Source organism: Pseudomonas sp. TTU2014-080ASC (assembly GCF_001446935.1).
In the GTDB taxonomy this organism is placed as follows: domain Bacteria; phylum Pseudomonadota; class Gammaproteobacteria; order Pseudomonadales; family Pseudomonadaceae; genus Aquipseudomonas.
Map to the genome: position 1 here is coordinate 1 of NZ_LKKK01000002.1, position 57,671 is coordinate 57,671.

Consider the following 57,671-nt stretch of genomic DNA (forward strand, 5'->3'; position numbering starts at 1 on the left):
AGGCTCCAGTGAGATCTCATCTTGAGGCAAGTTTCCCGCTTAGATGCTTTCAGCGGTTATCTCTTCCGAACATAGCTACCCGGCAATGCCACTGGCGTGACAACCGGAACACCAGAGGTTCGTCCACTCCGGTCCTCTCGTACTAGGAGCAGCCCCTCTCAAATCTCAAACGTCCACGGCAGATAGGGACCGAACTGTCTCACGACGTTCTAAACCCAGCTCGCGTACCACTTTAAATGGCGAACAGCCATACCCTTGGGACCGGCTTCAGCCCCAGGATGTGATGAGCCGACATCGAGGTGCCAAACACCGCCGTCGATATGAACTCTTGGGCGGTATCAGCCTGTTATCCCCGGAGTACCTTTTATCCGTTGAGCGATGGCCCTTCCATACAGAACCACCGGATCACTAAGACCTACTTTCGTACCTGCTCGACGTGTCTGTCTCGCAGTCAAGCGCGCTTTTGCCTTTATACTCTACGACCGATTTCCGACCGGTCTGAGCGCACCTTCGTACTCCTCCGTTACTCTTTGGGAGGAGACCGCCCCAGTCAAACTACCCACCATACACTGTCCTCGATCCGGATAACGGACCAGAGTTAGAACCTCAAGGTTACCAGGGTGGTATTTCAAGGATGGCTCCACGCGAACTGGCGTCCACGCTTCAAAGCCTCCCACCTATCCTACACAAGTAAACTCAAAGTCCAGTGCAAAGCTATAGTAAAGGTTCACGGGGTCTTTCCGTCTAGCCGCGGATACACTGCATCTTCACAGCGATTTCAATTTCACTGAGTCTCGGGTGGAGACAGCGCCGCCATCGTTACGCCATTCGTGCAGGTCGGAACTTACCCGACAAGGAATTTCGCTACCTTAGGACCGTTATAGTTACGGCCGCCGTTTACCGGGGCTTCGATCAAGAGCTTCGCTTGCGCTAACCCCATCAATTAACCTTCCGGCACCGGGCAGGCGTCACACCCTATACGTCCACTTTCGTGTTTGCAGAGTGCTGTGTTTTTAATAAACAGTCGCAGCGGCCTGGTATCTTCGACCGGCATGGGCTTACGAAGTAAATTCTTCACCCTCACCGGCGCACCTTCTCCCGAAGTTACGGTGCCATTTTGCCTAGTTCCTTCACCCGAGTTCTCTCAAGCGCCTTGGTATTCTCTACCTAACCACCTGTGTCGGTTTGGGGTACGGTTCCTAATTACCTGAAGCTTAGAAGCTTTTCCTGGAAGCATGGCATCAACCACTTCGTCATCTAAAAGATAACTCGTCATCAGTTCTCGGCCTTGAACGCCCGGATTTACCTAAGCATTCAGCCTACAACCTTAAACACGGACAACCAACGCCGTGCTGGCCTAGCCTTCTCCGTCCCTCCATCGCAGTAATTAGAAGTACGGGAATATTAACCCGTTTCCCATCGACTACGCATTTCTGCCTCGCCTTAGGGGCCGACTCACCCTGCGTCGATTAACGTTGCGCAGGAAACCTTGGTCTTTCGGCGTGCGAGTTTTTCACTCGCATTGTCGTTACTCATGTCAGCATTCGCACTTCTGATACCTCCAGCAAGCTTCTCAACTCACCTTCACAGGCTTACAGAACGCTCCTCTACCGCTCAACTTACGTTGAACCCGTAGCTTCGGTGTATGGTTTGAGCCCCGTTACATCTTCCGCGCAGGCCGACTCGACTAGTGAGCTATTACGCTTTCTTTAAAGGATGGCTGCTTCTAAGCCAACCTCCTAGCTGTCTAAGCCTTCCCACATCGTTTCCCACTTAACCATAACTTTGGGACCTTAGCTGACGGTCTGGGTTGTTTCCCTTTTCACGACGGACGTTAGCACCCGCCGTGTGTCTCCCGTGCTGACACTTGCTGGTATTCGGAGTTTGCATCGGTTTGGTAAGTCGGGATGACCCCCTAGCCGAAACAGTGCTCTACCCCCAGCAGTGATACACGAGGCGCTACCTAAATAGCTTTCGAGGAGAACCAGCTATCTCCGAGCTTGATTAGCCTTTCACTCCGATCCACAGGTCATCCGCTAACTTTTCAACGGTAGTCGGTTCGGTCCTCCAGTCAGTGTTACCTAACCTTCAACCTGCCCATGGATAGATCGCCCGGTTTCGGGTCTATACCCAGCGACTAAACGCCCTATTAAGACTCGCTTTCGCTACGCCTCCCCTATTCGGTTAAGCTTGCCACTGAATATAAGTCGCTGACCCATTATACAAAAGGTACGCAGTCACCTAACAAAGTAGGCTCCCACTGCTTGTACGCATACGGTTTCAGGTTCTATTTCACTCCCCTCTCCGGGGTTCTTTTCGCCTTTCCCTCACGGTACTGGTTCACTATCGGTCAGTCAGTAGTATTTAGCCTTGGAGGATGGTCCCCCCATATTCAGACAAAGTTTCTCGTGCTCCGTCCTACTCGATTTCATTGATAAGAGATTTTCGTATACGGGGCTATCACCCACTATGGCGGCACTTTCCAGAGCCTTCTACTAATCTCAAATCAACTTAAGGGCTAGTCCCCGTTCGCTCGCCACTACTAAGGGAATCTCGGTTGATTTCTTTTCCTCAGGGTACTTAGATGTTTCAGTTCCCCTGGTTCGCCTCTTACACCTATGTATTCAGTGCAAGATACCCAGCTTATGCTGGGTGGGTTCCCCCATTCAGAGATCTCCGGATCAAAGTCTGTTTGCCGACTCCCCGGAGCTTATCGCAGGCTACAACGTCTTTCATCGCCTCTGACTGCCAAGGCATCCACCGTATGCGCTTCTTCACTTGACCATATAACCCCAAGCAATCTGGTTACTGTCTCAAACGTGAAGACGACATTCGCCGAAAATTTGCAATTGAGAACTACAAATTTTACCTTGACCAGATTAATTACCAGTGAAAGTAATTAATCAGTCACTTCTATCACATACCCAAATTTTTAAAGAACGATTCTTCTAGTCAAAGACCAGAAATCAACATTTCATGCCAAGCATAAATGTTCATTTCTGAACTCTAGTAGAGAGTGGTGGAGCCAAGCGGGATCGAACCGCTGACCTCCTGCGTGCAAGGCAGGCGCTCTCCCAGCTGAGCTATGGCCCCAATGTCTTGAAGCCTGCGCCCCATGAACATTGGTGGGTCTGGGCAGATTCGAACTGCCGACCTCACCCTTATCAGGGGTGCGCTCTAACCAACTGAGCTACAGACCCAATCGTCTTCTGCAATGAATCAAGCAATTCGTGTGGGAGCTTATGAGAAAGCTGATGTCGTCGATTAAGGAGGTGATCCAGCCGCAGGTTCCCCTACGGCTACCTTGTTACGACTTCACCCCAGTCATGAATCACACCGTGGTAACCGTCCTCCCGAAGGTTAGACTAGCTACTTCTGGTGCAACCCACTCCCATGGTGTGACGGGCGGTGTGTACAAGGCCCGGGAACGTATTCACCGTGACATTCTGATTCACGATTACTAGCGATTCCGACTTCACGCAGTCGAGTTGCAGACTGCGATCCGGACTACGATCGGTTTTATGGGATTAGCTCCACCTCGCGGCTTGGCAACCCTTTGTACCGACCATTGTAGCACGTGTGTAGCCCTGGCCGTAAGGGCCATGATGACTTGACGTCATCCCCACCTTCCTCCGGTTTGTCACCGGCAGTCTCCTTAGAGTTCCCACCCGAGGTGCTGGTAACTAAGGACAAGGGTTGCGCTCGTTACGGGACTTAACCCAACATCTCACGACACGAGCTGACGACAGCCATGCAGCACCTGTGTCAGAGTTCCCGAAGGCACCAATCTATCTCTAGAAAGTTCTCTGCATGTCAAGGCCAGGTAAGGTTCTTCGCGTTGCTTCGAATTAAACCACATGCTCCACCGCTTGTGCGGGCCCCCGTCAATTCATTTGAGTTTTAACCTTGCGGCCGTACTCCCCAGGCGGTCAACTTAATGCGTTAGCTGCGCCACTAAAATCTCAAGGATTCCAACGGCTAGTTGACATCGTTTACGGCGTGGACTACCAGGGTATCTAATCCTGTTTGCTCCCCACGCTTTCGCACCTCAGTGTCAGTATCAGTCCAGGTAGTCGCCTTCGCCACTGGTGTTCCTTCCTATATCTACGCATTTCACCGCTACACAGGAAATTCCACTACCCTCTACCGTACTCTAGCTCGGCAGTTATGAAAGCAGTTCCCAGGTTGAGCCCGGGGCTTTCACTTCCATCTTACCGAACCACCTACGCGCGCTTTACGCCCAGTAATTCCGATTAACGCTTGCACCCTTCGTATTACCGCGGCTGCTGGCACGAAGTTAGCCGGTGCTTATTCTGTCGGTAACGTCAAAACAGCAAAGTATTAATTTACTGCCCTTCCTCCCAACTTAAAGTGCTTTACAATCCGAAGACCTTCTTCACACACGCGGCATGGCTGGATCAGGCTTTCGCCCATTGTCCAATATTCCCCACTGCTGCCTCCCGTAGGAGTCTGGACCGTGTCTCAGTTCCAGTGTGACTGATCATCCTCTCAGACCAGTTACGGATCGTAGCCTTGGTGAGCCATTACCTCACCAACTAGCTAATCCGACCTAGGCTCATCTAATGGCGCGAGGTCCGAAGATCCCCCGCTTTCTCCCGTAGGACGTATGCGGTATTAGCGCCCGTTTCCGAACGTTATCCCCCACCACTAGGCAGATTCCTAGGCATTACTCACCCGTCCGCCGCTAAATCCAGGAGCAAGCTCCCTTCATCCGCTCGACTTGCATGTGTTAGGCCTGCCGCCAGCGTTCAATCTGAGCCATGATCAAACTCTTCAGTTCAATACTGCTTGGGTTTTGAGAAAACCCTAAACTTGGCTCAGCAATCGCAAAAAACTCTCGAATTCACGAGTGTTACTTGTGATGCTGATAATCATTTGACTAACAGTCTTAACTCACAAGCACCCACACGAATTGCTTGATTCAGTTGTTAAAGAACGTTTGGTTAAGTCTTTCGTCTCAACCGAGGCGCGCATTCTACAGCAGCCTCTTTCTCTGTCAAGTGATTTGTGAAAATTTCTTTTCAACTTCAACCACTTGCGCTTCCGGTCGCTTTTCGGCATCTCGTCAGCGGGAGGCGAATAATACAGGGTTTAAATACCCAGTCAAGGGGCATTTGCACCATTTCGGTTCACATGAATAGATATTGCTGAACCAATGCTGTTTATGGAGGTGCAGCACTCAGTTATGGCTCAGCTTTGAGCAGCCCCGGCAGTTGTGCTGCAAGCTTTTCATTATTGATAGGGGCACGAATAAAGCCCCTCTGACGCCCGTCCGGCCCTACCAGTACCAAATTGCCACTGTGGTCGACGGTGTAGTTCTCCTTGCTGGTATCAGCAGGGATAAAGGGAATGCTCACGGCGTTGGCAAGTTTCTGGGTATCTTCAAGCGAGCCGGTAAGCCCGATAAAACCCGCATCAAAAAAGCCCAGGTACTTCTTAAGTTGCTCCGGATTGTCCCGAGCAGGGTCAACGGTGACCAGGATAGTTTGCAGCTGTGCCTGGGTTTCGGCAGGTAGCTGCCCATTCAGTTGGCGTACCTGAGCAAGCGTCGCCGGGCAAATATCCGGGCAGAAGGTATAGCCAAAGAACAACAGGCTCCATTTGCCCTTGAGCTGATCCAGCTGAACGGACTGGCCGTCCTGATTGGTCATTGAAAGCGCTGGCAAGGCGCGACTTTGTGGCAGCAGCACGATACCTGCATCCAGCAGCACGGTCGGGTCAGCCTGACCTTTGCTGTTCATTACCTTGTTTACAGTGAGGCCAAGCACCAGGGCGACAATGGCAATGAGGACAAAAACGGTGGTCTGGGTTCGGCTCATGGCACCAACATTATTGGGAGTTAAGTAAGGTCTGCTGCAAGTGACGCCTTAAAGAATCATGTAGTGATCAACCAGCAGCGCGATAAACAATAAAAAAAGATACCAGATGCTGTATTTAAAGGTCTTGATGGCGGCATGTGGTCTGCTGTCACGGTATAGCACCCAAGCCCAGTACAAAAAGCGTCCACCTAGCACCAGCGCGCACAGCAAGTACAACAGCCCGCTCATATGTATAGCGAAAGGGAGCAAGGTGACGGCGAACATGACTAATGTATATAGAAGGATATGCACCTTGGTGTAGTGCTCGCCGTGGGTCACTGGCAGCATTGGTATATCCGCTTTGGCGTACTCCTCCTTACGATGAATGGCGAGCGCCCAGAAGTGGGGGGGCGTCCAGGCGAATATGATCAGCACTAGCAATAAGGGTTCAGCACTGAGATGCCCTGTGACTGCAACCCAGCCCAACAACGGCGGCGCGGCTCCGGCCAAACCACCGATAACGATGTTCTGCGGCGTCGCCCGCTTGAGAAAGCCTGTATAGAGCACTGCATAACCGAGCAACGAGGCCAGCGTCAGCCAAGCTGCCAACTCATTGGTAAACACCAGCAATACCGACATACCAGCAACAGCCAGCAGCATGGCAAAGCCCAACGCCACACTGGGCGGGATGCGTCCTGCAGTAACGGGGCGTTTATGTGTCCGGGCCATGATCGAGTCAATGCGCCGGTCGACCACGTGATTAACTGCAGCCGCTGCGCCTGCACACAGACCGATGCCCAGATTGCCAAAGATCAGCACTTGCCAAGCCACACCGGCTCGGGTTGCGAGGAACATCCCGACCAATGAGGTGATAAGCATCAATACCACCACTCGCGGCTTGGTCAGCTCGAGATAATCGCGCCAGGTTGCCTGAGATTCTTGTTGTGCACGGGTTAGAGTGGCCATTCGGGTTTTCCTCTAAAGATGTGCTTATTTGCCGGCCAACAACACAGGGCCGGGAGCGCGTTCACGGGACAGAGCTGGAGCCGCAACGAGACGGCGCAAGCGAAAGTTGATGAGCACGAGTGTCAACATCAGCGCTGCCCCGCCAAGGTTATGGGCCACTGCCACCATCAGCGGCAGGTGCAGCAGGACGTTGCTGATGCCCAGTCCAACCTGAGTCAGCAATGCAACAAGCAGCAATGTGCTCAAACGCATCGCACCATTGCGACGCAACTGCCACGCCAGGATCAGCAGCACCAGTGTGACCAGCACCGCGCCCATGCGATGAGTCATATGAATGGCGGTACGGGCATCACTGTCTAACTGCCCGCCCAAGTAGTTGGGGCCGATATGCTGAGTCAGGTGAAAACCGTTAGCGAAGTCCATGTTCGGCCACCACTCGCCATGGCAATAAGGCAGATCCACGCATGCCACTGCCGCGTAGTTGGCGCTGACCCAACCACCTAATGCGATTTGCCCGATGACCAGTAGCAATCCAGCTGCCGCCAAAGCTCGCACCGAACCCGGTGCCTGTGAGTGCGGGGGAAGCCGTCCAGAAAGACGCAATGTCAGCAGAAACAACAACCCCAGCGTGGCGAAACCTCCGAGCAAGTGCGCAGTCACCACCTGCGGCCAGAGTTTGAGCGTAACCGTCCACATGCCGAAGGCGGCCTGCACAATTACCAGCCCAAGGATGAGCAGCGGCAACTTGAGGGGCTGAGCAGGGTGGTTTCGCTGACGCAGGGTTTGTACGGCCAACCCGAGAATCACCAAACCTAACGTCCCGGCAAAGTAACGGTGAATCATTTCGTACCAGCCCTTAGCGACCTCTACCGGCGCGTCAGGAAAGCGCGCCTCGGCCAGCGTCTGCTTATGCTCACTCATCGGCACACCAAGAAACCCATAGCACCCCGGCCAGTCAGGGCAACCCAGGCCGGCATGGGTCAAGCGCGTGTAAGCCCCCAGCATAACCACCACGACAGCCAGGATCGTGGCAAACAGCGCGAGGCGAAATCCGGGTTTGCTCATGCTCGCTCCTATGCTGATTTATCAGCACGAATCAACCGATCTGGGAGATTTTCAACAGATGGCGCAGGTCATCGAGAACGTCTTTACCCTTGCTTTGGCTGCCGTAACGCAGGACTAGATTTCCCATCGGGTCAACAATCCACAACTGCGGCTCGGTTACGTCCGGAGCTGTCGCCTGGTAATCATCAGAGTGCAGCGAGTACAGCCCCAGCTGCGGGTATTCGCGCTGCAGCTGCGCCTCATAATCTGCGGACAGGGCCTGTGACATAGCCAGCGCGTGGGTGGCCCGGGAGGCGTCACGGTTGAGGCCAATATTGATCTGACGCGCCAGATAGACCAGCTGCTTACATTCCTGCTCGCAAGCCCCAGGAGCGGTGACCAGCAGTTGCCAGCGGCCATTCTCAGCCGTCTCCGCCCCCAGATCGCTCAGTGTCTGGCCATTGCCGATCAGTACGCCGTGATAGTTCCGGGTCTCAGGAATCCAGAATCGGCCGTGGTACATGGCGCTGGCCACCAGCATCGGGGCGATGACAATAGCCAGAATCAACAACAATTGCAGACGACCGCGCCAACGCTGCGGCGGTGTCACTTCAGGCAGGGTGATGGCTGGATTCATGACGATGCTCCCGGGCATTGAACAGCCCCAAGTAGATGAACAAACCAATCAAGGCCACGGCCATAGCAAACCATTGCACGGCGTAACCGGTGTGTTTATCAGGACTCATGGCCACCACAGGCCAGTCCGCACGCAGGGAAACAGGCCCCGGCAGCACACGAATTTCGTGGGCATAGCCACCACGACCTAACTGTTGCCAGAGCTTTTGAGCGTTTACCGTGCTGATAAGGCGCGGCCAGCTCTGAGTAGATTCGTGATCCTCCAGCTGCAAACCGACACCCGGCGGCACATACACCCAGCCTTGCACCTGCAGGTAATCATCTGGGGTGACGAACGCCGGGCGAATGCGCCGATCTGGCCATGGCAGCCAACCACGATTGAGCAGAACCCATAACCCGCTGGGCTGATCGTAAAAAGGCTGTAGCACCTCAACTCCAGCCCGACCATCGCGGATACGGTTATCCAGAAACAGGCTGTGGTGGGTATCGAAATAACCTTGCAGGCGTACCTGGCGATACCCCGGATCAGACTCGCACTCCAACGCACTCAGGGTGATCGGCACTGCCTGCTGCCTAGCCTCATGAGTGGCCAGTAACTGGCGCTTCTCTTCAGCCCGTGACAGTTGCCAGAACCCAAGCGCCAGCAGGCAGGGCAACAGCACCACCAACATGACCGTCGGCAGCACACCTGGACGAAAGGTGCGCCAACGCTGGCTGTCTATACTGCTGGTTGTGTTCATCTCCCTTCCCCCGGAGTGCCCCATGCTCAAGGTCACTATCGTTCTGCTCCTGCTGGCCACCGTAATTAGTCTGTTCAGTGGTCTGGTTTTTCTGGTCAGGGATGAAGGCCGCAGCACGCGGCTGGTAAATGCCCTGACCGTACGTGTAAGCCTGACTGCAGTGACCGTGGCGCTGATCGCTTGGGGTTTCTTCAGCGGTCAGTTAGTCAGCCACGTCACCTGGTAATCAGCTCACAGCACGTAAACAAAGACGAACAGCGCGATCCACACCACATCCACAAAGTGCCAGTACCAAGCCGCGGCTTCGAAACCAAAGTGCTGCTCCGGAGTGAAATGCCCACGGATAATGCGGATCAGCATGACGGTCAAAATCAGCGCCCCCAACGTCACGTGCGCGCCATGGAAACCAGTGAGCATAAAGAAGGTGGCACCGTAGATCCCCGATCCCAGTGTCAGCCCCAACTCGTTATAGGCATGGATATATTCTTCGATCTGCAACACCAGAAACGCAGCGCCCAGCAGAACGGTTAACGCCAGCCAAATCGTCAGAGGCTTACGATGGCCTTTGCGCAGGGCATGGTGAGCAAAGGTCAGGGTGAAGCTGGAAGTGACCAGCAGAATGGTGTTGATCAAAGGCAAGCCCCAGGCACCAATCACACCTTCAGGCGCCGGGAAAAGCTTTGGATCCGGGGTATTGAGCAGCGGCCAGGTGTACTCGAAGCCCGGCCAGAGCATGTTGCTGACACCTTTGTCGCCCTCGCCACCCAGCCAGGGACCGGCAAAAGTACGTATATAAAAGAGGGCTCCGAAGAAAGCAGCGAAGAACATCACCTCGGAAAAGATGAACCAGCTCATACCCCAACGAAACGAGCGATCCATCTGCGGGCTGTAAAGCCCAGAACGGCTCTCTTTGATGACATTACCGAACCAGCCGAACAGCATATATGCAATGAACAGCGCCCCGACGAAGAACACCAGCGGCCCATTGGACTCCTCGCGCCCGGCGGTCATGTCGTTAAACCAGGTGGCGACGCCAAACACGGTGATTAACAGCCCCAGGCTGGCAATGATTGGCCACTTACTTTGGGCAGGAACGTAATAGTTTGCGTGGGTTTCAGGACTCGACATTGTTGTTCTCCTTATGGAGTCGCCCGGTTAAGGGTCGCTTGTGCCACCGGCGGTTTGCGCGCGGTGATATCGAACAAGGTGTATGCCAGCGTCAGGTGACGAACATCTCCCGGCAGGTCTTTATCGACGATGAAACGCACCGGCATTTCGATGCGCTCACCGGGTTGCAATACCTGCTGGGTAAAACAGAAGCACTCAGTCTTGTGGAAAAATGCCGCGGCCTTAGAAGGTGCCACGCTGGGAATGGCCTGGGCGGTCATCGGCTGATCACTTGGGTTGCGGGCGATAAAGACCATCTCCATGGTCTGCCCCGGATGCACAACCAACTCATCCGCGACAGGATGAAACTCCCAAACCATATCGGCCGAGTTGGTCGCCAAAAACTGCACGCGAACCTGCCGCGACTCATCCACAACCGACTGCGATGTCTGATACGCACCGGACGTTTTGCCATTGATCCCGAAGGCCTGACACATCACGTCGTAAATAGGTACCAGAGCAAAGCCGAAGCCGAACATGCCCAGCACCACCAACAACAGGCGGGTGACCAGACGACGGTTCGACATGGCTTCGCTCATGGCAACGCTCCCTTACTTCACTTCAGGTGGCGTGGAGAAGGTGTGATACGGAGCGGGGGAAGGCACTGTCCATTCCAAACCATCTGCGCCATCCCACGGCTTGGCCGGCGCCGGTTTGCCGCCACGGATGCACTTGATGACGATAAACAGGAACAACAGCTGCGTCGCCCCGAACATAAAGGCCCCGATAGAGGACACCATGTTGAAGTTGGCGAACATCAGGTTGTAATCAGGAATCCGCCGCGGCATGCCCGCCAGCCCGACAAAATGCATCGGGAAGAAGGCCAGGTTCATGCCGACAAAGCTCATCCAGAAATGTAGCTTGGCCAGGGTTTCGTCATACATATGCCCGGTCCACTTCGGCAGCCAGTAGTAGGCCGAAGCAAAGATGCCGAAGATCGCTCCCGGCACCAGCACATAGTGGAAGTGCGCGACCACAAAGTAGGTGTCGTGGTACTGGAAGTCCGCCGGAGCAATGGCCAACATCAGTCCGGAGAAACCACCGATGGTGAACAAAATGACGAAGGCCACCGAGAACAGCATCGGCGCTTCAAACGTCATCGAGCCGCGCCACATGGTGCTGGCCCAGTTAAACACCTTCACCCCTGTCGGCACGGCAATCATCATGGTGGCGTACATAAAGAACAGTTCGCCGGTCAGCGGAATACCCACGGTGAACATGTGGTGCGCCCAGACCACAAATGACAGAAAGGCAATCGCACCGGTGGCATAGACCATCGAGGTGTAGCCAAACAGCGGCTTACGTGAAAATGCCGGGATGATCGCACTGACCGCACCGAAAGCCGGCAGGATCATGATGTACACCTCAGGGTGCCCGAAGAACCAGAACACATGCTGGAACAACACCGGGTCACCACCACCGGCTGCACTGAAGAAGCTGGTGCCGAAGTGAATATCCATCAGCATCATGGTCACGCAACCAGCCAGCACCGGCATCACCGCAATCAGCAAGAACGCGGTGATCAGCCAGGTCCAGACAAACAGCGGCATCTTCATCAACGTCATGCCGGGGGCTCGCAGATTAAGAATGGTGGCAATGACGTTGATTGCCCCCATGATCGAGCTGATCCCCATCAAGTGAATCGCGAAGATAAAGAAGGTCACCGACTCCGGCGCGTAGGTTGTGGACAACGGCGCATAGAAGGTCCAGCCGAAGTTCGGCCCGCCGCCTTCCATAAACAGAGTACTGACCAGCATCCCGAACGCTGCAGGCAGCAGCCAGAAGCTGAAGTTATTCATGCGCGGCAGAGCCATGTCCGGCGCACCGATCATCAGCGGGATCATCCAGTTGGCCAGCCCGACAAACGCAGGCATCACCGCACCGAAGACCATGATCAGCCCGTGCATGGTGGTCATCTGGTTGAAGAACTCCGGCTGCACGATCTGCAAACCTGGCTGGAACAGCTCAGCCCGGATCACCATCGCCATGCTGCCGCCGAGCAGGAACATAGCGAAGCTGAACCACAGGTACATGGTGCCGATGTCTTTGTGGTTAGTGGTCAGTACCCAGCGCATCAAACCTTTGGCCGGGCCATGGTGGTGGTCATGCCCTGCATGACCATGCTCTTTATGAGAGTCGATCACTGCACTCATGTCCTTACTCCTGAGCCTGTTTGAACGCGAGGATTTCTTTCGGCGTGACCATGTCACCCACCGCATTGCCCCAGGCATTGCGCTCATAGGTAATGATCGCGGCCAAGTCCACTTCCGAGAGCTGCTTGCCAAACGCAGCCATCGCAGTGCCTTGCTTGCCGTTGAAGACGATTTCGATATGCCCAGCCGCTGGTCCTTTAGCAATTGCCGAACCTTTAAGCGCAGGGAACATGGGCGGTAGCCCCTCACCGTTAGCCTGGTGGCAGGAGGCACAGGCCGTGTTGTAGGCCTTCTCACCGCGCGCCATCAGCTCTTCCAGCGTCCACTCTTTGCTGGTCAGCTCTTTTTCTGCTGCGGCTTTTTCTTTGCGCTCGGCGAGCCAAGCGGCGTAGTCCTCTTTGGACTTCACCTCTACAACCACCGGCATAAAACCGTGATCCTTACCGCATAGCTCGGTGCACTGGCCGCGGTAGATACCGGGCTCTTCCACACGGGTCCAGGACTCATTAATGAACCCCGGAATAGCATCCTTCTTCACCGCCAACGCAGGCACCCACCAAGAGTGAATGACATCGGCAGCGGTGATCAGGAAACGCACCTTGGTGCCAGCCGGTACCACCAGCGGTTCGTCGACCTCCAACAGGTAATGCTCACCTTTGTCGGCCTTGTTATTGATTTGATCTTTGGGCGTGGTCAGGTTGCTGAAGAACTCAACATCCTCACCCAGATACTTGTAATGCCATTTCCACTGGTAGCCGGTGATCTGAATGTCCAAGTCAGACTCACTGGTGTCGTAGATGGCAATCAGTGTCTTGGTGGCGGGGATCGCCATCAACACCAAGATCAGCAGAGGAATAACGGTCCAGAGAATCTCGACCGTAGTGCTCTCGTGGAAGTGGGCCGGTTCCTGCCCCACAGAACGGCGATGGACCAACATCGACCAGAACATCGCACCGAACACGATGACGCCGATGACAACGCAGATCCAGAAGATGGTCATGTGCAGATCAAAGACGGAGCGGCTTACCTCAGTGGCACCTGGCGTCATATTCACGCCCCAGCCGGCGTGCGCCGGGCTGAATACCAATAACAACAGGAAGCCCATCCAAACACGTGGATGTCGCATCATTTGCGGGTTCCCCTACATTGTTCTTGTTATCCCGCGAGCCAGTCATTGGCCAGTTCATCGCCCCCGCACAGGCAACGTAATGTGCGATGAACACCAGCGCCAAGACTGATTCGGAGTATTCAGGTACTGCCTTTCGCTAAGGAGTATAGACAGGGACTTCCACCTCGCAATGTCAGGTGAAAATCTGTGACTCACGTTCAGCCATTGCCTCCAGTCCGCTAAAAATGCAGTCTGTAGAAACATTGACCTAACACCTTATGCACCCAGAGCATAAGTGTTAAAACCTTATATAAATCCATTCTTAGGCAAGAAGCTTCGCCAGCACGGCTGCAATCGCTCTTGTCAGGTGATGAGCTGTGAATATTGCTGCGCTACACAACCTGATCAGGGAGGCTCAGGAACATGAGGCCCGGACTGGACGACTGGCCCACTACATTCACGCCAACCTTGATCAGGTGCATCAGGCGATTGCACTTCCCGAGCAGAATCCGGACGAGGCCCTGCTGAACTTCATCAGCAACTACGTGAATCAGGTTCCTCACCTGCTGCAAGCGGCCCATGAGGTCGCTGAAGGCGCAGGTATCAGCCCCTGGATAAAGCCAGTTCTGAAAATTACTGAGCAATTCTTTTTGCAGCCGCCGAAACTGATCGATGGCCGTGAGGGGCTGGAGATGCTAGTCAGTGCAGCCTATCTGGCCCTGCGCATGGTGGAAGAGGTCAACGACCGCTATATCTTCCACCTGGGCAAGCCGCTAATCCCGCTGGATCTGACTGTGGCCAATCTGGTGGTGCACCACTTAATTGGCGAGCCGTTTTCCAATCAGCTGGACAGCGCTGTTGAACACGCAGTCAGCGCTTTACTACCGGAAAATACCTTCAACCAGGACTCGGTGCAGACCTACCGCCAGCATCTGCACGCGCCCAATGTACTCACCGCCTGGCTTAGCTGGCCATGCTTTTCCAGGCAATGGGGGATCGAATTAGCGCTGGCCGAAAACACCAGCGAGCCTCGCCCCCAGGCTGAGCCAATTAGCCCTGCTGATAACGCGCCCGAGGCGTCGCCATCGGTAACGGTCCATCCCCGATCTCGCGAAACTCGCCCTTCTCGGCGTCATAAGCCTTAATTGCACTGCTCTCAATGTCATACACCCAGCCGTGGATATACAGATCGCCACGGGCCAGACGTGAAGCCACGGAAGGGTGTGTACGCAGGTGATCCAGCTGCGCCACCACGTTCTCCTCCGTAAGAATGCCGAGCACTTCATGCTCACCACAACTGCAGTTATCCGCCACCACCGTTTTGGCCACTTCGGCATGACGCAGCCAGGCCTTGACCGTTGGCATGCGCTCCAGCTCGGCGGGTTTAAGCACGGCTTTCATCGCCCCACAATCTGAGTGGCCGCAAATGATGATGTGCTGCACGCCCAGCGCCATCACGGCGAACTCAATCGCAGTGGACACGCCGCCGTTCATCTGACCATACGGAGGCACCACGTTGCCGACGTTACGGGTGACAAACAGATCGCCCGGATTACTCTGAGTAATCAGCTCAGGAACAATGCGCGAATCCGCGCAAGTAATAAACATAGCCTTGGGCGACTGTTGATGTGCCAGCTTTTTAAACAGCTCTTCCTGCTGGGGAAAAACATCCTGGCGAAAGCGCTGAAAGCCCTCAACGATACGCTGCAATGATTCTTCCGCACTGGGAAGCGAATCACTTTGTGGCTGCTGTTGCTTATCCATTGATAACCTCGCACTGGTACTCGTTTGCGCAGATGAATCTGCGACCCCTAAAAGGACAGCGAAGTCTGAAGCCAAGTCACAGTTTAGAAGGCCGTCACACTAACTTTTCACAGCAGTGACAATTGACTGCCCGGCGGACAGAACTTCGAGCAGTCCAGATTAAAGGCTTCGCCGCGATGCAACCCAAGACGTTTGGCGGCAAGGGCAAAGCGCTTGGAAAGCAGTTCGGCAAAAGCGCCTTCCCCGGTAAAGCGTTTGCCAAAGCTGCTGTCGTAGAGTTCTCCAGCGCGGCTCTGCCGGATCAAGCTGAGCACATGCTCAGCGCGCTGTGGAAAGTGCGCCTGCAGCCATGCTTCAAATAGCGGCGCCACTTCTCTGGGTAAGCGCAACAAAATGTAGTGCGCACTTGCAGCACCTGCATCCTGCGCCGCCTCGAGCAGGTGCTCCAGCTCCCGGTCGTTAATCATTGGAATCATCGGCGCACACAGCACGCCAACCGGAACCCGGTGTTCATGCAATACCCGGATCGCCCGCAACCTAGCGGCTGGCGCTGCGGCCCTGGGCTCAAGAATGCGCTTGAGATCGTCATCCAGCGTGGTCAGGCTGATCATCACCGACACCAGATTCTGCTGCGCCAACTCACTCAGCAGGTCCAGATCGCGCAGAATCAGCGAGCCCTTAGTCACTATCGTCACAGGATGGCGATAGTCCAGCAGCACCTTGAGCACGTCCCGGGTCAACTCATACTGGCGCTCCACGGGCTGATAAGGGTCGGTATTGGCTCCCAGATTAATAGGCGCGCACACGTAGCCAGGGCGGGACAACTCCTTAGCCAGCAGCTCGGCAGAGTTGGTCTTAGCGATCAGGCGGGTCTCAAAGTCCAGCCCTGGCGACATATCCCAATAGGCATGACTGGGTCGGGCATAGCAATACACACAGCCGTGCTCACATCCACGATAAGGATTCAGCGAACGGTCAAATGGCAAATCCGGTGACTGGTTGCGGGTGATGATGCTTTTAGCCGTCTCGTTACGCACCTCAGTCACGCAACTGACGACAGGCAGCTCCTGAGCCCAGCCATCATCGACCACCACAACATGCTGTGCGGCAAAACGATTATGCGGATTACTGGCCGTACCGCGCCCTTTGAGTGGAGTGTGAAGTGACATAGATTAGCTCCGCCGAATGACTGTATATTTATACAGCTATTCAGCATTCTTACCAACCTCAACCGCTCAACCGTTAAGCAACCCCAGCAATAACGGCAAGCTCAGCGCCGCCAGCAAGGTCTGCAGCGTAATAATCCCGGCCATCAACTGACTGTCGCCGCCTAACTGGCGAGTCAGTACATAGGCCGTTGGCGCAGTGGGCAGGGCAAAGAACAGCACCAGCAAGATGCTTTCCATCGGCGGCAACTGCATTACATAGGCAACTGCCCAGGCCAACCCCGGCATCAACAATAAGCGCACGCAACTGTTGGCCCCCAACGCAGACACTTCACCACCCAGCTGCTCTGGCCTTAGCGCCGCGCCAACACAGAGCAGTCCCAGCGGCAAGCTGGCTGCAGCAAGCAACCCCAGCAACCGATCCGTCCCACCCGGCAGAGGCAAATCGCTGAGGTTATAAAGTGTGCCCAGAACGCAAGCGAGGATCAGTGGGTTCTTCAAAATCGGCAGAGCTAAGCTGCGCACACTCACACCCTGCTCAGCACTCAACGCCCAGACCGACAGTACATTCACCGCTGGCACCATCAGCGCCAGCATCAATGCCGCCACCGCCAGCCCTTGCTGACCGAACAGGCTGCCCACCGCGGCCAAACCAAGGTAAGTGTTGAAGCGCAAAATGCCTTGGGTGAATGCACCAAAACGTCCCGCGGGCCAACCCCGCAAACGACGCATAAGCAACAGCCCGCCCCAAGCCAGCCCCAGCCCCAGCAACACCGCCAAGGCAAGGCGCGGCAATGCCGGATTGTTCAGAGGTGCAGTCGCCAGGCTGTTAAACAGCAGGGCCGGGAACAACACGAAATAGTTAATGCGCTCGGCCCCAGGCCAGAACGCTTCACTGGGAAACTCAATACGACGCAGGCAATAGCCACCAACAATCAACGCGAATAGCGGCCACAACGCGGTTAAAAGCTCGAACACACATTTCTCCAGAGCAGTCGGCCCGTTATGGGGGTAACGTAATGAACAGCCACGTGATGTTTTCGATTAAGCAGATCACGACACCGGAGGGACAACGGAATGCCCAACACCTATGAAGGCGGATGCCAGTGTGAAGCCGTTCGCTATCAATTTACAGGTGTGCTGCGGGATATCGCACATTGTCACTGCGCCACCTGCCGCCGAACAACAGGTGGAATCGTCACAACCTGGCTGACGACACAGCGCGCAGACTTCAGATGGCTTAAAGGCAAGCCCAAGTTGTATGCCTCATCGGCTACCTGTTCCCGTTATTTCTGTGGTGACTGCGGCGCTCAGCTGGCCCTATTCACAACACTCAGCCCCGACAGTCTCGATATTACGGTCGCGACACTGGATCACCCGGAGCAGGCTACGGCTGACCGGCATATTTGGGTACAAAGCCGTTTGCCCTGGATTCACCTAGACCCGCATTTGCCAGAAGAGCAACAAGAGCGAATCGAATAAACAGCAACTACAAACCACAATTTAATCGAAACCCAGAGCAATAAATTCACCCACAAAATATCAATATATAAATATTAACCCGCACATTTTATTTTAATTAAAAACACTCAATACCCAAAGTTTGAGAATTACCTTAGACGCTTCAACACCCATCCATCGCTATAACCCCGGATCGGGCTAATGCAACCGCATTAGCCACTACCGGAGGCATACATTTGAAATACTCATCTCAATGGCTGGCCAGTCTATTGGCAGCCGGCGCGCAAACTGCTCTGGCCAATGGATTTATAGAAGACAGCAAAATCGATTTAAACCTGCGTAACTTTTATTTCAATAACGACAACCGGGAAAGTCAGGACCAGATCGGCAAAAAAGCATACTCAGGACAAAACGAGGAGTGGGGCCAGGCCTTTATTCTGACCGCAAAGTCCGGATTTACTCAGGGTACCGTCGGTGTTGGCGTGGATGCGCTCGGCACATTCGGCATGCGTCTGGACGGCGGCGGCCGGGTTGGCAAGTCCGACCTTGAGCGCACGCCCGGCCAGCTGTTTCCGCTGGACAGCGACGGCTCGGCAGTGCAGAACTTCAGCCGTCTGGGCCTGACGGTAAAAGCCAAGATCGCGCAGACGGAGATTCGTCACGGCACCCTACAACCACGCTTACCGATATTGGTCAGCAATGACGGCCGCCTGCTCCCGCAGACGTTTGAAGGCACCCAACTGACCTCGCAGGACTTCGATAATCTGACCCTGACCGGCGGACTGATTGAGCAAGCGACAGGCCGCAGCTCCTCAGATCGTACCGGCCTAGCCGTCAGCGGCGGCAGCCAGGCAAGTAACCACTTGTGGTTCGGTGGTGCCGACTGGCAGGTCAAACCCGGCCTACAAGCCCAGTACTATTACGCCAATCTGGAGGATTACTACCGCCAGCATTTCCTCGGTCTCACCCGGCAATTGCCGATTTCCGAGGGGCAAAGTCTGAAGCTGGACCTGCGCTACTTCCGCACCACCTCAGACGGGGCCAACGCCTCAGCCAGTGGACGGGCGCAAGGCTACTTGGTCAACGGCTACAGTGACGACGGCCAGGGCGAGATCGACAACCACACCTGGAGCGCGGCACTGACGCATAACTATGGCGCACATAGCGTGCTGATGGGCTATCAACAGGTCTCGGACAAGAGCAACTTTGTTCAGGCTAACCAAGGTTCACTGGATGGAGACAAAGGTGCGGGCGGCGTCAGCGTTTATCTGCTCACCGACAGGCAGTTGCACAACTTCACCCGGGCCGGCGAACGCACCCGTTTTGCCGAATACAGTTACGACTTTGCAGGTGCCGGCGTGCCTGGGCTGAAAGCCAGCGTGGCCTACCTGAAAGGTACCAACATTCAGACCAGCCAACAGGGTCAGCGAAAGGAATGGGAACGCGACTTCCGCCTGGATTACACCATTCAAAGCGGCCCGCTGCAGGGCGTTAACCTGTCTTGGCGCAATGCCTCGCTGCGCAGCGAAACGGTCGCAGATACGGACCAGAACCGGTTTATCACCAGCTACAGCCTGCCGTTTTTCTAAACCTTGCACTGCCACTGGAACAAATGAACATGTCTAAGTGGCAGTTCTTATTTATCTCATTACTTTATTTTTACGCGCCTATAGTCAAGCCATAACAGCCCATATACTTATAGTATGAATAGTCACCACTCATTCCATTATTTATTAGCAACTCACTCCCACATAAAACTTTCCCGTCCTACAGCTATCACCCCCCTCGCCACGCTATTGCGCCGAGGGATTTTTAGCTAATTGCCATCAATTGCTTGCACTTACGCTCTGGACTGAAGCTAAAGTTTCAATTTCCCTACACAAGGAATAACGATGCCGCAGCACTTAACTGTTTGAAGAATTCCAGTTGCTTACATCCATCTACATCAGGACTATTCGCATGAAAGGGAAAATCGTACTCGAAGAGCATCTCAGCACCGAACTGAACAACAACCTGTGGGACTCTTCCGATGAGGCAGCACGAAACGGCAAAGCCTAGATGGCAGATACCGAGCGCCGCCTGCTCGACACTGAGCAACGCATCACCGACTTGGCCGCAGCAATGCTGCGCGCCTATTCAAACTTTAGTCTGTAACGGCCGGACAGCCCTGGTGTCCGGCTCACACCGCAGTATCGCAGCCTCCTTCTCAGCGGCCTTTGAAGGCACGCCAATGTGCTGACTCGTGCCTTGAATTGATCATTCCCCGATCAGCGTAGTCAAAGCCTGCGGGCACGTTTTTGGGAACGCCAGTAAGCTGTTCAGTTGAAGTTTGACTCAATCTCCAGTGCGAGTCAGACACTCGACTACCCTTACTCCACAAAGGCATTCCCTAAATAACTTGCCTGTGTCACATTTTGTCGCTGTCATGGCAATAAGCCTTGATTCCAAAAGGCTTTTTTACCGCACTGACAACGCATAACAGTTTCGACATGATGGGCAGGCTCAATAACGCCATTGAGTAGATTGCACGTCTTAATGATGGTCTTGGCTAAGGATATCGACACATGCCAGGTGCATTGCTGCGCACAGGTAACCTTCAGGAATTCAAGGCGCTGGGCGTCGATGGCCAACCGGTATACAGCGCCGCGTTGCAATTGCGCGAAGCCATCCGCCTCAAGATGGGCCGTGAAGCCGCCAGTTGTCTGGCCATTCCCCAGCCTAACGAAACCGGCGACCGCATCGACTGGTACGCACCTGAAGAAGGCGACGTAGTGCCATGGTCGGCCGCCACTGAAGAAGAGCGCAGCGACGCCTATAAACAGCTGGAAGCCATGCACGCGCAGCTGGGCAATACCAGCGTTAGCATGAAAGGCGACACGCAGAACCGCGAGAAGCAGATTTTCGGCCGTCTGCTGGAAAAGACCGTTCACTTCCCAGACAGCGACCATGTGTATCTGGTCAACGGCAAGCCGGTCATTACCTTCTGGGGCTTTACCGACCAGCCCGGCACTTATGATCACGATCCGCTACTGTGCCTGCGCCCTGCCGCACCGGTTGCCAAACCGTTGGACTTCACCCTGCCGCCAGAAGCACCTGCGGTAGCCCCAGCCGCAGCGCCGGTTGTGGCGGCTAAACGCCCGTGGTGGCGCTGGCTGTTGTGGCTGCTGCCATTACTGTTGCTGCTCCTGCTGCTGTTATTCCTGCTGCGCGCCTGCGCACCGAACGTACCGCTGCCGCTGGGCCTGGATCAGATCGACCTGCCGGGCCTGCCCGTCACCCGTGATGTGAATGTGCATGACGTTAACGTTCACGGTGTCGACGGCACTGTGATTGGCAATGGCGGCATCAGCGGCCAGGCTGTTGACGGACAACTGCCAGATGGGCAACTCCCTGAAGGACAAGTGCCCGACGGCCAGCAGCCGCAAGATCAGGCTCCTGCAGATGATGCCGCACAGCCTGAAGCCCCGGCAGAAGAGCCGAAAACAGACGAAGCCGGCAAAGACGAACAAACACCGCCAGGCGAAGAGGGCGCAGAACCGCAGCCGCCGGTTGACCCGGAAATGGGCCAGCCGAATCCGCGTCAGCAGCCGCCGGGTAAAGACGTACCGCAAGACCTGAGCATTCCGCCGCAAGCGCTGCAAACCGGTTCCACTGACTTCCTTAACGGCAGCTGGAAAGCCGGGGCCGGGATTCAGGACGCCAAAACCGGTAAGCCGATGCAGCTGGAATATGACTTCAAGGATGGCAAAGGTGAGGTCAAGATGCGCCGTGGCGATGGCGTGGTCTGCTCTGGATCAGTCAATGCGGCGATGCAAGGCGGCAAACTGGCGATCAACAATCAAGGCCAGGCCACGTGCAATGACGGCAGCACCTACAAACTGCCGGAAGTCACCTGCAGCCCGGACAGCCGCAGCGCTGCCGACTGCTCGGGCAGCTACGAAAACCAGCAATTCCCAATGTCCATGCGACAGGGCGAAAAGCAGTAGCACGGCCACAGGGTTAAGCCGGAGCGGGCCAACAGCCTGCCAGGCATATAAAAGGACGTCCCGGCGGGTTGCCTGAAGCAGCCCGCCAGCCAACGAACAAGGGCGGAAGAACAGCACTATGTTTCCAGAGAAAACGGATTACGAAGAGAAGATCACGCTGATCATGGGCAGCGGCGTCCAGTTTATGGACTTTGCCGTGACCCTTGATCTGCGCCGTGAATTGCCTGGGGAGTTCGTCCGCCAGCGCCAGGATGGCCCGCTGGCACGCCTGATGTACGACGATCGCAGCGAGCAGTTCTATCATCCGGCCGCGCCCGGTCAGGCGGTGAGCCCGGCCTACAGCGTGGCGGTGGATCAGTCCGTACGCCTGCTCAAAGATTTGTGGTTGCCGCTGCCCTTCTTTCGTTTCAGCCCGCCGCGTCGTTTCGATGACGGCCCGTCCAACTGGGCGCGCGTGCGCGTGGTCGAACTGCAGCCGGGGCAAGACCCGGACGGCCACACCCACCGCGTAACGCTGGCCTTCGACACCAAAGTATTCCCCAGCCGCAGCGACACCGCTTATCTGGCCCCGACCAACGATGACGTGCGCGCCGGTGCTGCCTTCGCCCTGGCCCATCAGGCCAACGAAATGGGTTGGTTCCTTGACCTCAACTGGGTCAACGACTGGCTGCGCGAAGTGTTCACCGAGCAAGCGCAACTGCCGCCACTGCGTCTGCAATTGGATGACATTGAGAACGAGTGCCTTGAGCTGTATCACCAGGCTCACTACCTCAACCTGCTGCATGTGCTCGGCACCGCGCTGGAAGTGCCGGAAATCAAAGTCGTCTCCAACCGCGACAGCGACCTGCACAAAGCCATCCCGGTGGACATGGTGCTGGACGTGGGCAACTCGCGCACCTGCGGCATCCTGATCGAAGACCATCCGCAGGAAAACGACGGTCTGAGCAAACGCTACGAACTGGAACTGCGCGACCTGACCATGCCCGAGCATGTCTACCCGGAACCGTTCGAGAGCCGCATCGAATTCGCCCAAGCGGTGTTCGGTAAAGATCACTTCTCCGTGCAGAGCGGCCGTCGCGAAGCCTTCCAGTGGCCAACCATCGCCCGTGTCGGCCGCGAAGCCGGACGTCTGGCCAGCCGCCGCCGTGGCACCGAAGGCTCCACCGGCCTGTCCAGCCCGAAACGCTACCTGTGGGATGAAGACAACTACGAGCCGGGCTGGCGCTTCAACTGCGCGTACGTCAAAACCGATACCGAACCGCACGCCACCGCCGCACCGGTCGCCAGCCTGATCAACGAAAAAGGCCAGGCGCTGTACAGCCTGCCGTTCGACGAGCGCATGCCGGTGTTCCACCCGCACTATTCGCGCAGCTCGCTGATGACCTTCATGCTCTGCGAAGTGCTGGCCCAAGCGCTGATGCAAATCAACAGCCCGTCACAGCGCCTGCGCATGAGCCACTCACGGGTACCGCGCCACCTGCGCTCGATCATCCTCACCGTGCCACCATCCATGCCCAAGCCGGAGCGGGAAATTTTTGCCAAGTGCATGGAGCAAGCTATCGGCCTGGTGTGGAAAGGCCTCGGCTGGCACCCGGAAGACGATGCGATCAACATCAAAGACCCGAAAAGCCGCGAAACCGGCTGGCCGTACTTGCCGGAAGTGCACGTGCAGTGGGACGAAGCCACCTGCGGCCAGGTCGTGTATCTGTTCAACGAAACCCAAAACAACTTTGCCGGCCGCCCGGAAGAGTTCTTCGCCGCCATGGCGCGTCCGGATCAGCCGCATAAAGACCGCCTGACCATCGCCTCCATCGACATTGGCGGCGGCACCACCGATCTGGTGATTACCGAATACCGCCTCGACGATGGCGTCGGCAGTAACGTCTACATCACCCCGTCGCAGCGTTTCCGTGACGGCTTCAAAGTAGCCGGTGACGACATCCTGCTCGATGTGATTCGCCTGTTTGTCCTGCCTGCGCTGAATAACGCGCTGACGCAAGCGGGTGTGGATAACCCCGATGCGATGCTTTCCAAGCTGATCGGCAACGAACCGCTGACCGTGCAGGATGCCGTCCTGCGTCAGCAACTGACCCTGCAAGTGTTCAGCCCGATTGGCCTGCGCCTGCTCAAAGCCTACGAGCAGTACGACCCACTCGATGCCGGCACCCTGGTCAACGGCACGTTCGGCGAGCTGCTCGGCGATGAGCGCCCGACCGATGCCGTGCTGGAATACGTCGGCGGTGCCGTGCGCCGCCAGCTGGGCAACGGCAGCAAACCGTTCAACCTGCTGGATGTGGAGCTGAACGTGTACCTGCGCCGCATCCATGAGGCCTTTATCACCGAGCGGATGAACATCAGCAAGACCATCAAAGCCCTGTGCGAAGTGGTCTACAGCTACCCCTGCGACGTGCTCCTGCTGACCGGCCGCCCATCGCGCCTGCCAGGCGTGCAGGCGCTGTTCCGCAAGCTGCTGCCGCTACCACCGGCTCGTATCCTGCCGCTGAACCAGTACCGCACCGGCGGCTGGTACCCGTTCAACAAGCTCGACCGCATCGAAGACCCGAAAACCACCGCCGCGGTCGGTGCCATGCTTTGCCTGCTCAGCCGCAGCCTGCGCCTGCCTAACTTCTTCTTCCGTTCGGCAGCGTTCAAACCGTATTCGACGCTGAAGCATCTGGGCCTGCTGGACAACAACAACGTGATCAAGGACGGCAACGTCTACTTCCGCGACATCGATCTGGATGACCCGAACTACGAGCTGCCTGATCAGACCTTTGAAATGCGCGGCACCATGCGCCTGGGCTTCCGCCAGCTAAGCGACGAGCGCTGGTCGGCGGCGCCGCTGTACATCCTCAGCATCGAAAACCAGAAACTGCGCGAGCAAGTCGCCTCGCAAGGTCTGGTGCTGAAGGTACGCCTGGGCATCAAACCGTCGCGCAACCCGGCAGAAGGCAGCGAGAGCTTCGAGTTCCTCGGTGCCGAGTCGGACAACGGCTCCGTCAGCCGTTCGCACATTCGTCTTCGACTCAACACCCTGTCCGATGCAGGCTTGGGTGAGTCGCACTATTGGCTCGACAGCGGGAGCGTGTTTCGCAAATGAGTAACTCGCCTGAGCAACTGACCCAACACTGGTCTGCCATCCACAACGGTGCCGGCGATGCGATTCGCTGGATCAACGACGTGCGCCGCACTGCGCCGCGTCTGGATAACGAAGCAGACGACCTGATCCTCAGCCTGCGCCGGGTGCGCAACACCGCCAATCGCCTCGGCGGTGTGTCCAACCTGCCGATGACCGTGGGCTTTTTCGGCCTGTCACAGGCGGGCAAGTCCTACCTGATTTCGACATTGGCCGCAGGCACAAACGGCAAGCTGGAAACCGATTTTGCCGGGCAGCGTCTGGACTTCCTCACCCACGTCAACCCGCCGGGTGGCGGCAAGGAAGCGACCGGTCTGGTGACCCGCTTCAGCCGTACGGCCAAGGCCGGCCCGGCGGATTACCCGCTGGAGCTGAAGCTATTTGGCGAAGTGGAAGTGGCCAAGGTGCTGGCTAACTCCTTCTTCAACGACTTCAATACCGAGAAGGTGCTCTACCGCCTCGACGAAAATGCCATCCGCCAGCAGCTCAAAGAGCTGAGCAAACGCCGCCAGCACAACCCGGTACCGGGCGTGAGCGAAGATGACGTGGTGGCCCTGTGGGATTACCTGCAAGACAACTTCCCGGCCTCAATTTTCGGCCTCAGCGGCTACTACTGGCCGACGGCCGTAGAGCTGGCACCGTGGCTGAGCCTTGAAGACCGCACCACGCTGTTCTCGATCTTCTGGGGCGAGATTAAGGAACTCAGCGAGGCCTACCTGAGCTTCGCTAAAACCCTTAATAAGCTGGGCAACGCCGACCGCGTGTTCGCGCCGCTAGACGCTCTGGTGCGCCAGACCGATAAAGGTCTGTCGCAAGCCGACAGTATCATGAACGTGGATATGCTCGAGCGCTTGGGCCGCAGCAGTGACCTGCCGATCAGCGTACGTCCGTCGAAACAGGGCGAGTTGCAGGCCCCGGTGGAACTGACACTGGCGCAGCTGGCGGCACTGACGGCGGAAATGGTCTTCCCGCTGGTGGAACCCACCAGCGACCCGCTGTTTGAGCAAGTCGATCTGCTCGACTTCCCCGGCTATCGCGGTCGTCTGTCGGTGGAGTCGCTGGACGACGTGCGCCGTGCGGTCAAAAGCGACGAAGCCAGTCCAGTGGCGCAGCTGATTCTGCGCGGTAAGGTCGCCTATCTGTTCGAGCGCTACACCGACAGCCAGGAAATGAACGTGCTGATCGTCTGCACGCCGTCCAACAAACAATCGGACGTGACCGCGGTCGGTCCGGTGCTGACCCGCTGGATCGAGAAAACCCAAGGCACCAAACCGGAAGAACGCGCCCTACGCAAACCGGGCCTGCTGTGGGCCATCACCATGTTCGACATGCGTATCAGCAGCGATCTGGACAAAGGTGAAGACCTGCTGCGTCTAGGCTGGGGCAGCGGCGGCATGATGAAAATGACCATGCTTGAACGCTTCGGTCAGTACACCTGGATGCAGGAGTGGACCGCCGGGCAGCCGTTCAACAACACCTTCCTGGTGCGCAAACCGCGCATGAAGGTGACCTTCCTCGATGTACAGGATGGCAACGAGCTCAGCCTCAATGCGTCAGCGGCCAACTCACTGGCGCTGATGCGCAGCACCTTCAGCGAAGACGAAACCGTCCAGCGCCACATCCGCAATCCTGAGCAAGCCTGGGATGCCATGCTCGAGCTGAACGACGGCGGCATGAGCGCCATCAGCCAGTACCTGCGCGGGGTTGCCCTGCGCGAAGTGAAACTGGGACGGATCAAAGAGCAACTGGATGAAGTCCTCCATCTGCTCGATAGCCGCCTCGGTCACTGGTTCCAAGATGAAGGTTCGGGCGAACTGGAGAAGAAGCGCAAAATCGCCCAGCAAATCTTCGAAGCCATTTGGCCGCGCCGCGTCCTCCTGGGCGAGCTGCTGCAAAAAATGCAGGTGCCGGACGACCTCTTGCGCGGTCTTTACCTGAACGCCGGTGAAGATGAAACGCCACCGCTCAGCACCAGCACTGATACCTCCAGCTCAGACTTCGGCGGCGCGCTGAATCTGGGTGACGACTTCGCCAGCGACGACGGCTTCAGCCTGTTCGGCGATGCTCCGGCCAAACCGTCTGCCAACGCTACACGTACCACCGGCAGCGATGCGCGCTTCGCTCAGGCAGTGCTGCGCGAGTGGATCAGCCACCTGCGTCATCTGCCCGAAGACGTCCGCCTGCTGACCTTCCTCGGCTTCAGCAAGCCTGCGGTGGAAGCACTGGTGGACGAGCTGGTCACCGCTGCCGACCGTCTCAACCTGCAAGACCGACTGCTCAAAGCGATTGTCAGCACCGAACAGATCGGCACCAAACGCGAGCAGTTGGCAGGCCGTCAGGTACTCACCGCGAAAACCGTGCTGGGCGACTTTGTGGGCTGGCTGGGCTTTATCGAAATGCCGCTGGCACAGCGCCCTGACAGCCGCATCGAAGCGGGCAAGAAGCTGTTTGAGGCACCGCCTGCCATTGAGCACGGCAAGCTGCCGGTGCTGGCACCGCAACCGCTGGAGCACAGCCGCAACTATGTCGGTGACTGGCTGGTGGCCCTGAGCAAAGTGGCCGCAGACAACGCCGGCCACAGCGCTGGCCGCGAAATCACCCCGGAACAGAACGAAGCGCTGGGCAAGGTGCTCGACACCCTGCACGCGAAGTGAGTGGAATAACCCATGCTTAGAATTGAACTCAAGGCCGCCCAAAGCGGCCAACCCGGCTACGGCGAACTGACCCTGCACGGCTGGGCGCAAGAGGGCGAAGGACTGGAGCTGACCATTCAGCGCAACCAGGACGGCCACTATCTGGCCGCAGGCGGCAGTTGGGACAGCAACCCGGTGTGGCACGCACTGGACGGCATGAGCCTGAATGACGAGGTACTCAACGGCGAAGTCGGCCCATGGCTGATCGACCCGCTGATGGCCAACCCGCAAAACGCCTACATGCTGCAACTGCGCAACCCGGACGGCAGCGATAAAGGCGTGGTGCGCATTGTCGGCACCATTCTCTCCTCGCAAGCGGCGGGCAGCTCCCAAAGTGGCGAAAAGCGCGCCGAGCGCCCGGCACCAGCGGTTACACCACCGCCCCCGCCATCCGAGCCAGAGCCAGAGCCGACGCCACTGCCTGAACCAGAACCGGAGCCTGTGCTGACCCTTGATCCGGAACCGGAGCCAGAGCCAATCGCTGCCGAACCGCGCCCACAGCCGACGCCTGTGCCGGAGAAAAAAGGCAGCAAGCTGGGGCTGATCATTGCCATCCTGCTTGTGCTCGCCGCACTGGCTGCCGCTGCCTGGTGGTTCTTCCTGCGTACTCCGGGTACGACGGCTCCGGCCGCCACCAGCGAAGCCAGCACCAGCGCAGCCGACACTGCACCGTGCAGTGTTGGCGCTCTGGGGCAGGACAAAGACGATCTGGTGTTTATCCAGAGCTGCCTGAAGTCCAACCCGTCCAGCGAGCAGGTACTGGCCGCCATCAATGCCGCCAAAGAAGCCAAACGCTGTGGCGTGGTGCAGCGCATTTATGCGCACAAAGCCCAGGCCGGTGATGCCGCCGTGGCCTTTGCTTACGCTCGCGAATACGACCCGGAACACTTCAAGAGCGGTGGCTGTGTTGAAGCCGCTGATGCCGAGACAGCGGCCTACTGGTACGAGATCGCAGTGAACAACGATCCGTCCAACCAGGAAGCCAAACAACGTATGGAGGCGCTGAGCAAATGAGTGCACGTCCCTTCGCATTGACTGTAATGGCCAGCCTGCTGCTCGGCAGCCTGGCCGCCCCGGCACTGGCGGATGAAAAACCGCTGCTGCAGGAAGGCAAAAAGACCCTGTACCAGCGCGTGCTGACCACACCGACCTGCCAGCTGACTGACAGCGCAGGCGGCAGCGGCGGCAAGGCACAACCGGCCTTCACCCGTTTTTACGTGTACCAGCGGGAAACCGCCGGCAATGCCGAGTGGCTGAAAGTCGGCCCGGACAGCTACGGCAAGACCGTCGGCTGGATCAAGGGCGACTGCGCGGTGGACTGGAAGATGCAGATGACCCTGGCCCTGACCAACCCGGCAGGCCGTGAGCCGCTGCTGTTCTTCAAGGACAAGGCCAAGCTGGAAGAACTGTTCGGCAAGGAAGACCCGGCACCGCTGCTGGCACCGATCCAGAAAAACATGAAAGACAAAGGCCGCGACCCGGCTGTGGTTGCCCGCGAGCCGGATTACGCGGTGGACTTGTCGAAAAACTTCTATCTGCTGCCGGTGCTGGACGCCGAAGAAACCTTCACCGAGAAAGGCTTTCAGGTGCGCCTGCTGAACGTCGCCTCGGTCAGCGCCAAGTCCGACGACAAAGCTAAGACCGACAAAGCCGCAGAAGCCAACACCCTCAAGGGCTTCAGCGCCGCGGTGGTGTTTGTGATCGACTCGACCATCTCCATGGGCCCGTACATCGACCGCACCCGTGAAGCGGTGCAGCGCATCTACGCCCAGATCGAAAAAGAGAAGCTGCTCAATCAGGTCAAATTCGGCCTGGTAGCCTTCCGCTCCAACACCGAAGCCGTGCCGAAGCTGGAATACACCAGCAAGATGTTCGTTGACCCGAGCACGGTGAAAGACGGAAAGGACTTCCTCGCCAAAGTCTCCCAGCTCAAAGAAGCCACGGTTTCCAGCAGCAGCTTTGATGAAGACCCATACGCCGGGATCATGCAGGCGCTGGACGAGGTGAAGTGGAACGAATTTGGTGCCCGCTACATTGTGTTGGTCACCGACGCCGGTGCCATTGATGGCGACAACAAGCTCTCCAGCACCGGCCTGAATGCCGAGCAAGTGCGTCTGGAAGCCCAGTATCGCGGCGTGGCCATCTACAGCCTGCACCTGAAAACCCCGAGTGGGGCGAAGAACCACGCTTCGGCGGAAGCGCAGTACACCAACCTGTCCACCAACGCCTTCCTCAACAAGCCGCTGTATTACCCGGTGGATGCCGGTAACGTCGACAGCTTTGGCAAGATGGTCGACAGCCTCGGCGACGCCATCACCGCCCAGGTGAAGGCCGCTTACCGTGGCGACATGGCTGCTGGTAGTGCGCTGGGTGCAGACGCGGAATACGCGAAGAAAGGTGCCAGCGAATCCGACAAGGCCATTGCCGAAGACGCCGCCCTGCTGGGCCACGCCATGCGCTTGGCGTATCTGGGTGAAAAGACGGGAGCCAGCGCGCCGCCGGTGTTCAAGGCCTGGATCAGCGACCGTGACTTTGTGCAGCAGAACGTACCGACCACCGATGTGCGCGTGCTGATGACCAAGAGCCAGCTCAGCGACCTCAGTGATGTGGTTAAGCAGATTGCCGACGCTGCCAACGAAGGCCTGATCTCGCCGACCGATATGTTCGAGCGCCTGCGCTCGGTGGCTGCGACCATGGGTAAAGACCCGAACCAGCTCAAGGACAAGAACATCAAGGTCTCCGATATGGGCCTGATGGCCGAGTACCTCGACGGCCTGCCGTACCTCAGTGAAGTGCTGAGCCTGGATGAAGAAACCTGGAAAGGCATGGAAGGTCTGGAGCAGGAGAAATTCATCCGCCGCCTCAACACCAAGCTCAAGTACTACCAGCGCTACAACGCCGATGCTGACCGCTGGGTGTCTCTGGCACAGGGCAGCGACCCGCGTGACCACGTTTATCCGGTCCCGCTGGAGGCATTGCCGTAAGCCATGTTGCAGATCGAGAACATGGGCATCCGCCGCGGTGCCGACTACCGCATCAGCCTGCCGCGCCTCAATCTGGGGCGCGGCGAAGTGGCCGCCATCACCGGCGCCAGCGGTTGCGGTAAAAGCACCCTGCTGGAGATGATCGGCCTGATCCTGCGTCCGGAAGAGCTGGGCCGCTTCCAGCTCGGCGACAGCAACGCACTGGACGTCGCTGCATTGGTGCAGGCCGATGAACAGGCGCGGTTGGCTGACATCCGTGCTCAGCGCCTCGGCTTCGTGTTGCAGACCGGTGGTTTGCTGCCGTTTTTAAGCGTGCGGCAAAACATCGAACTGCCACGGCGCATGCTCGGCCTGCCGAACAAAAGCGAGCTGGTGGAAGAAGCCATTGGCCGCCTGCGCCTGCAAGCGCTGCTGGATAAGCGCCCGGCGCAACTGTCCATCGGTGAACGCCAGCGTGCTTCGTTCGTGCGCGCCATCGCCCATGAGCCGGATTTGCTGCTGGCCGATGAGCCAACGGCGGCGCTCGATCCGCATCAGGCGCGCAACCTGTTCGAGCTGATTATCGAGATCGTCCAACGCTTCCAGATTGCGGCGCTGCTAGTGACCCACGACTGGGATCTGGTCCACGACTGCGGCATCCGCAATATCGTCGGCACCCTGCAAAACGGCAAAGGCACGGTGTTCCATGACAAAGGCTGATAAACGTCCCGGCCTCGCCCTGCTGGTCGAACTAGCCGCCCGCGACCTGTGGCACGACCGCAAGGTCTCGCTGTGCATCGTAGCCTCATTGGTGGCGGTGATCGCGCCGCTGTTGCTGCTGTTCGGCCTCAAATACGGTGTGGTCTCACAACTGAATAACGAACTGCTCAGCGACCCGCGCAATCTGGAAGTGCGCATGCTGGGCAATTACAACCTCGACAATCAGTGGTTCGAGCAACTGCGCGCCCAGCCCGGCGTCGGTTTTGTCGTGCCGCTGACCCGCTCGCTGAACACCACCGCCGACCTGATGCGCGACAACCAACACTTTGTCGCCAACGCCGAGGTGATCCCCAGCGTCAGCGGTGATCCGCTGATTGGCGCGCTGCCTGCTCCGGCGGCGCAGGATCAAGTGCTGCTCAGCGCCAGCGCGGCGGACAAGCTCGGCGTCAAAGCAGGTGATCAGCTGCGCCTATTGGTTCTGCGCAAGCTGGACGGCAACAACGAGCGCGGCAGCTACAACGTAACGGTGGGCGGCGTGCTGGAACACAGCCTGTTCACCCGCCCGGCGGTGCTGGTTCATCTGGACTTGCTGGTAGCCATGGAAAACTTCCGCGACGGCTACGCCGAGCCGCAGTTCGGCTTCGACAGCGGCAAGCCTGCGCCGGTACGCGAGCGTTTCGCCCGTGCACGCATCTATGCACAAGAGCTGGACGCTGTAGCACCCATCGCCAAATGGCTGGATGGCGAGCGCATCGAAAGCAGCACCCGCGCCGCTGAAATCGAATCAGTCAAAGCCATCAGCCATGTGCTGGGCCTGATCTTCGCCGTCATCGCCTGGACCGCCGTGGTCGGCTGCGTGGCCTCACTGGTGGGCGCGTTTCTGGCCAATATCGACCGCAAGCGCAAAGACCTCGCCCTGCTGCGCCTGCTCGGCTTTCAGCGTTCCGCCGCCGGGCTGTACATCATGATTCAAGCCGCGCTGCTCACCTGCCTGGCATTCGCCCTGGGCTTTGGCGCCTACCTGATCGGCAGCAGCGTGTTTAACCACGCCCTGGGCAGCAACCTGGCGGGCGACGGTTTTGTCTGCAAACTGGAAACTATTCATATTCTGCTGGCCTTCGCCAGCGCATTGCTGCTCGCCATTGTGGTGGCAGCTGTAGGAGGCTTTCGTGCAATTCATATCCAACCGGCTGAAAGCCTGCGTGACCTCTGACGCAGGCACTAAAGTGCGCGCCTGCACCTTGCTGGGCGGCGCACTGCTGGCCCTAAGCAGCCTGAGCGCACAGGCGGCGTGGGACGAGAAGTATTACAACCCGAAACCGGCTGACGGCGACGTCATCCTGCCGATGCCCTGCGATGGCTTTATGACCCTGCGCAAAGTGCAGGTGCCGGTGGCCAAACCGCTGGACGACTATGGTGTGACCCTCGGTCAGGACAGCGACGAGTGGGGCTATATCGAACAAGCCCGGCCCAGCTATATCGCCGGTAGTTTCACCGTAAGCAAGCCCGAACCGGGGCGCTATTACCTGTTGGCCAAGTACGAGCTAAGCGAACTGCAGTATCAGGCCGTCATGAACGACAGCTGCCCAACGCCATCGGCCAAAATGCGCTTGCCGCAAGTGGGTATCAGCTGGTTCGATGCCACTGCATTTGCTGACAAATACAGCCTGTGGTTGCGCAAAAACGCCGCCGACAAGCTGCCGAAAGAAGACGGCGCGGCGGGCTTTCTGCGTCTGCCCACTGAGGCCGAGTGGGAGTTCGCGGCCCGTGGCGGCATGGCGGTTTCTCAGGCGGAATTCCGCGACATTCGCTTCCCCACACCAGACGGCGGGCTGGGCGCTTACGCCTGGTTTGCTGGCTCCCAGTCAGCTAACGGCAAGCTGCAACTGACCGGCCTGCTTAAGCCCAACCCGCTGGGGCTGTACGACATTCTCGGTAACGTCGACGAAATGCTCTTCGAGCCGTTCCGCCTGAACAAGCTGGACCGCCAGCACGGTCAGGCCGGTGGCTATATCGTCCGTGGCGGCAATTACCTGACCCCACAGGCTGAACTGCGTACCGCGCTGCGTCAGGAGCAACCGTATTACGCCAGCGCGGGCGAGCAGAACAAGCTGAAAACCACTGGCGTGCGTCTGGCCATGGTGGCTCCGGTGCTGACCTCCCGCGACCGCATCAAAGAAGTCGAACAGGACTGGAAGAAGCTCGGCACACCCGCCGCCAGCAAAGTCACCGATAGCAAACCCGGAAGCGCCGACCCGGTCGCCGAAATCAGCAGCATCGCCAGCGGCGTACAGGATGACGAGCTGAAGAAGCAGCTGGAAAAGCTGCGTAACGACCTGCGTGCTAATACTCAGGCCCGGGACGAGCAGCGCGATCAGGCCATTCGTTCCGAGCTGCAACTGGGTGCCTTCCTCTGCACTAAGCTGAAAGACGACGGCCTGTTCCTCGACACCCTCGAAGGCAACTTCGAACGCAGCTGCGGGGCCAACAGCGAAGAGCCAGCCGCCCGTTGTGAGGCACGCAAAGAACAACTGGAAGGCCACCGCAAGGTGCTGGACTTCATGCTCAACTACTACGCCGATACCGTGGTCAGTGCAGGCCTGAACTACACTGCCGCAACCATCGAACCGCAGGTAGACGTAGTCGCCCAGCAAATGGCGGCGCGCAGCAAAAGCAACCTGCGTGACTATCTGAACAACCACTGGAAGAATCTCTCTGCCTACATGAAAAACGGCAAAGTGACCCGTAGTCAGTGGCTGGACTCGTGCAAATCTCTCTGATTAAGGACTGTGCAATGAACGCTGTAACGTTGCTGAAATCATCCAAAAAGCTGGCCACACTCGGCCTGCTGCTGGCCTTGGCTGGCTGTCAGACCACCGGTAGCAGCACCTCTGCACCGGCCGATCCGCGTCTGGCCAACAGCAGCTCCGCGCAGTTCTTCAGCAAGTCAGGCTTTCAGGCCTGCGCCGGTGGAGCCTTAGTCGGCATTCTGGCGTGCCAGCTGGGCAACCCCAGCGACAGAAATGCCTGCATGCTTGCTGCCGGTCTGGCCGGTTGCGGCGTAGGTATGGGTGCCAACTACTACCTGGACAACCAGCGCAGCAAGTACGCCAACGCCGAAGACCGTCTGGATGCCACCATCGCTGACGTACGCAAGGACAACCAGGAGCTGCAAGCGCTGAGTGATACCGCTCGCAACGTAATCGCCGACGATAAACGCAAAATTGAGCAAATTAAGAAGGATATCGCCAGCAACAAGCTGCAACGTACTCAGGCGCAACAACAAATTGCTGACATTGATGCCAACACCAGCTACCTGAAAAGGACTCTGGCTGACGTGCGCTCCAAGCAGCAGGAGTGGATCAAGGTCGCTGAAGCCGAGCGCAACAGCGGTGCCCGCACCGATACGCTGGATGCTGAAATCAACAAGATGCAGCAGCAGGTTGCTCAGCTGGAGTCGGAAATCGACCAGCTCTATCAGCAACGCTCCTCCATCCAACTGGGCTAAGGAATACCTGTCATGCTGATTCGCTCCCTCGTTCTGCTTGGCGCAACCACCGCACTGACCGGTTGCGCCGTCACGGCTGAACAATGCGACCCGCGCAACGCTGATGCGGGTTTTGCCACCAAGTTCGGCTGCAACACGCAGGGCGTCTACGCCCAACGCGTCGACGACAAGGAAAAAATCCTTCTCGACGAGCAGAAGACCAACCAGCTGTTCCGTGAGGTATACGCCTCCATCGAGCAGGAAAAGACTGCAGTCAAAGGCGACCTGCAAAGCCAGCAGCAGCAATACGCAGCGCTGAACAAATCGCTCAATGCCCTGCTGGCCGAGTTGAAAAACAAGGCCAAAGGCAACCAACAGATCGAAAACGAGATCGCAGCCATTGAAAAAGACATGGCCAACATGAACCTGCAAGACAACCCGGCCATGCTGGAAAAACAGCACAAGCTGCAACAGCTGCGCAGCAAAGTGTCCAGCCTGGAAAGCGACCTCGGTCTGCGTTAAGCCTCACCCCGCCAGCATGAGCTGGCGGGTGCCCCATACCTGCTACGGATAAGCCCTACCATGCAACGCATCTCTCGCCTGTCCACCGAAACCCGCAGCGCTGAAGAGGCGCTGCATGGCCATAGCGAGCTGACGCAGATTCTGCGCCGCCACCTGCCGCCGAGCACAGCGGCGCTGTTCGCCAAACCCAAGCAGGCTGACGGCAATATCGTTGAGTGGTATTCCGATCTGGGCGGCCAGCCAGTGCCGTTCAATCAGTTGGGCGAAACGGAACAACAGCAAGTCCGCCACCTGCTCGACGAACGCCTGAACTCCATCGAAGCGCTGGCCAAACAACTGGACGCGCAGGGCGGCGACGGTGCCCGTCAGGCGGCATTACTGCGCCAGGCAGCCAGCTACCCGGACACCTCCACCGTTTACTCACTCAACGGCCAGCCTCTGGTGACCTTTTGGGGCGGCGGCCAGCCGCCAATCCCACCTGTGTCGGCAACTGCTGCAGCCGCTGCGGCGGCCGGTGCTGCGCCGCTGGTTGAAGCCGTCGAGCAACCGCCACGCAAACGCCGCTGGTGGCCGTGGCTGCTGTTGGCGTTACTGCTGCTGGCCTTGCTCGCGGCCCTGTTGTGGTGGCTGTTCTGCCGCGACAAGCCCGAGCCTGAAGTGCCGGCGGCACCGCCGGTTGTCGAAGAGCCGGTTAAACCGGAAGAACCTAAAGCCGAACCGGAACCTGAGCCCGAACCAGTGGTTGAAGAGCCGAAGGTGGAGGAGCCCGTTGTTGAACCTGAACCGGTCGTCGAGCCTGAGCCCAAACCTGAGCCGAAGCCCGAACCCAAGCCGGAACCGAAACCCGAACCCAAGCCAGACCCAGCGGAGGTTCTGAAAAAACGCATCGATGGCATGGCTAAAGACTGCAAGGGCCTACAAAACCTGCAAAAGAACGAGCCACTGCTTAAAAGCAACCCGGCGCTGCGCAAACAGGTTGAGGACAACCTGCTGAAGAACTGTAAAACGCAGATGATCGAGCAGGCCAAAAACCTTTGCCCGGACGAACGCCCGAAAGAGCTGGCACCGGAAATGGTCATTGTCTTTGATGCCTCCGGCTCCATGGACATCAGCATGCTCGCGACGCAGAAAGAGATTGAGCAAGCCGCCATGATGCAAGGCGTGGCCAATATCGCCACTCAGCTGTTGCTGGGGGCCAATGCGCCGAACACCATGCAACGCATCTTCCGTGAACCCAAACGCATCACTACTGCACGGGAAGCCACCACCGCGGTGGTGCAACGCCTGCCCAGTGATGTGAATGCTGGTTTGGTGTTGGTGGAGGACTGTCCAGGCGCCCGCAGCGCCGGTTTCTACAGCCCAAGCCAGCGTGGCAGCTTACTCTCACGCCTGAACAGCATCCGCCCGGTGCAGGGCACACCGCTGGCTGACGGCATCGCTAAAGCCGGACAGATGCTCGATGGTGTCAACCGTGAATCCGTCATGCTGGTGGTGTCAGACGGTGGCGAGAGCTGTCACCAAGACCCATGCGCGGTGGCGCAATCATTGGCGCGCAGCAAACCGCACCTGAAGATCAACGTGGTGGATATTCTCGGCACCGGCGCAGGTAACTGCCTGGCAGCCGCAACGGGCGGGCAGGTATTCACTGCCCGTAATGCCGCTGATCTGCAGATGATGACCACACAGGCGGCGAAAGACGTACTGCCGCCGGCACATTGCAAGCCTTGATGGGTAAGACCTAGAGCCTCCCTGTGAGGCTGTAGGTACTCGCTTACTCGGGTAGCTGTAATCCGCCAGCAGCCTTGTGCAGCTCACGCAGGTGATCGCCTAACTCTTTCAGATTAGCTTCCACTGCACTGATCTCATCCCGCTGCTGTGCTGCCAACAGACTGCGCACATCATGATCCAGCTCGTCACTCAGACGCCGCAGGCGCTGTTGCCGCTCGCTGCTTTGCTCCTGCAATCGCTGCCATTCGGAGGCTTGCGGCAAACCATAGCCTGACTCCAGCAACTCGGCAGGACGACTGAGAAAGCCGCTTTGATCAAGAATCTGCCGCAGCTTGTCATCGGCCAGCTCAAAGCCGCTGCCGCTACGCTCTCGGGCGTTCAGATAGCGTTGTTTGAGGTCTTCCTGCGCCAGCAACAACTGTCGGCGTAACGCTGCCTGCTCCAGCAGTAACAAGGCTGCACCGCTGCGCAGGTCGGCCTTGCCAAACCAACGCTGACGCTCTTTGGCAGGCAGGTTGAGCCAGTCCTCGACCTTTTCCTGAGGCACGGCCATGCGCTCACGCAGGATGCTGAACATGGCCTGGTAACGGTCGCGGAACGAGTCGAAGCGATAGCCCAGACGCAGCGCCTTACGCGGATCATCCAACACACTCATATCCGCTAGCCCGCGTCCGGTCAGAACCTCCAGCAGGCCGTTGGGCAGGATGCTGTCCAGCGTCTGCAATTCGGGGCGCTCGACACCACCGCGCAACAGTTTGAGGTTCTCCACTGCGCAATTGTTGGAGAGGAACCAGTAATCGCCGTCGTAACTCCAGTGCAGTTCCATGGCCCGCTCGACCATCTGTTCGGTTTCGCTGCGGGTCAGCTTCAGCGGAACCGACGCCAGACCACGCAGTTCAATCTTGGTGTACTCCTCAATCACCTGATCCAGCGGCAACACGAACAGGCGTGAAGGGTAGGCTCCAGTCAGGCCGTCCCAGCTGGACAGCTGCACATCACCGACAAACGCCCGGTAGGACAGCACCAGATGGTGTTCCAGATCCAGCCGACAATCCGGCCCGCGCGGCCGCCCCGGCGCACACACCACAAGACGCAGCATGCTATGACCCCAGCGGCTGGCCCACTGATCGTTGCCTTCGGCCAGCAGGTAATCAACCTCATACACCCGCTCTGGGTCGAGCTTACCCAGCGGCTCACGGGCAAAATCACGCCCGGCGTTCATATAAGGCAGTCCGTCCGCGCAAGCACTCTGTGCTGGCGGTGACCAGCCGAAGTGCTTGCTCAGGTAACGCTGCATGCTGGGCCTGCGACAAGCGTAAGAGGGGTCGAGGAGGAAGTACTCCATATTCACCGCAAGGTACTCGCGGGGATTCGTCAGCTCGTACAGGTCCGGACTGCGCGCATCCTGATCGTTGTTCTGCTCGCGCGCTCCGCGGCGGCCCACGTACTGCTGCCAGCCGGCGAGATCGAGAAAGCGCGGGGCATCGCTGAGGGTAAAACGTCGGGCATCCTGCCCGCGGCAATCATCCGCCAAGCCAACCGGGCCTGTTGTCGCCATCTGCCTCTTACAGCGCATCAACAGCCTGCGCTCCTGAGTTGGCCACAAGCGCGAGCGGTCGTAGAGGTGAGTCAGTTCGTGCAAAACAGTAGCCAGCACTTCCCGGCGCAACGTGCCATGGGTACGGCCGGTATCGGCATCCGCCTGCAGTGGATCAAGCAACTTGGGTAGCAGACGGGCATTGAGTAGCAACGAGTGCAGTGAGTTCAGGCGACCGTAGGAATCAGCCGGCAACTCATCTGACCAAATAATGCTGACCTTACGATCCAGCCGCTCAACAAAACTTGGGGGCAGGGTAAATTGCGCCTGCTCAAGCAGTTGCTGACTGTAATCGCGCTGTTCGGGGGTTAGGCCAGTCTCATCAAGACTTAGCTGAAGGCGGGCTTGGGCACCAGCGCTGGCCAGCAGGGCAATCAGCGCCAGCCAGCGAAAAGGCGAGGGAATCACAATGCAAGAATGGCCTCTGCCAATGCCTGATCGTTGGCATTACGGGCTTCCGGCACACGCTCACGCAGCGTAACCAGCGCGGCCTCCAACTGCGCCCCGCGAATCTCGCCGTCAGAGGCAACAAAGCTGGCGGCATCTTCACGGGCAGCACGGATCACCTTCATGTCGCGTACCGACGTAGTTGTGTCCGAGGTGAAGTCCAGGCTGCGATCAAGCGCACGGATGATGATGTTACTGGTGGCCACCAGTGTCTGCGCCTGCACAGTTGCAGCGCCCATACACAAGCTGGACAGGGCAAGAGCTGAAATCAAAAAGCTGCGCATAAGTACTCCGCGGCTAGTCGAGGGATTGGCTTTAAACAGGACAACGGCTGGACACGCCAGCCGTTACAGCGTCACGGTATCACCCGATGACCACCGCAGGATTTACAGGGTCAGGATGGCCTGTGCCAGCTGCGCGTCACTGGCCTGCAGCTGCGGAGCGACCTGACGGATGTGCTGCAGTGCCGCTTCCAGATGCGCCCCGCGCAGCTGACCTTCACTGGCAACAAAGCTCGCAGCATCATCACGGGCTGCCAGCACGACTTTGTCGTCACCCCAGGAGGAAGAAATATCGCTGGTGACATTACCCGTACCGACCAGTGCACGACCGATTGCGTCAGTAGTGGCAACAAGGCTGGTGGCGGAGGCTGAAGTGGCTGCAGCAACAAGGGCTGCAAAGGACATAATACGAAGGACTTGCATGGGATAGCTCCTACAACATCAGGCAGAAACGAGGGCAGGTCTACAAGATTTTAGCACTTGAGACCACAACTAGCTGAGGTTGAGACTTTCAAAGCAGGGCTTAGTTTCCCAGTCACCTTGGGCAAAGCGCGTACACGGTCGTTCTAGAGGTCTTTACACCATCAGCGGGATCTTAATTTTTTTGAGATATTGATTTAAGGCAGTTTTGCTGTTGGAGTGCACACCTGAGACTAGCTCGACCATCTGGAACAGGATCTTCCGGATGGGTAAAACGGATAAAAAATGATAATTCTCGTTAGCTCAAAAATTGATCAGGGGAGCATCCAGGCTTCCCTCGGAACCCCCGAATACAGCTACTTTTTTCTTCTCAAGGAGTTTCTTCCAGCGCTTGAGCGTCTCGGGACTGTCCGCCAGGTCCAAGGCCGTGAAGAAATCGAAGAACTGACAGTTCAATACCGTGCCAGTGGTGAGCACGTTATTCTCATGAGCTTCAGCCCTCCCCACCAGACACCTATTGGACTGCCGTGCCCGACAGTCACTGTTTTCGCTTGGGAGTTCGACTCCTTACCTGCCACCAGGCCTGAGTCTGGTGATGAACAGGCCGCTTACTGGTACGCGCAACCCGAAAACGATTGGCGGCAAGTGCTGACCCATATCAGCGGCACCATTACGACAAGCCGCGAGGCTGCCAGCCTGGTGGCGCAGATTAACTCCGATCCTGGAAAGGTCGCGGCAATTCCTGCGTCCGTGTGGGATCGGTATCAAGGCCTCTGCCCTGAACAGGGTTGGTCTATCGGCGAAAACAACAGGCAACTTGAGTTCACCGGCACATTACTTGATAGCCGCAAGCTGCGCCTCAACCCCGAAGACTGCATAGAAAAGCCGCTTACAGAGTATTCCCGGCTCAACCGGGCACTGCTACGGGGCTGGTGGCATGAGTTGCACTTGCCAAAACAGCCACACGCAGCTGCTGCCCCGCAGCCAGAGCCCCTTAAAAAGCGCCCTGAACGGCAAAGGCTGAAACTCAGCGGCGTCGTCTATACAAGCGTGTTCTGCCCCCGTGACGGGCGCAAGAACTGGGAGCATCTGCTCAAGACGTTTTGCTGGGCATTTCGTGACCGTAAGGATGCAACCCTGATCCTTAAAATGGTTCACCACGACATTGAACTGTATCGGACAAAACTCCTGACATTGCTGGCACGCCTATCGCCATTCAAGTGCCGAATAGTGGTCGTGCATGGCTATCTTGATGAGGCCGAATATCAGCAACTTATCCGCGTAACGGATTACTACGTTAATTGTTCGTCCGGTGAAGGGTTGTGTATTCCGTTAATGGAGTTTCTGAGCAGCGGAAAACCGGCTATCGCGCCCCTGCATACGGCCATGGCGGACTACCTGGACGAGGACTTTGCGTTCATCGTCGACAGTAGCAGGCAGCTGAGCGAATGGCCGCACGACCCTACAGGACTGCACCTGACGCACTCGCGACGAATCAATACCGACTCACTACGACACGCTTACTGCCAGAGTTATGACCTGAACAGAAACAAAGAGCGCTATAAGCAAATGTCACGCGCGGCCCATCAGAAAATGGAAAACTTCTGTTCAGTAGAAACAGTAAGCCAGCAGTTAATGCAATTTTTTCAACCTATCTTGCAAGGGGCAGATAATTCAGCTGTTCAGGAGAACCACGCATGATCCTGCTGGTTTACTCCGAGGTTAATGCCCAATCCATCGCAAGCAGCCTCGGCCAGGCTGAATACAGCTATTACTTTGTATTGAAGGCATTCCTACCCACTCTGCGCACTCTGGGCGACGTACAGATCATTACTGATCCCAAACGGGAAGTTGATCGTATCTATGCACAGGCTCAAGCGCGTGGCGAAAAGTGCATTTTTCTTTCCTTCACATCACCGCAGAAAACCCCTCTGGGTTTGCGCTGTCCCACTATTCCGGTGCTCGCCTGGGAGTTTGAAGACATTCCCAACGAGCACTGGCAAGGGCAACGCCACCAGAACTGGTGCCATGTGCTCAGACGCTGCGGCCAGGCGATCACTCATTCTGAGATGACCGTAGAAGCGATTCGCGCTCAGCTGGGTCAAGACTATCCGGTTGTATCCATACCAGCCCCAGTCTGGGACAAGTACCACAGCCTGCGCGAGCGTCTGCCTGAGCAGAACCGCGCCAAGATCACTCTGCACGTCGAAGGGCTGTTAATAGACAGCGAAAGCCCGCTGTTTTCTACAGTCCTGCCCGACCAGAACGCAGTCATTCGCAATGTAGCCCAGGCACGTAAAGACCCCGGCGAAAACAGCGACTCAGAAGACTTGCCGACCTGGTGCAGCGAATCATCTTTGCGCATTACTTATCGTTATGCGCGTGAGTGGTACCACTTGGTTGGACGCCCCTGGCTGGCCGATCTGGGCAAAGACTTACATCGCCGGCTTAAACGACAGCCTGCGGTGCCCCTAACCGCTCCAATACCAACACCACCAGCAGCATGGCCTATTGGCAGTCATACGCTGGAGTTGTCTGGCGTGGTGTTCACCTCGCTATTCAACCCATGCGACGGGCGCAAAAACTGGATTGATATGCTCACAGCCTTTTGCACCGCACTACGCGATGCCGAAGACGCTACGCTGCTGTTCAAACTGACTGCCAATGATTACGTTGAAGCAGTACAGAACATGCTGCTCTGCATGGCCCGCCTGCCGCGTTTTTCCTGCCGGGTAATCCTCCTGAACGGTTACCTGCAGGAACAGGATTTTGAGGCGATGATCGAAGCCTCTGATTTTGTCGTCAACGCTTCATATGGTGAGGGGCAGTGCTTACCGCTGATGGAGTTTCTCTCCTGTGGCGTACCTGCCATCGCCCCCCGCAACTCGGCGATGCGCGATTACATGGATAGTGAAGTGGGGTTCATTGTCGATGGCTGGCGCGAACCCTGGCACTGGCCTCAGGACCCAAGGCAGGCCTTGCGTACGTGCCAGGAGCAAACCGACTGGTCTTCCCTGGCTAAAGCCTATCGCGATGCCTATCACTGTGCGCGCGAAGAGCCTGACCGCTACGCCCAACTTTCCCGAAACGCCATCGAGCGCATGCGCGGTCACTGTTCCGAGGCAGTGGCCCGCCAACGCCTGATGGCGGCACTCAACATTAAGGATGAAATGTGATGCTTCTGAGCAGACTTAGAGCCTGGCTGCTGGCCCGCCTCCAGCCAGACGCTGTTCGTTCTGAGGCCAGTGCAAGCACATCGGCCTATATAGACTCCCGCGACTGTGGCTTGAAAGATGCCATGTTGAGCGGCTGGTACCGGGAAAACGGTGAGTTGTTCAAGGGTTTCCAAATCACTCAGGACGATGTGGTTCTGGACGTTGGCTGCGGCCCCGGCGGGGCAACCATGTTTGCCGCCAATATTGGTGCGCATGTGATTTTCAGCGATGTCTTGCCTGAGAAAATCGAGGCATTGCGAGCCCGCGTTGCCACAACCCCGGCTCGTCAGGCGCAGGGGCTGGTCTCGGACAGCAATCCGTTGCCTCTGGAGGATGGCATTGCCACTCGGGTGGTTGCCATGGAAGTACTCGAGCATGTGCAAGACCCTGCGCAAGTTCTCAATGAACTGGTTCGGGTGGGTAAGCCTGGCGCACTGTATCTGCTGGCAGTACCCGATGCCCGTGGCGAGCATATGCAGAAATGCATCGCCCCTGAATCCTATTTTGAAGCGCCTAACCACATTCGCATCATAGAGCGCGATGAATTTGCCGGGCTTGTTACCGGAGCAGGCCTGATCATCGAGCAACAAACAACTTATGGCTTCTTCTGGACTATGTGGATGTTGTTCCACTGGAGTTGGGCAAAATCCCCGGCAGGACTTGCCCAAGACCCAGACAAAGATCTTCTCCATCCTCCGTATCCCGCACTGCTCAATGACTGGGCGAGAGCATGGAACGGTCTGATCGACATGCCAGAATCAGCCCCAGTCAAAGCAGCACTGGATGACCTACTACCGAAGAGTCAGGTGATCGTGGCGCGCAAACCCTATTAAATTGAGATCCAAAATGCTTGATGGATGGGCCAAGGCGGGACTGTATTTCCACCCCGACTAAGCACAATCGGGCACTGAACAATCCTGGCAACCTAGCGCTGCCGAAAACCTGAATCTGCACCGAGTTATGCCTAGAGATAAGTCGGCAGTCCGTTACCCGGGGGACACATGATAAAAAGAATTATTAGACGGCTTCTCGGCCGCAATACAGCGCCTGCGGAGCTACCCGTTCAACAGGAACAGTTGCAGGAATGCGATACCCATCTCAGCGGCTGGTTTCGCGAAGAAACGGGCGAGCTGTTTGAGGGTTTCCCTATCTGCGCCGAGGACTCAATCCTTGATATAGGCTGCGGCGGCGGTGGGTACGCCCACTTCTGTGGTAGCCGGGGCGCGGAGGTCATTGTCGCCGACATTGATGCAGACAAAGTTGCCGCTGCCGAAAGCCTGCTGAAAAGCACAGCCGCACGTTCAGTCATTCCGCTCGTCACCGATGCCAATCCAATTCCGCTTGAAGATGGCCGGGTCAACAGAGTTGTGGCAATGGAAGTGCTGGAGCACGTTGCTGACCCCGCCCAGTTCATGTCCGAATTAGTCCGTGTAGCCAAACCCGGCAGCCTGTTCCTGATTACAGTACCGGACACCGTAGGTGAAAACGTACAAAAGAAAATCGCTCCGCCGGTGTATTTCGAACACCCCAATCACATCCGCATTTTCGAACGCGATGAATTCGATCAGTTGATTCGCGATGCCGGCCTGATTATCGAACGCCGTACCGAATACGGCTTTTACTGGTCCGTGTGGTGGTTCTTCTTCTGGGCATGCAAACAAGACTTGAGCCCGCCATGGCACCCGCTGCTCAACAGCTGGACACATACGTGGAATACCCTGCTGAGCCTGCCTGACGGTGCACGCATTAAAAAAGCATTGGATGAAACAATGCCCAAAAGCCAGGTAATCGTGGCGCGTAAACCCTGACGGAGCACGTAATGAAAGGCCGAATCGGGGATATCGAGATCCTGCGCGGAATCGCTGTGCTCATGGTGGTCGTCCATCATGCGCACGGCAATCTGATCACGTGGAGTACGCCTGCGCTGGAGCGTTTCTACAGCTTTTTTGCCGGCTGGTCTGGTGTTGACTTGTTCTTTGCCATTTCCGGTTTTGTCATTGCCCGGGACTTAGTGCCTCGCCTTCAAAACGCACACAGCAAGACCAGCATCAAATCCGTAGTCTTCTCATTCTGGATGCGTCGTGCCTGGAGGCTGTTACCGTCAGCTTGGCTGTGGTTGTTGATAATTTTGCTGGCGGCTGCCGTGTTTAACGAAAGCGGCGTCTTCGGAAGTATTCGAACCAACCTGGAAGCAACAGTTGCGGGGGTTCTCCAGTTTGCCAACGTACGCTTCGCCCAGTCGTTCATGAACTGGCCGTATGGGGCAAGCTTTGTTTACTGGAGCTTGTCACTTGAAGAGCAGTTTTACCTGCTGCTTCCGCTATTAATCCTGCTTAGTCGACGTTACTTGGTTTATGTGCTGATCGCACTGGTACTGGCCCAGTTCTTCCTGGTGCGCACACCCATGCTCATGGTCTTCCGTACAGATGCGATTGCACTTGGCGTATTGATCGCACTGTGGAGCCGTCACCCGTCATTCCAGCGCTTACGCCCCACCTTCATGAGCAGTCGTCTGGCAGGGCTCATAATACTGGGTGCGACCCTGACAGCTATGTCTCTTCTGGGCTCCAGTCTGTTTCAGGATCTCAGTATCAAGGTTGGCCTGATTGCCCTGGGAGCGGCTTTGTTGGTTTGGATAGCTGCTCATGATCAGGGGTATCTGGGCGTAACCGGAGCTCTACGGACACTGCTTATCTGGGTAGGTGCACGCTCTTATGGCATCTATCTGATCCATATTCCCGTCTATTTCGTCATCCGCGAAACCTGGTATCGACTGATGGGAACGACAGAGCCCAGCCCCGACAACTTCTGGGTATTTGTAATCAGTGCTGCCGTGTTAATGATTGGCCTTTGCGAAATAAATTACCGCTTTGTTGAGACGCCCCTCAGGTTACGAGGGAAAGCCATAGCCGAGCGCATACAGAATAATTAAATGTAAAACCCTCGTTTACTGATTGGGTTCTTACACGAAAGAGATAGTCAGCATGAAAAACCAAAGTCCGTCAGCAGTATCGGCTCTATACAAGCATTCACCGCTGATAATTCTCTTTGCGCTGGTTACCTTTTTCTGGTGGCCGGCACTTGGGCACGAGCAGGTAATCCTGCACCAAGATGCGGGGCACTTCAGCCAGTCATTGCTCATATGGCACCATCAATCGCTCTTTAGTGGGCGAGAGCTGCTATGGGACAGCGGGATATATGGCGGACACCCGCTATTTGCAGAAAGCCAGGGTGGCTTTGCCAATCCACTGAATATTCTTTGTGCATTTTTATTTGATCCCTTATATGGGATGGGGGTGCTGCACTGGCTGAGTATGTTACTCAGTGGCCTCGGCGCATATTGTCTGGCTCAGTGCCTGGGTATTCGGGTATGGCCCGCCTTATTCGCAAGTCTGGCAGTAGTATTTTCAGGAAGCTGGATTGAGTTTCAGTACAACGCCACCGTTACAGGAGCACTAACCTGGCTACCGTGGTTTCTGGCGAGTGTTGAATATTGGCTGCAGAAACCAACGCTGAGACGCTCTGTCTTGATGGCCATAGCGGCCGCGCTAATGATTTTTGCCGGGTATCCACATATCGCCTACGGTGCGGCTATATATGTAGTCGTGCAACTAATCGCACTGGTCGCGCAGAGCAGTACCCGAAGAGAACTTTGGGCTGTGCGCCGGGACTTTATCCGCTTCGGTAGCGTAGCGGTTGTGTTGGCAATAGGCCTCGCTGCCGTTCAGCTCCTCCCGTTACTTGAGCTGATTAGTCAGTCGCACCGTAAAGATGGCGTCACATTGCCGTTTGCCGGCCTTATCCCCCTGAGCAGTTACTTTAAAAGTTTACTTATCTTTAATACTGACCCCAAAAATTCAACAATGGTCATTGGCAATCTCGGCTCAGGCCTGACTGCCATGCTTGCTGTAGCTATTATTTTTGCGAAAGTTAACCCACGGGTGTTCGCACATGTTTTAGCCGCTATTGCACTATTCAACCTCGGGATAGAATACCAGTCGCCTTTATTCAAGCTGGTCTATGAGTTAAAGCTTATACCGGGCCTGAATAGTTTCAGAATCATGCACCCGTTCTTCCCGCTGGCTATCATCGGGCTCGCCATTGCTGCAGCTTATGTACTGGATAACTTTGCAGCGATAACGCAACGAATCGCTCAAAGTAAAACACTACGCTTATGCGTTGGTGCTTACATGCTGCTGTGCATTGCACTGGTCATTTATTATTACGACCCAATTCTGTCCGTATTCAACCAGGTTGAAGCACTTATTTTCATGGCTCTGGCAGGCGCTCTGATCCTGTGCCGGAAAAATCGTCTGATCCCTGTGCTGGCTGTCGTCTTGTATGCAGCAGGCGTTCTGCTCTACCGAACAGCAATGTTCGACTTCTACGATCGCTCAGCCCTGACGCCACCGTCGACAATTGGAAGCGTGCACCAAGACCCTGACTACAAAGACTTCAAATCGACTGTTGTGCTTGATGCCGGTGTCTTTGCCATCATGCCTCCAAACGAGCCAAAGCTAGAAAAGCACTACCAGCGCTTCCTGAGTAGCCTTGCCCCATTTCCGACAATCACATTGGGCATAGCCTCGATTGATGGAACCCTGGGGTTACCATTGGCGCGCAGAATGCTCTCGCAAAAATACATTGAAGCGGAGATAACCGGGGGCTCATCGTCTGAGGCGGGGAGCCGTCTGATCGATGTACTAGGTGTCAAATACATACCGCTAAATACGCCGTCCACAACGCCCGGCCTGGAACTTCGTCACCATGACGAAAGCAATGGCATCTACCTCTATTACAACACCTATGCAAAACCTCGCCTGCAGCTTTATCCACAGGCAACATTTGTCGACTCAACCGAAACGGCCTTAGCCGAACTGACCCAGAGCAAACCAGGTACTTTGATCCTTGAGTCGAAAACCGCTGTGGATAACACCTCGGCGCAGCCTTGCCTCAAAGATGCTGCGACTGCAGAGTTTGAATTACTCAAGGCAACATCCATGCATTATCAGGTGCGCGTATCTTCAGAATGCCCGGTTTGGCTGTTCCTGGCTGACGCCAACTTTCCGGGCTGGCAAGCCTCTGTCGACGATAACCCCGCCGAGCTCTACAGCGCTCAGGTTCTGGGTAAAGCCGTGCATGTGCCCGCCGGAGAACACACAATCAAGATTGACTATGTGCCGAAGAGTTTTTACATCGGCCTGCTGGCTACTGTGCTCAGCCTCCTTATTGCCGGGCTTGCCTGGCTGCTTGCCAAACGTCGGAGTACTCAGGCATGAATCACGCACTTATCCTAGCTGCACTCACAGCAGTATCCATGGCATCCGGCCAGCTGTTGTTCAAGCTGGGAGCCCAGCGCTTGCAGGGAGAGAATCTGGGCCAACTGATCGGGTCGTTTCTATTCAACCCCTATTTGATGGGTGCCATTTTTTTATATGCCACAACCGTTCTGGTCTGGATCTATGTATTGAGAGTGTTACCGCTCTCAATCGCTTATCCATTGACGGCATTGTCTTACATCATCGTACCCATACTGTCCCTTTTCATATTGGGTGAGAAAGTCAGTACCAACACAATCATTGGTAGCACACTGATCATCGCCGGGGTGATGATCACCCATATGCAGAAGGCGTAGTAATGACGCCCCCGTAAGCAGCTCTTTCACTAATCCTGGCAAGCAGATTGGGTCATCCGCTCGAACTTTCACAATGCCAGGGTTGGCTTGCAGCGGGATTGATACACCGGGCCGCAAACCTTAGTAATAAAAGCCTGAATAAAAACTACAACAACCTGTATGGATCAAATATGACGCTCAAAGTGGCAGTAGTCCTCCCCTGCTTCAACGTCAGGTCACACATTCTGGGGGTAATTGAGAAAATTGGCCCTGAGGTTTCCAGCATCTATGTTGTGGATGACCAATGCCCGGAATCAACGGGGAGTTTTGTTGCTGAGCAGAACAAAGACACTCGGGTCAAGGTTATTAAAAACCCCAAGAACTTGGGTGTAGGTGGTGCGGTTATGGCCGGCTACCAGGCAGCAATCGCTGATGATGCGGACATCATTGTCAAGATTGACGGTGACGGCCAGATGGACCCGGCACTCCTGCCACAACTCATTGCACCAATCGTTGAGGGTAGGGCGGATTACTGTAAAGGCAATCGCTTCTATGATCTGGAGCATGTCAGGCAAATGCCCAAAGTACGTTTGTTTGGCAATGCCGCACTGTCGCTTATGTCAAAACTATCCACAGGCTACTGGGGACTATTTGACCCCACCAATGGCTACACCGCCATTCACGCCCGTGTCGCAGCTCATCTACCGCTACAGCGTATTAGTCAGCGCTATTTCTTTGAGACAGATATCCTTTTCCGCCTGAATACTTTGCGTGCAGTCGTCTGCGACGTGCCTATGCATGCCTGTTACGGCGACGAAGTCAGTGGGCTGAAAATCAGCAAAATCCTGCCGGAGTTTCTTCTCAAGCATACCCGCAACTTCATCAAGCGCTTCTTTTACAACTACATCCTGAGAGACATGTCCCTGGCCTCTCTTGAGCTCGTAGTAGGCTTAACGATGCTGCTATTCGGCACGATCTATGGCGGCATTCACTGGTATGAATCGTCGACCACGGGCACCCTGGCAAGCCCCGGAACTATCATGATTGCAAGCCTTCCAATTATTTCCGGCGTGCAGTTCATTCTGGCGTTTTTTGCCTACGATATTGCCCGCGAGCCCACAAACCCTATAGCCGGGCTGCTTTTTGATACCCGGAAAAAGCGGGCCATTTCACCGTGAAAAAACTCCTAGTTACAGGACAAAGCGGTTTCGTCGGCAGTCACTTGGTGCAGTACCTTGCTGATAGCAGCGTATGGCACGTTCTGCCGACACCGCCCTTCGATCTCTGCGATCCAGCCTCACTGGAGCATATGCTGGCGCACGACTGCCCCGACGCAGTTATCCACCTCGCCGGACAGACATTTGTGCCCGAGGCCTTTCGCGACCCGGCCAAGACCATACAAATCAACCTGCTCGGTACCCTGAACTTATTGCAGGCACTCAAGGCGCGCGGCTTCAACGGCACCTTCTTGTATGTCAGCTCGGGAGACGTTTACGGCCAAGTAGACGAAGCGCAGTTGCCCATCCGCGAATCCCTGCCGCCCGACCCACGCAATCCCTACGCGGTAAGCAAACTCTCGGCAGAATTGTTATGCAGGCAGTGGGGCCATAGTGAAGGCTGGAGAATGCTCATTGCGCGGCCTTTCAACCATGTCGGCAGCGGCCAGAACGAATCGTTTGTGCTGTCCAGTGTGGCGCGTCAATTGACCCGGGTGAAATTAGGCTTACAAGCCCCACAACTGCTCATCGGAGATATTGATGTAACACGCGACTTTCTTGATGTGCGCGATGTTATAGCCGCCTACATTTTGCTACTCGAAAGTGGCTGTAAAGGCGATATTTACAACGTATGCTCAGGCAAAGAGCGCTTACTTCGTGACTTGATTGTTGAAATGAGTCAGCTCGCCGGTGTTCAGGTCGAACTGGTACAAGACCCGGCGCGAATGCGTCGAGCTGAACAACGCCGAGTAATGGGCAACGCTGAGAAATTACAAGAAATGACCGGATGGAGAGCCGGTATTACTATTACGGAGACCCTTCAGAGCATGCTCTCTGACTGGGCCACGAGAGAACTAGAACAATGATGAAGAACGCTCTAATCACCGGAATTACAGGGCAAGACGGTGCCTATCTTGCCAAGCTGCTGTTGGAAAAGGGATATGAAGTTTACGGATTGGTGGCGCGCCGCAGCAGTGACACCCGCTGGCGCTTGCGCGAACTCAATATCGAATCCGATATCCAGTATCTAGATGGTGATTTGGCAGATGCCTGTTCGCTCCAACGTGCTCTACTTAAGTCACGCCCTGAAGAGATCTATAACCTGGGCGCACAAAGCTTTGTTGGCAGTTCCTGGGACCAACCGGTAACGACCGGCATCGTTGATGGCTTAGGCGTCACCCATCTGCTCGAGGCGATCCGCCAGCTTTCCCCCGAGACCCGTTTCTACCAAGCCTCCACCAGCGAGATGTTTGGTCTGATCCAGGCTGAGCGCCAGGATGAAAACACCCCGTTCTATCCACGCAGCCCTTATGGCGTAGCCAAAGTGTATGGCCACTGGATTACGGTCAACTACCGGGAAAGCTTTAACCTCCATGCCTCCAGCGGCATCCTGTTCAACCATGAGTCGCCCCTGCGCGGTATCGAATTCGTTACCCGCAAGGTCACGGATGCAGTCGCCCGAATCAAACTCGGCAAACAGAAAGAACTGCGCCTGGGCAATATTGACGCCAAGCGCGACTGGGGCTTTGCCGGCGACTACGTAGAAGCAATGTGGCTGATGCTGCAACAGGACAAGGCCGACGACTACGTAGTCGCCACGGGTGTCACCACCACCGTGCGCGATATGTGCCAACTGGCCTTTGAGCATGTAGGCCTGAACTACCTCGATCATGTGGTGATTGACCCTAAATTCTTCCGCCCTGCTGAAGTTGAGGTGCTTTTGGGCAACCCAGCCAAGGCACAGGCGAAACTGAACTGGCAGGCCAAAACCAGCCTTCGCCAACTGATTGAGATGATGGTCGAAGCCGACCTGCGCCGCGTCGGCAAGGAGTAAGCCGTGCACATCATTCCTGTGATTCTGTCCGGTGGCGCAGGGACCCGGCTGTGGCCAGTCTCCCGCGAAGGGCACCCCAAGCCATTCATGCGCATGCCGGATGGCGAGTCGTTACTGACCAAAACCTATCGCCGCGCTGGGGCTGTCGCATCCGAGCAGAGCGAAGTCATTACGGTGACCAACCGTGAGCATTACTTCGCCAGCCGCGACCACTACAAGGCGACCGGCCTTGGCAAGCAGCCTGCACGCTATATTCTCGAACCTGAGGGTCGCAATACGGCTCCGGCAATTGCCATTGCGGCCTTAAGCGTTGCTCAGCGTTACGGTGACGATGCCTTGCTGGTCGTAATGGCGGCCGATCACCTGATTAACGATATCGATGCTTTCAGGCACTCCACCCAGCAGGCTGCAGAGCTTGCTAAGGCAGGGTACCTAGTCACCTTCGGCATTCCACCCAGCGCCCCGGAAACGGGCTTTGGCTACATCGAGTCAGGCGAGCCGCTTGACCAGGCGGGCGCACGCCGTGTCTCACAGTTTGTTGAAAAACCAAACCTGGAAACAGCTCAGGAATATTTGCGCAGCGGCCGCTATTTGTGGAATTCCGGCATGTTCTGCTTTTCCGCCGGAACCCTTCTGCGCGAACTGAAACAGCATGCTCCCGATATTTTCGAACTTGCCCAGCAATGCCTTGAACAAAGTCCTGAACAGGACAGCAACGGCTTTATCGTTCAGGAACTGAACGCCGACAGCTTTGGCGCTCTGCCGGATATCTCTATCGACTATGCCTTGATGGAACGCTCCACACAGGTAGCCGTTGTGCCAGCCCAGTTTGACTGGAGTGATATTGGTTCCTGGGGAGCATTCTCGGAGCTGATTCCAGCCGACTCCAACAATAACCGGGTGAGCGGCGAAGCCGTTCTGCTGGATACACGCAATACACTTGTCTATGGCGAGGATCGGCTGGTTGCGACGGTAGGGTTGGATAACCTGATTATTGTAGATACCAGCGATGCCGTCCTGATCGCCCATGCGGATCGCGCGCAGGATGTCGGCAAAGTAGCCAAGCAACTGAAGCTGAATAAGCATGATGCCTATCGCCTGCACCGTACAGTCAACCGTCCCTGGGGCACCTACACCGTTCTTGAAGAAGGCCCACGCTTCAAGATCAAGCGGATTGTAGTGAAGCCTGGGGCGACCTTGTCGCTGCAAATGCACCATCACCGCAGCGAACACTGGATCGTCGTGCAGGGTATGGCCAAGGTCACCAACGGCGGGCCCGAGCCACAGCTGGTCAACACAAATGAATCCACCTATATCCCGGCAGGACACAAACACCGGCTGGAAAACCCAGGCGTTCTGGATCTGGTAATGATCGAAGTACAAAGCGGCGAGTATCTCGGTGAAGACGACATCGTACGTTTTGAGGATCAGTACGGCAGGATTTCCTGATGGGTAAGTGGTGGTTATACCGGGGCTTTGTTCTTAGCAGTGTCAAACGGGACTTTCAGGCCCGATACCGCAACTCTCTTCTGGGCCCCGTTTGGCCTCTGCTGCAGCCCCTTGCGATGATCGTCATATACACCCTGGTGTTCTCACAAGTCATGCAGGCCCGCCTACCGGGGCTGCATGATGGGCTGGCATATGGCATCTACATCTGCTGCGGGATTCTGACCTGGGGGCTTTTTGCCGAGGTCACGAACCGCTGCCTGAGCATGTTTCTCGATAATGCCAATTTGCTGAAGAAACTCAGTTTTCCCCGGTTATGCCTGCCGTTGATTGTGTTGCTAGGGGCGCTGCTCAACTTCGCAATTACCCTGGGGATATTTCTGCTGGTACTGGTCATCATCGGCCGTTTCCCTGGTGAGTCCGTCTTGGCATTGCCTCTGCTGATAGGCCTGCAACTGATCTTTGCTCTTGGGATAGGCATGACGCTGGGCGTGCTGAACGTATTCTTTCGCGATATCGGACAGCTCTTTGCCATAGCCTTGCAACTCTGGTTCTGGCTGACACCCATCGTCTATCCGGCAAACATCCTGCCTGCAAGTCTGCAACCTTGGCTGGCCCTCAACCCCATGACAGGGTTGATGCAGTCATATCAGGGAATCTTCCTGCACAACGCCTGGCCCGACTGGCAGGCATTGCTACCTATCGTCGTTACTGGCTTGCTCAGCTGTGCAGTTGCAGCCTGTATTTTCCGGTCTAAAGAGGCCGATATGCTGGATGAAATCTGATGGGCCGGGTACGCGTCGTAAACTTGGGCAAAGCCTACAAACAGTACACCTCCCGCTGGAGCCGCCTGCGAGAATGGCTGCTGCCGTTTGGTAAATCCCGACACCAGCAACATTGGGCATTGCGCAATATCAGCTTTGAGGTCCGACCTGGCGAAGCAATCGGTCTGATTGGTTCAAACGGTGCAGGTAAAAGCACTTTGCTCAAACTCATCACCGGTACCAGCCAGCCCACAGAAGGTTCAATCGAGTTCGAAGGCCGGGTCGCTGCTCTGCTCGAGCTAGGTATGGGCTTCCACCCGGATTTCACAGGCCGCCAGAACGCAATCATGGCGGGACAGTTGCAGGGCCTTGAACTGTCTGAAATACAGAGCCTGCTGCCGCAGATCGAGCAGTTCGCGGAAATTGGCCAGGCCATCGACCAACCTGTGCGCACTTACTCTAGCGGTATGCAGATGCGCCTTGCGTTCAGTGTTGCGACCGCCAAACGCCCGGATATTCTGATCATCGATGAAGCGCTCTCGGTCGGCGACGCTTACTTCCAGCACAAGAGTTTTGAACGTATCCGCCAGTTCCGCCGGGACGGCACCACGCTGTTGATCGTGTCTCATGACCGCTACGCCATTCAGTCGATCTGCGATCGGGCGATACTGCTGAATAATGGCTGCCTGGCGAAGGAGGGCAGCCCTCAGGTTGTTCTGGATTATTACAACGCGCTGATGGCAGACAGTGAAGGCGAGTCTATTCGCCAGGAACAGCTGGAATCAGGTTATGTACAAACCATCTCCGGCACGGCCGAGGCAGTGATCGAACACGTCGAGCTGCTTGATGAAAACGGTACGCCCATTCTCGACGCGGGCGTCGAACAGCCCGTCAGGTTAGCGATCGACGTAAGGGTCCAAGCGCCACTAAGTCGTCTTGGCGTAGGCATCCTGATCAAGGACCGCTTTGGTCAGGCCATGTACGGGATCAACACTCACCGTCTGAATCAAAGCCGAACCGACTTGAAGCCAGGGGAACGCCTGCGCTTTATTTTTGACTTCAACATGCGCCTGGGTCCGGGTCATTACTCAGTGTCGCTGTGCCTTTCTCAGGAAGACTCACACCTTTCAGGCAATTACGAATGGCGCGACTACGGCTTGGTCTTTCAGGTGATCAACCGCGATAAAGAGAACTTCGTAGGATGTGCCTGGCTGGACGCCAAAGTCAGTCAACAGCCTCTTGAGCCAGCTACCACAAGTGGAGACTGCACTTGAGCCGTCTTTTATTCGAATGCTCAAACGTTTTCCGATCCCCTGGAGTCAACTCAGGCATTCAGCGGGTCGTGCGCAACATCATCCGTAATCTGCCGTCTCAGTCAGACGCTGAATGTGTGCCGGTGATTTTCGCCAATAACCGTCTTTATCGGGTCAGACAGCTCCTCCCTGGCCCAGAGCAAAAGAAACTGCCAGCACGGGTGTATCGGTGGCTTGACCGGGCCAATCATGCATTCTGGGCGCTGCACAGCCGCTACGAGTCCCGCCTGAGCATCTGCCGCCGACACAATGGGCGGCGTTTCTTCTTCATCATCTGGCGCTTGCTCGGATTACCGCTGAGCATCTCGATGCGCCTGCTTTCGTTACTCGGATACAACGACCTGCGTCAGCGCGCTGAGCCGTTCGACTGCATTCCCGGGGATCAATTAATCCTGCTTGACTCCTCATGGCAGGAACAACATTTCGTCACCGTCGAACGCCTCAAACAGCAGGGCGTGGGCATCATTGCCGTGCTCTATGACCTCATACCCGTGACGCGCCCGGAATTCTTTGATCAGCGACTGCATGCCATTTACAACACTTGGTTCGACTGGGTCATTCACCAAGCTGACGGCTTTATGTCGATATCCCGCAGCGTGCGGGATGAACTGAAGGCTGTGCTGCAGGCACGCCTAGGTAAGGCCGATGCGGAGCGGCGCTGGCATGGTTATTTCCATTTGGGCTCAGAGCTGGATCTGCGCACAGAAGAGAGCACTCCAAACCCTGACCTGGTAGATGTTTTCAACAAACCCACGCAGGTTTATCTGGCCGTCAGCACCATTGAACCCCGCAAAAACCATGCGTACCTGATTGATGCGTTTGAACATGCCTGGGCAGCCGGAAGCCAGGCCAGCCTCTGCATCATCGGCCGCATCGGCTGGAAATGCGCAGAGCTGGTTGCCCGCATTCGTAACCATCCCGAGTACGGGCAGCGCCTGTTTATGTTCAACGAGGCAGACGACAATGACCTCGAATACGCCTATGCACATGCAGACAGCCTGGTTTTCTCCTCGCACGCCGAAGGTTTTGGCCTACCACTGGTAGAAGCCATGCAACGCGGGCTGCCAGCTATGGGCAGTGACCTGCCGGTCTTTCACGAAATAGGCGGCGATTGCATGGCCTATTTTGATCTGCGCAACCCCCAGAGCCTGGCTCAACTCGTGCAACGCTTTGAGGCCGAAGGTCGCTTCCCGGCTGCGATATCTCTGGATGAATGGCAGTGGATAAACTGGCAGGCCAGTACAGGACAGTTGGTCAATGGCGTACTTGCCGCTGCCAGCTGTTCAGCGGGGGAGCCTCGGCGTGCACATAGCACTTAACACCAGCATCCTTCGTGCACCACGTACTGGCATCGGCCAGTACATCGCCGGCTTGAGTGCAGAGCTTGCCAAACTGAGCGGCACTCAACTGAGTTTCTTTACCGGCATGCGCTGGGCATCACAGCTGCCGGCCAATGCACAGCCTGGCTATTCACGTCTGAGCGCACTGGCGAAATGTCTGCCAAACGCCTATGAATTGCGGCGCTGCCTGCAACAAGGTGCATTCAATCGGGGTGTCAAAAACTTACGACCGGCGCTCTATCACGAGCCCAGCCTGTGGCCCTTTGAGTTTGACGGGCCGATGATCATGACCCTCCACGACCTGACCCATGTGCATTACCCGCACACTCAGCCGGCGGATCGCCTGGCCGAAATTGAACGGCGTGTAGGCCCCGCACTGGAGCGGGCACAACTGATCATGACGGACTCGCAGTTTGTCGCCGATGAGCTCAGTGCACATTACTCAGTTGCCCCTGAGCGCATACGCGTTGCCCATCTGGGTTATGCACAACGCTTCCGCCCCAGAGCAACCGAACAGCTGCAGAACGTGGCATCCCGCTTCAGCCTCACGCCAAACCAGTACCTGATGTGCGTGGGCACACTGGAGCCACGCAAGAACCTGCCCTTGGCCCTTGAGGCTTATAACCTGCTTCCTGAGCCGATTCGGCAACGCTTTCCGCTGTTGATTGCCGGCATGGCAGGCTGGCAACAGGATTCACTCAGCAAGCCGCTGCAAGCAGCACTTAAAAGTGGGCAGGTACGCCTTCTGGGTTACCTGGAAGACGAGGAACTGGCCGAACTGCTGGCCGGCGCGCGCACGCTACTGTTCCCATCACTATATGAAGGCTTTGGCCTGCCCGTGCTGGAGGCGATGGCCAGCGGCGTACCTGTGATCCTGTCACCTCGCGCCTCCTTGCCCGAAGTCGCCGGTAACGCAGGAACCTA

General features: G+C 56.7%; 44 protein-coding genes, 2 tRNA genes, 2 rRNA genes and 1 pseudogene (1 of these 49 running past the window's edge). 30 read left to right on the top strand and 19 right to left on the bottom strand.

Features of this window, described 5'->3' with window-relative positions; genetic code table 11:
• The 9 genes from AO726_RS05605 to AO726_RS05645 all read right to left on the bottom strand — a co-directional run.
• Nucleotides 1–2,784, bottom strand: a 23S ribosomal RNA gene (locus AO726_RS05605); the annotation flags it as partial.
• Between the two features lie 233 nt (nucleotides 2,785–3,017).
• Nucleotides 3,018–3,093: transfer RNA gene (locus tag AO726_RS05610), tRNA-Ala, on the bottom strand.
• A 30-nt stretch (nucleotides 3,094–3,123) separates the two neighbouring features.
• Nucleotides 3,124–3,200, bottom strand: a tRNA-Ile gene (locus AO726_RS05615).
• Nucleotides 3,201–3,265: 65 nt separating this feature from the next.
• A 16S ribosomal RNA gene (locus tag AO726_RS05620) occupies nucleotides 3,266–4,801 on the bottom strand.
• Nucleotides 4,802–5,204: 403 nt separating this feature from the next.
• A complete protein-coding gene (locus tag AO726_RS05625; protein WP_058067106.1) occupies nucleotides 5,205–5,840 on the bottom strand; it encodes an SCO family protein in 636 nt (211 codons plus the stop codon).
• A 48-nt stretch (nucleotides 5,841–5,888) separates the two neighbouring features.
• A complete protein-coding gene (gene cyoE / locus AO726_RS05630; RefSeq protein WP_058067107.1) occupies nucleotides 5,889–6,785 on the bottom strand; it encodes a heme o synthase in 897 nt (298 codons plus the stop codon).
• Nucleotides 6,786–6,809: 24 nt separating this feature from the next.
• Nucleotides 6,810–7,850, bottom strand: coding sequence for a COX15/CtaA family protein (locus AO726_RS05635; RefSeq protein ID WP_058067108.1), 1,041 nt, complete (start codon nucleotides 7,848–7,850; stop codon nucleotides 6,810–6,812).
• 31 nt (nucleotides 7,851–7,881) lie between these two features.
• Entirely contained in the window at nucleotides 7,882–8,466 is a 585-nt protein-coding gene (locus tag AO726_RS05640; protein WP_058067109.1) for a hypothetical protein, read from the bottom strand.
• Nucleotides 8,441–9,205: an SURF1 family protein gene (locus AO726_RS05645; RefSeq protein WP_058067110.1), complete on the bottom strand. Its 765-nt coding sequence runs from the start codon at nucleotides 9,203–9,205 to the stop codon at nucleotides 8,441–8,443. Before AO726_RS05645 ends, AO726_RS05640 begins: the two co-directional genes overlap by 26 nt.
• Nucleotides 9,206–9,227: 22 nt before the next feature.
• On the opposite strand from AO726_RS05645, the gene AO726_RS05650 reads away from it, so the two are divergent.
• Nucleotides 9,228–9,431, top strand: coding sequence for a twin transmembrane helix small protein (locus AO726_RS05650; RefSeq protein ID WP_058067111.1), 204 nt, complete (start codon nucleotides 9,228–9,230; stop codon nucleotides 9,429–9,431).
• Between the two features lie 5 nt (nucleotides 9,432–9,436).
• Here the strand turns inward: AO726_RS05650 and AO726_RS05655 are convergent, their stop codons facing one another.
• From AO726_RS05655 to coxB, 4 genes are read right to left on the bottom strand one after another with little or no spacing between them, the layout of a single operon-like run.
• The gene (locus AO726_RS05655; protein ID WP_058067112.1) at nucleotides 9,437–10,333 is read right to left on the bottom strand and encodes a cytochrome c oxidase subunit 3; all 897 of its coding nucleotides are present in this window, start codon (nucleotides 10,331–10,333) and stop codon (nucleotides 9,437–9,439) included.
• Between the two features lie 11 nt (nucleotides 10,334–10,344).
• Nucleotides 10,345–10,911 (bottom strand): cytochrome c oxidase assembly protein, encoded by a 567-nt coding sequence (locus AO726_RS05660; RefSeq protein ID WP_058067113.1) that lies wholly within the window; start codon nucleotides 10,909–10,911, stop codon nucleotides 10,345–10,347.
• Between the two features lie 12 nt (nucleotides 10,912–10,923).
• Nucleotides 10,924–12,525, bottom strand: coding sequence for a cytochrome c oxidase subunit I (gene ctaD / locus AO726_RS05665; protein ID WP_058067114.1), 1,602 nt, complete (start codon nucleotides 12,523–12,525; stop codon nucleotides 10,924–10,926).
• A 4-nt stretch (nucleotides 12,526–12,529) separates the two neighbouring features.
• Nucleotides 12,530–13,654 (bottom strand): cytochrome c oxidase subunit II, encoded by a 1,125-nt coding sequence (gene coxB / locus AO726_RS05670; RefSeq protein ID WP_152987246.1) that lies wholly within the window; start codon nucleotides 13,652–13,654, stop codon nucleotides 12,530–12,532.
• A gap of 356 nt (nucleotides 13,655–14,010) precedes the next feature.
• Between coxB and AO726_RS05675 the strand changes: the two are divergent.
• Nucleotides 14,011–14,643: pseudogene (locus tag AO726_RS05675) on the top strand (hypothetical protein); the annotation flags it as partial.
• 40 nt (nucleotides 14,644–14,683) lie between these two features.
• Here AO726_RS05675 and AO726_RS05680 read toward each other — a convergent pair.
• The 3 genes from AO726_RS05680 to AO726_RS05690 all read right to left on the bottom strand — a co-directional run bounded on the left by AO726_RS05680 (nucleotide 14,684) and on the right by AO726_RS05690 (nucleotide 17,541).
• A complete protein-coding gene (locus tag AO726_RS05680; protein ID WP_058067117.1) occupies nucleotides 14,684–15,397 on the bottom strand; it encodes a carbonic anhydrase in 714 nt (237 codons plus the stop codon).
• Nucleotides 15,398–15,504: 107 nt separating this feature from the next.
• Nucleotides 15,505–16,566 (bottom strand): PA0069 family radical SAM protein, encoded by a 1,062-nt coding sequence (locus AO726_RS05685; protein WP_058067118.1) that lies wholly within the window; start codon nucleotides 16,564–16,566, stop codon nucleotides 15,505–15,507.
• 66 nt (nucleotides 16,567–16,632) lie between these two features.
• Entirely contained in the window at nucleotides 16,633–17,541 is a 909-nt protein-coding gene (locus AO726_RS05690; protein WP_058067119.1) for an AEC family transporter, read from the bottom strand.
• A gap of 99 nt (nucleotides 17,542–17,640) precedes the next feature.
• On the opposite strand from AO726_RS05690, the gene AO726_RS20890 reads away from it, so the two are divergent.
• The 13 genes from AO726_RS20890 (at nucleotide 17,641) to AO726_RS05750 (ending at nucleotide 37,259) form a co-directional block, all read left to right on the top strand.
• Nucleotides 17,641–18,045 (top strand): GFA family protein, encoded by a 405-nt coding sequence (locus tag AO726_RS20890; protein WP_082629064.1) that lies wholly within the window; start codon nucleotides 17,641–17,643, stop codon nucleotides 18,043–18,045.
• A 215-nt stretch (nucleotides 18,046–18,260) separates the two neighbouring features.
• A complete protein-coding gene (locus AO726_RS05695; protein ID WP_058067120.1) occupies nucleotides 18,261–19,613 on the top strand; it encodes an OprD family porin in 1,353 nt (450 codons plus the stop codon).
• Nucleotides 19,614–20,588: 975 nt separating this feature from the next.
• Complete coding sequence (locus AO726_RS05700; RefSeq protein WP_058067121.1) at nucleotides 20,589–22,010, top strand: SrfA family protein; 1,422 nt, start codon at nucleotides 20,589–20,591, stop codon at nucleotides 22,008–22,010.
• A 118-nt stretch (nucleotides 22,011–22,128) separates the two neighbouring features.
• Nucleotides 22,129–25,110, top strand: coding sequence for a virulence factor SrfB (locus AO726_RS05705; RefSeq protein ID WP_058067122.1), 2,982 nt, complete (start codon nucleotides 22,129–22,131; stop codon nucleotides 25,108–25,110).
• Nucleotides 25,107–27,800: a putative virulence factor gene (locus tag AO726_RS05710; protein WP_058067123.1), complete on the top strand. Its 2,694-nt coding sequence runs from the start codon at nucleotides 25,107–25,109 to the stop codon at nucleotides 27,798–27,800. The genes AO726_RS05705 and AO726_RS05710 overlap by 4 nt, the downstream gene beginning before the upstream one ends.
• Nucleotides 27,801–27,812: 12 nt before the next feature.
• Nucleotides 27,813–28,853: a hypothetical protein gene (locus tag AO726_RS21210; RefSeq protein WP_058067124.1), complete on the top strand. Its 1,041-nt coding sequence runs from the start codon at nucleotides 27,813–27,815 to the stop codon at nucleotides 28,851–28,853.
• Nucleotides 28,850–30,823: a vWA domain-containing protein gene (locus AO726_RS05720; RefSeq protein ID WP_058067125.1), complete on the top strand. Its 1,974-nt coding sequence runs from the start codon at nucleotides 28,850–28,852 to the stop codon at nucleotides 30,821–30,823. Before AO726_RS21210 ends, AO726_RS05720 begins: the two co-directional genes overlap by 4 nt.
• Before the next feature lie 3 nt (nucleotides 30,824–30,826).
• Complete coding sequence (locus tag AO726_RS05725) at nucleotides 30,827–31,522, top strand: ABC transporter ATP-binding protein (RefSeq protein ID WP_058067126.1); 696 nt, start codon at nucleotides 30,827–30,829, stop codon at nucleotides 31,520–31,522.
• Nucleotides 31,509–32,735: an ABC transporter permease gene (locus tag AO726_RS05730; protein WP_058067127.1), complete on the top strand. Its 1,227-nt coding sequence runs from the start codon at nucleotides 31,509–31,511 to the stop codon at nucleotides 32,733–32,735. Before AO726_RS05725 ends, AO726_RS05730 begins: the two co-directional genes overlap by 14 nt.
• Nucleotides 32,736–32,781: 46 nt before the next feature.
• Nucleotides 32,782–34,302 carry a formylglycine-generating enzyme family protein gene (locus AO726_RS05735; protein ID WP_058067951.1) on the top strand — a complete coding sequence of 507 codons (1,521 nt, stop codon included), beginning with the start codon at nucleotides 32,782–32,784 and terminating at the stop codon, nucleotides 34,300–34,302.
• Between the two features lie 14 nt (nucleotides 34,303–34,316).
• The gene (locus AO726_RS05740) at nucleotides 34,317–35,030 is read left to right on the top strand and encodes a hypothetical protein (RefSeq protein ID WP_058067128.1); all 714 of its coding nucleotides are present in this window, start codon (nucleotides 34,317–34,319) and stop codon (nucleotides 35,028–35,030) included.
• Between the two features lie 12 nt (nucleotides 35,031–35,042).
• On the top strand, nucleotides 35,043–35,531 hold the full coding sequence (locus AO726_RS05745) for a hypothetical protein (protein WP_058067129.1): 489 nt from the start codon (nucleotides 35,043–35,045) through the stop codon (nucleotides 35,529–35,531).
• A gap of 60 nt (nucleotides 35,532–35,591) precedes the next feature.
• A complete protein-coding gene (locus AO726_RS05750) occupies nucleotides 35,592–37,259 on the top strand; it encodes a VWA domain-containing protein (protein WP_058067130.1) in 1,668 nt (555 codons plus the stop codon).
• Between the two features lie 43 nt (nucleotides 37,260–37,302).
• Here the strand turns inward: AO726_RS05750 and AO726_RS05755 are convergent, their stop codons facing one another.
• The 3 genes from AO726_RS05755 to AO726_RS05765 all read right to left on the bottom strand — a co-directional run bounded on the left by AO726_RS05755 (nucleotide 37,303) and on the right by AO726_RS05765 (nucleotide 40,007).
• Nucleotides 37,303–39,264 (bottom strand): DUF7844 domain-containing protein, encoded by a 1,962-nt coding sequence (locus AO726_RS05755; RefSeq protein WP_241492075.1) that lies wholly within the window; start codon nucleotides 39,262–39,264, stop codon nucleotides 37,303–37,305.
• Complete coding sequence (locus AO726_RS05760; protein ID WP_058067131.1) at nucleotides 39,261–39,587, bottom strand: DUF2388 domain-containing protein; 327 nt, start codon at nucleotides 39,585–39,587, stop codon at nucleotides 39,261–39,263. The genes AO726_RS05755 and AO726_RS05760 overlap by 4 nt, the downstream gene beginning before the upstream one ends.
• Before the next feature lie 102 nt (nucleotides 39,588–39,689).
• On the bottom strand, nucleotides 39,690–40,007 hold the full coding sequence (locus tag AO726_RS05765; protein ID WP_058067132.1) for a DUF2388 domain-containing protein: 318 nt from the start codon (nucleotides 40,005–40,007) through the stop codon (nucleotides 39,690–39,692).
• Nucleotides 40,008–40,289: 282 nt separating this feature from the next.
• Between AO726_RS05765 and AO726_RS05770 the strand changes: the two genes are divergently transcribed.
• The 15 genes from AO726_RS05770 to AO726_RS05840 form a co-directional block, all read left to right on the top strand.
• Entirely contained in the window at nucleotides 40,290–41,705 is a 1,416-nt protein-coding gene (locus AO726_RS05770; RefSeq protein WP_058067133.1) for a glycosyltransferase, read from the top strand.
• A complete protein-coding gene (locus tag AO726_RS05775; RefSeq protein ID WP_058067134.1) occupies nucleotides 41,702–43,180 on the top strand; it encodes a glycosyltransferase in 1,479 nt (492 codons plus the stop codon). The genes AO726_RS05770 and AO726_RS05775 overlap by 4 nt, the downstream gene beginning before the upstream one ends.
• The gene (locus tag AO726_RS05780) at nucleotides 43,180–44,052 is read left to right on the top strand and encodes a class I SAM-dependent methyltransferase (protein WP_082629065.1); all 873 of its coding nucleotides are present in this window, start codon (nucleotides 43,180–43,182) and stop codon (nucleotides 44,050–44,052) included. Before AO726_RS05775 ends, AO726_RS05780 begins: the two co-directional genes overlap by 1 nt.
• 168 nt (nucleotides 44,053–44,220) lie before the next feature.
• Nucleotides 44,221–45,027, top strand: coding sequence for a class I SAM-dependent methyltransferase (locus AO726_RS05785; protein ID WP_058067135.1), 807 nt, complete (start codon nucleotides 44,221–44,223; stop codon nucleotides 45,025–45,027).
• 11 nt (nucleotides 45,028–45,038) lie between these two features.
• On the top strand, nucleotides 45,039–46,151 hold the full coding sequence (locus AO726_RS05790) for an acyltransferase family protein (RefSeq protein ID WP_058067136.1): 1,113 nt from the start codon (nucleotides 45,039–45,041) through the stop codon (nucleotides 46,149–46,151).
• A gap of 52 nt (nucleotides 46,152–46,203) precedes the next feature.
• Nucleotides 46,204–48,498 (top strand): YfhO family protein, encoded by a 2,295-nt coding sequence (locus AO726_RS05795; RefSeq protein WP_058067137.1) that lies wholly within the window; start codon nucleotides 46,204–46,206, stop codon nucleotides 48,496–48,498.
• Nucleotides 48,495–48,854: an EamA family transporter gene (locus AO726_RS05800; RefSeq protein WP_058067138.1), complete on the top strand. Its 360-nt coding sequence runs from the start codon at nucleotides 48,495–48,497 to the stop codon at nucleotides 48,852–48,854. Before AO726_RS05795 ends, AO726_RS05800 begins: the two co-directional genes overlap by 4 nt.
• A gap of 170 nt (nucleotides 48,855–49,024) precedes the next feature.
• Nucleotides 49,025–50,011, top strand: a complete 987-nt coding sequence (locus AO726_RS05805) for a glycosyltransferase family 2 protein (RefSeq protein ID WP_058067139.1) — start codon at nucleotides 49,025–49,027, stop codon at nucleotides 50,009–50,011.
• The gene (locus tag AO726_RS05810) at nucleotides 50,008–50,916 is read left to right on the top strand and encodes a GDP-mannose 4,6-dehydratase (RefSeq protein ID WP_058067140.1); all 909 of its coding nucleotides are present in this window, start codon (nucleotides 50,008–50,010) and stop codon (nucleotides 50,914–50,916) included. Before AO726_RS05805 ends, AO726_RS05810 begins: the two co-directional genes overlap by 4 nt.
• Nucleotides 50,913–51,884, top strand: coding sequence for a GDP-mannose 4,6-dehydratase (gmd, locus tag AO726_RS05815; protein ID WP_058067141.1), 972 nt, complete (start codon nucleotides 50,913–50,915; stop codon nucleotides 51,882–51,884). Before AO726_RS05810 ends, gmd begins: the two co-directional genes overlap by 4 nt.
• Before the next feature lie 3 nt (nucleotides 51,885–51,887).
• On the top strand, nucleotides 51,888–53,333 hold the full coding sequence (locus tag AO726_RS05820) for a mannose-1-phosphate guanylyltransferase/mannose-6-phosphate isomerase (protein ID WP_241492076.1): 1,446 nt from the start codon (nucleotides 51,888–51,890) through the stop codon (nucleotides 53,331–53,333).
• A complete protein-coding gene (locus AO726_RS05825; protein ID WP_058067142.1) occupies nucleotides 53,333–54,115 on the top strand; it encodes an ABC transporter permease in 783 nt (260 codons plus the stop codon). The genes AO726_RS05820 and AO726_RS05825 overlap by 1 nt, the downstream gene beginning before the upstream one ends.
• The gene (locus AO726_RS05830; RefSeq protein WP_058067143.1) at nucleotides 54,115–55,368 is read left to right on the top strand and encodes an ABC transporter ATP-binding protein; all 1,254 of its coding nucleotides are present in this window, start codon (nucleotides 54,115–54,117) and stop codon (nucleotides 55,366–55,368) included. The genes AO726_RS05825 and AO726_RS05830 overlap by 1 nt, the downstream gene beginning before the upstream one ends.
• Complete coding sequence (locus tag AO726_RS05835) at nucleotides 55,365–56,726, top strand: glycosyltransferase family 4 protein (protein ID WP_058067955.1); 1,362 nt, start codon at nucleotides 55,365–55,367, stop codon at nucleotides 56,724–56,726. Before AO726_RS05830 ends, AO726_RS05835 begins: the two co-directional genes overlap by 4 nt.
• Nucleotides 56,710–57,671 carry the 5' portion of a glycosyltransferase family 4 protein gene (locus AO726_RS05840; protein WP_058067956.1) on the top strand. Its footprint extends 166 nt past the window's final position, so the window shows 962 of its 1,128 coding nt (coding positions 1–962); the start codon lies at nucleotides 56,710–56,712; its stop codon lies off the right edge, out of view. The genes AO726_RS05835 and AO726_RS05840 overlap by 17 nt, the downstream gene beginning before the upstream one ends.

Excerpts from the sequence above, each read along its gene's own strand:
- AO726_RS05655 (WP_058067112.1), bottom strand. The coding sequence starts at position 10,333 with ATGTCGAGTCCTGAAACCCACGCAAACTATTACGTTCCTGCCCAAAGT.
- AO726_RS21210 (WP_058067124.1), top strand. The coding sequence starts at position 27,813 with ATGCTTAGAATTGAACTCAAGGCCGCCCAAAGCGGCCAACCCGGCTAC.
- AO726_RS05645 (WP_058067110.1), bottom strand. The coding sequence starts at position 9,205 with ATGAACACAACCAGCAGTATAGACAGCCAGCGTTGGCGCACCTTTCGT.
- AO726_RS05720 (WP_058067125.1), top strand. The coding sequence starts at position 28,850 with ATGAGTGCACGTCCCTTCGCATTGACTGTAATGGCCAGCCTGCTGCTC.
- AO726_RS05725 (WP_058067126.1), top strand. The coding sequence starts at position 30,827 with ATGTTGCAGATCGAGAACATGGGCATCCGCCGCGGTGCCGACTACCGC.
- AO726_RS20890 (WP_082629064.1), top strand. The coding sequence starts at position 17,641 with ATGCCCAACACCTATGAAGGCGGATGCCAGTGTGAAGCCGTTCGCTAT.
- AO726_RS05805 (WP_058067139.1), top strand. The coding sequence starts at position 49,025 with ATGACGCTCAAAGTGGCAGTAGTCCTCCCCTGCTTCAACGTCAGGTCA.
- AO726_RS05775 (WP_058067134.1), top strand. The coding sequence starts at position 41,702 with ATGATCCTGCTGGTTTACTCCGAGGTTAATGCCCAATCCATCGCAAGC.
- AO726_RS05770 (WP_058067133.1), top strand. The coding sequence starts at position 40,290 with ATGATAATTCTCGTTAGCTCAAAAATTGATCAGGGGAGCATCCAGGCT.
- AO726_RS05760 (WP_058067131.1), bottom strand. The coding sequence starts at position 39,587 with ATGCGCAGCTTTTTGATTTCAGCTCTTGCCCTGTCCAGCTTGTGTATG.
- AO726_RS05660 (WP_058067113.1), bottom strand. The coding sequence starts at position 10,911 with ATGAGCGAAGCCATGTCGAACCGTCGTCTGGTCACCCGCCTGTTGTTG.
- AO726_RS05795 (WP_058067137.1), top strand. The coding sequence starts at position 46,204 with ATGAAAAACCAAAGTCCGTCAGCAGTATCGGCTCTATACAAGCATTCA.
- cyoE (WP_058067107.1), bottom strand. The coding sequence starts at position 6,785 with ATGGCCACTCTAACCCGTGCACAACAAGAATCTCAGGCAACCTGGCGC.
- AO726_RS05780 (WP_082629065.1), top strand. The coding sequence starts at position 43,180 with ATGCTTCTGAGCAGACTTAGAGCCTGGCTGCTGGCCCGCCTCCAGCCA.
- coxB (WP_152987246.1), bottom strand. The coding sequence starts at position 13,654 with ATGATGCGACATCCACGTGTTTGGATGGGCTTCCTGTTGTTATTGGTA.
- AO726_RS05825 (WP_058067142.1), top strand. The coding sequence starts at position 53,333 with ATGGGTAAGTGGTGGTTATACCGGGGCTTTGTTCTTAGCAGTGTCAAA.
- AO726_RS05750 (WP_058067130.1), top strand. The coding sequence starts at position 35,592 with ATGCAACGCATCTCTCGCCTGTCCACCGAAACCCGCAGCGCTGAAGAG.
- AO726_RS05790 (WP_058067136.1), top strand. The coding sequence starts at position 45,039 with ATGAAAGGCCGAATCGGGGATATCGAGATCCTGCGCGGAATCGCTGTG.
- AO726_RS05745 (WP_058067129.1), top strand. The coding sequence starts at position 35,043 with ATGCTGATTCGCTCCCTCGTTCTGCTTGGCGCAACCACCGCACTGACC.
- AO726_RS05640 (WP_058067109.1), bottom strand. The coding sequence starts at position 8,466 with ATGAATCCAGCCATCACCCTGCCTGAAGTGACACCGCCGCAGCGTTGG.
- AO726_RS05785 (WP_058067135.1), top strand. The coding sequence starts at position 44,221 with ATGATAAAAAGAATTATTAGACGGCTTCTCGGCCGCAATACAGCGCCT.
- gmd (WP_058067141.1), top strand. The coding sequence starts at position 50,913 with ATGATGAAGAACGCTCTAATCACCGGAATTACAGGGCAAGACGGTGCC.
- AO726_RS05710 (WP_058067123.1), top strand. The coding sequence starts at position 25,107 with ATGAGTAACTCGCCTGAGCAACTGACCCAACACTGGTCTGCCATCCAC.
- AO726_RS05625 (WP_058067106.1), bottom strand. The coding sequence starts at position 5,840 with ATGAGCCGAACCCAGACCACCGTTTTTGTCCTCATTGCCATTGTCGCC.
- ctaD (WP_058067114.1), bottom strand. The coding sequence starts at position 12,525 with ATGAGTGCAGTGATCGACTCTCATAAAGAGCATGGTCATGCAGGGCAT.
- AO726_RS05700 (WP_058067121.1), top strand. The coding sequence starts at position 20,589 with ATGCCAGGTGCATTGCTGCGCACAGGTAACCTTCAGGAATTCAAGGCG.
- AO726_RS05740 (WP_058067128.1), top strand. The coding sequence starts at position 34,317 with ATGAACGCTGTAACGTTGCTGAAATCATCCAAAAAGCTGGCCACACTC.
- AO726_RS05650 (WP_058067111.1), top strand. The coding sequence starts at position 9,228 with ATGCTCAAGGTCACTATCGTTCTGCTCCTGCTGGCCACCGTAATTAGT.
- AO726_RS05830 (WP_058067143.1), top strand. The coding sequence starts at position 54,115 with ATGGGCCGGGTACGCGTCGTAAACTTGGGCAAAGCCTACAAACAGTAC.
- AO726_RS05635 (WP_058067108.1), bottom strand. The coding sequence starts at position 7,850 with ATGAGCAAACCCGGATTTCGCCTCGCGCTGTTTGCCACGATCCTGGCT.
- AO726_RS05730 (WP_058067127.1), top strand. The coding sequence starts at position 31,509 with ATGACAAAGGCTGATAAACGTCCCGGCCTCGCCCTGCTGGTCGAACTA.
- AO726_RS05685 (WP_058067118.1), bottom strand. The coding sequence starts at position 16,566 with ATGTCACTTCACACTCCACTCAAAGGGCGCGGTACGGCCAGTAATCCG.
- AO726_RS05680 (WP_058067117.1), bottom strand. The coding sequence starts at position 15,397 with ATGGATAAGCAACAGCAGCCACAAAGTGATTCGCTTCCCAGTGCGGAA.
- AO726_RS05800 (WP_058067138.1), top strand. The coding sequence starts at position 48,495 with ATGAATCACGCACTTATCCTAGCTGCACTCACAGCAGTATCCATGGCA.
- AO726_RS05765 (WP_058067132.1), bottom strand. The coding sequence starts at position 40,007 with ATGCAAGTCCTTCGTATTATGTCCTTTGCAGCCCTTGTTGCTGCAGCC.
- AO726_RS05705 (WP_058067122.1), top strand. The coding sequence starts at position 22,129 with ATGTTTCCAGAGAAAACGGATTACGAAGAGAAGATCACGCTGATCATG.